The 54,169-nt window shown below is 65.6% G+C and carries 56 protein-coding genes and 1 tRNA gene (2 of these 57 only partly in view); 26 read left to right on the top strand and 31 right to left on the bottom strand.

What is annotated here, in order from left to right; all coding sequences use genetic code 11:
* The 4 genes from C5F44_RS01875 to speB all read left to right on the top strand — a co-directional run.
* A protein-coding gene (locus tag C5F44_RS01875; RefSeq protein WP_107671784.1) for a FliH/SctL family protein crosses the window boundary here: on the top strand, positions 1-224 show its 3' end. Its footprint begins 379 nt before the window's first position; 224 of the gene's 603 nt are visible here — the last part of the coding sequence; its start codon lies off the left edge, out of view; the stop codon is at positions 222-224.
* Positions 217-486, top strand: a complete 270-nt coding sequence (locus tag C5F44_RS01870; RefSeq protein ID WP_107671783.1) for a FliM/FliN family flagellar motor switch protein — start codon at positions 217-219, stop codon at positions 484-486. The genes C5F44_RS01875 and C5F44_RS01870 overlap by 8 nt, the downstream gene beginning before the upstream one ends.
* Positions 483-1,208: a flagellar type III secretion system pore protein FliP gene (gene fliP, locus C5F44_RS01865; protein WP_107671782.1), complete on the top strand. Its 726-nt coding sequence runs from the start codon at positions 483-485 to the stop codon at positions 1,206-1,208. The genes C5F44_RS01870 and fliP overlap by 4 nt, the downstream gene beginning before the upstream one ends.
* Before the next feature lie 63 nt (positions 1,209-1,271).
* Complete coding sequence (speB, locus tag C5F44_RS01860) at positions 1,272-2,225, top strand: agmatinase (protein ID WP_107671781.1); 954 nt, start codon at positions 1,272-1,274, stop codon at positions 2,223-2,225.
* Positions 2,226-2,227: 2 nt separating this feature from the next.
* Here speB and C5F44_RS01855 read toward each other — a convergent pair whose 3' ends face one another.
* The 6 genes from C5F44_RS01855 to C5F44_RS01830 form a co-directional block, all read right to left on the bottom strand.
* On the bottom strand, positions 2,228-3,226 hold the full coding sequence (locus C5F44_RS01855) for an ABC transporter ATP-binding protein (RefSeq protein WP_107671780.1): 999 nt from the start codon (positions 3,224-3,226) through the stop codon (positions 2,228-2,230).
* Between the two features lie 4 nt (positions 3,227-3,230).
* Positions 3,231-4,259, bottom strand: coding sequence for a Gfo/Idh/MocA family protein (locus tag C5F44_RS01850; RefSeq protein ID WP_181318148.1), 1,029 nt, complete (start codon positions 4,257-4,259; stop codon positions 3,231-3,233).
* Positions 4,256-5,095, bottom strand: a complete 840-nt coding sequence (locus tag C5F44_RS01845; protein WP_107671779.1) for a carbohydrate ABC transporter permease — start codon at positions 5,093-5,095, stop codon at positions 4,256-4,258. Before C5F44_RS01845 ends, C5F44_RS01850 begins: the two co-directional genes overlap by 4 nt.
* Positions 5,095-6,015 (bottom strand): carbohydrate ABC transporter permease, encoded by a 921-nt coding sequence (locus C5F44_RS01840; RefSeq protein WP_107671778.1) that lies wholly within the window; start codon positions 6,013-6,015, stop codon positions 5,095-5,097. Before C5F44_RS01840 ends, C5F44_RS01845 begins: the two co-directional genes overlap by 1 nt.
* Positions 6,016-6,101: 86 nt before the next feature.
* Positions 6,102-7,349, bottom strand: coding sequence for an ABC transporter substrate-binding protein (locus C5F44_RS01835; RefSeq protein ID WP_107671777.1), 1,248 nt, complete (start codon positions 7,347-7,349; stop codon positions 6,102-6,104).
* A gap of 46 nt (positions 7,350-7,395) precedes the next feature.
* Positions 7,396-8,277: an N-acetylmuramic acid 6-phosphate etherase gene (locus C5F44_RS01830; RefSeq protein ID WP_107671776.1), complete on the bottom strand. Its 882-nt coding sequence runs from the start codon at positions 8,275-8,277 to the stop codon at positions 7,396-7,398.
* A gap of 155 nt (positions 8,278-8,432) precedes the next feature.
* Between C5F44_RS01830 and C5F44_RS01825 the strand changes: the two genes are divergently transcribed.
* Genes C5F44_RS01825 through nagA form a run of 4 tightly spaced genes read left to right on the top strand, consistent with a single transcriptional unit; the run spans position 8,433 to position 12,158 of the window.
* Complete coding sequence (locus C5F44_RS01825; RefSeq protein WP_107671775.1) at positions 8,433-9,266, top strand: glucosamine kinase nucleotide-binding domain-containing protein; 834 nt, start codon at positions 8,433-8,435, stop codon at positions 9,264-9,266.
* Positions 9,266-10,030, top strand: coding sequence for a GntR family transcriptional regulator (locus C5F44_RS01820; protein ID WP_107671774.1), 765 nt, complete (start codon positions 9,266-9,268; stop codon positions 10,028-10,030). The genes C5F44_RS01825 and C5F44_RS01820 overlap by 1 nt, the downstream gene beginning before the upstream one ends.
* A complete protein-coding gene (locus tag C5F44_RS01815) occupies positions 10,027-11,049 on the top strand; it encodes an SIS domain-containing protein (RefSeq protein ID WP_107671773.1) in 1,023 nt (340 codons plus the stop codon). Before C5F44_RS01820 ends, C5F44_RS01815 begins: the two co-directional genes overlap by 4 nt.
* Complete coding sequence (nagA, locus tag C5F44_RS01810; protein WP_107671772.1) at positions 11,049-12,158, top strand: N-acetylglucosamine-6-phosphate deacetylase; 1,110 nt, start codon at positions 11,049-11,051, stop codon at positions 12,156-12,158. The genes C5F44_RS01815 and nagA overlap by 1 nt, the downstream gene beginning before the upstream one ends.
* Here nagA and secB read toward each other — a convergent pair whose 3' ends face one another.
* Positions 12,159-12,671 carry a protein-export chaperone SecB gene (gene secB / locus C5F44_RS01805; protein WP_107671771.1) on the bottom strand — a complete coding sequence of 171 codons (513 nt, stop codon included), beginning with the start codon at positions 12,669-12,671 and terminating at the stop codon, positions 12,159-12,161.
* A 102-nt stretch (positions 12,672-12,773) separates the two neighbouring features.
* Positions 12,774-13,238: an FxsA family protein gene (locus tag C5F44_RS01800; protein ID WP_181318147.1), complete on the bottom strand. Its 465-nt coding sequence runs from the start codon at positions 13,236-13,238 to the stop codon at positions 12,774-12,776.
* 112 nt (positions 13,239-13,350) lie between these two features.
* Between C5F44_RS01800 and C5F44_RS01795 the strand changes: the two genes are divergently transcribed.
* The 3 genes from C5F44_RS01795 to C5F44_RS01785 are packed head-to-tail and all read left to right on the top strand — an operon-like array spanning position 13,351 to position 15,623.
* Positions 13,351-14,010 carry a Tim44/TimA family putative adaptor protein gene (locus C5F44_RS01795; RefSeq protein WP_107671769.1) on the top strand — a complete coding sequence of 220 codons (660 nt, stop codon included), beginning with the start codon at positions 13,351-13,353 and terminating at the stop codon, positions 14,008-14,010.
* A gap of 8 nt (positions 14,011-14,018) precedes the next feature.
* On the top strand, positions 14,019-15,044 hold the full coding sequence (gene mltA, locus C5F44_RS01790) for a murein transglycosylase A (RefSeq protein ID WP_107671768.1): 1,026 nt from the start codon (positions 14,019-14,021) through the stop codon (positions 15,042-15,044).
* A gap of 3 nt (positions 15,045-15,047) precedes the next feature.
* A complete protein-coding gene (locus C5F44_RS01785) occupies positions 15,048-15,623 on the top strand; it encodes a Smr/MutS family protein (protein ID WP_107671767.1) in 576 nt (191 codons plus the stop codon).
* Here the strand turns inward: C5F44_RS01785 and C5F44_RS01780 are convergent.
* Together C5F44_RS01780 and C5F44_RS01775 are read right to left on the bottom strand one after the other, a co-directional pair.
* Complete coding sequence (locus tag C5F44_RS01780) at positions 15,620-16,738, bottom strand: alpha/beta hydrolase (RefSeq protein WP_164681931.1); 1,119 nt, start codon at positions 16,736-16,738, stop codon at positions 15,620-15,622. The genes C5F44_RS01785 and C5F44_RS01780 overlap by 4 nt on opposite strands.
* 31 nt (positions 16,739-16,769) lie before the next feature.
* Complete coding sequence (locus C5F44_RS01775; protein WP_107671765.1) at positions 16,770-17,990, bottom strand: MFS transporter; 1,221 nt, start codon at positions 17,988-17,990, stop codon at positions 16,770-16,772.
* A 93-nt stretch (positions 17,991-18,083) separates the two neighbouring features.
* On the opposite strand from C5F44_RS01775, the gene C5F44_RS01770 reads away from it, so the two are divergent.
* Entirely contained in the window at positions 18,084-18,833 is a 750-nt protein-coding gene (locus C5F44_RS01770; protein WP_107671764.1) for an SDR family NAD(P)-dependent oxidoreductase, read from the top strand.
* A 1-nt stretch (position 18,834) separates the two neighbouring features.
* Here C5F44_RS01770 and hslU read toward each other — a convergent pair whose 3' ends face one another.
* Positions 18,835-20,133, bottom strand: coding sequence for an ATP-dependent protease ATPase subunit HslU (gene hslU, locus C5F44_RS01765; RefSeq protein WP_107671763.1), 1,299 nt, complete (start codon positions 20,131-20,133; stop codon positions 18,835-18,837).
* A 123-nt stretch (positions 20,134-20,256) separates the two neighbouring features.
* Between hslU and C5F44_RS01760 the strand changes: the two genes are divergently transcribed.
* Complete coding sequence (locus tag C5F44_RS01760) at positions 20,257-20,865, top strand: WYL domain-containing protein (protein ID WP_107671762.1); 609 nt, start codon at positions 20,257-20,259, stop codon at positions 20,863-20,865.
* A 12-nt stretch (positions 20,866-20,877) separates the two neighbouring features.
* On the opposite strand, the gene C5F44_RS01755 is transcribed toward C5F44_RS01760, so the two are convergent.
* Positions 20,878-21,951: a hypothetical protein gene (locus C5F44_RS01755; protein WP_107671761.1), complete on the bottom strand. Its 1,074-nt coding sequence runs from the start codon at positions 21,949-21,951 to the stop codon at positions 20,878-20,880.
* A gap of 62 nt (positions 21,952-22,013) precedes the next feature.
* Between C5F44_RS01755 and C5F44_RS01750 the strand changes: the two genes are divergently transcribed.
* On the top strand, positions 22,014-23,228 hold the full coding sequence (locus C5F44_RS01750; protein ID WP_107671760.1) for a glycosyltransferase: 1,215 nt from the start codon (positions 22,014-22,016) through the stop codon (positions 23,226-23,228).
* Between the two features lie 14 nt (positions 23,229-23,242).
* Here C5F44_RS01750 and hslV read toward each other — a convergent pair whose 3' ends face one another.
* From hslV to regB, 9 genes are all read right to left on the bottom strand, one after another.
* Positions 23,243-23,800 (bottom strand): ATP-dependent protease subunit HslV, encoded by a 558-nt coding sequence (gene hslV, locus C5F44_RS01745; protein WP_107671759.1) that lies wholly within the window; start codon positions 23,798-23,800, stop codon positions 23,243-23,245.
* A 99-nt stretch (positions 23,801-23,899) separates the two neighbouring features.
* Positions 23,900-24,226 carry a thioredoxin gene (gene trxA, locus C5F44_RS01740; RefSeq protein WP_107671758.1) on the bottom strand — a complete coding sequence of 109 codons (327 nt, stop codon included), beginning with the start codon at positions 24,224-24,226 and terminating at the stop codon, positions 23,900-23,902.
* Positions 24,227-24,284: 58 nt separating this feature from the next.
* Complete coding sequence (addA, locus tag C5F44_RS01735; RefSeq protein ID WP_107671757.1) at positions 24,285-27,596, bottom strand: double-strand break repair helicase AddA; 3,312 nt, start codon at positions 27,594-27,596, stop codon at positions 24,285-24,287.
* Positions 27,593-30,523, bottom strand: a complete 2,931-nt coding sequence (gene addB / locus C5F44_RS01730) for a double-strand break repair protein AddB (RefSeq protein WP_107671756.1) — start codon at positions 30,521-30,523, stop codon at positions 27,593-27,595. Before addB ends, addA begins: the two co-directional genes overlap by 4 nt.
* On the bottom strand, positions 30,523-31,200 hold the full coding sequence (locus C5F44_RS01725; protein WP_235822476.1) for a nucleotidyltransferase family protein: 678 nt from the start codon (positions 31,198-31,200) through the stop codon (positions 30,523-30,525). The genes addB and C5F44_RS01725 overlap by 1 nt, the downstream gene beginning before the upstream one ends.
* Positions 31,200-32,213: an aminoglycoside phosphotransferase family protein gene (locus C5F44_RS01720; RefSeq protein ID WP_107671754.1), complete on the bottom strand. Its 1,014-nt coding sequence runs from the start codon at positions 32,211-32,213 to the stop codon at positions 31,200-31,202. Before C5F44_RS01720 ends, C5F44_RS01725 begins: the two co-directional genes overlap by 1 nt.
* The gene (tsaE, locus tag C5F44_RS01715) at positions 32,210-32,683 is read right to left on the bottom strand and encodes a tRNA (adenosine(37)-N6)-threonylcarbamoyltransferase complex ATPase subunit type 1 TsaE (protein ID WP_107671753.1); all 474 of its coding nucleotides are present in this window, start codon (positions 32,681-32,683) and stop codon (positions 32,210-32,212) included. The genes C5F44_RS01720 and tsaE overlap by 4 nt, the downstream gene beginning before the upstream one ends.
* 77 nt (positions 32,684-32,760) lie before the next feature.
* Entirely contained in the window at positions 32,761-34,320 is a 1,560-nt protein-coding gene (locus C5F44_RS01710) for a PAS-domain containing protein (RefSeq protein ID WP_107671752.1), read from the bottom strand.
* Between the two features lie 87 nt (positions 34,321-34,407).
* Complete coding sequence (regB, locus tag C5F44_RS01705; protein WP_107671751.1) at positions 34,408-35,799, bottom strand: sensor histidine kinase RegB; 1,392 nt, start codon at positions 35,797-35,799, stop codon at positions 34,408-34,410.
* Positions 35,800-35,886: 87 nt separating this feature from the next.
* Between regB and C5F44_RS01700 the strand changes: the two genes are divergently transcribed.
* From C5F44_RS01700 to C5F44_RS01690, 3 genes are all read left to right on the top strand, one after another.
* Entirely contained in the window at positions 35,887-36,510 is a 624-nt protein-coding gene (locus tag C5F44_RS01700) for an SCO family protein (protein ID WP_107671750.1), read from the top strand.
* Positions 36,511-36,566: 56 nt separating this feature from the next.
* Positions 36,567-37,121: an ActR/PrrA/RegA family redox response regulator transcription factor gene (locus C5F44_RS01695; RefSeq protein ID WP_107671749.1), complete on the top strand. Its 555-nt coding sequence runs from the start codon at positions 36,567-36,569 to the stop codon at positions 37,119-37,121.
* A 70-nt stretch (positions 37,122-37,191) separates the two neighbouring features.
* Positions 37,192-37,506, top strand: coding sequence for an H-NS histone family protein (locus tag C5F44_RS01690; protein WP_107671748.1), 315 nt, complete (start codon positions 37,192-37,194; stop codon positions 37,504-37,506).
* A 3-nt stretch (positions 37,507-37,509) separates the two neighbouring features.
* Here C5F44_RS01690 and C5F44_RS01685 read toward each other — a convergent pair whose 3' ends face one another.
* Positions 37,510-38,364 (bottom strand): LysR family transcriptional regulator, encoded by an 855-nt coding sequence (locus C5F44_RS01685; protein ID WP_181318146.1) that lies wholly within the window; start codon positions 38,362-38,364, stop codon positions 37,510-37,512.
* Positions 38,365-38,484: 120 nt separating this feature from the next.
* Between C5F44_RS01685 and C5F44_RS17900 the strand changes: the two genes are divergently transcribed.
* Positions 38,485-38,628: a hypothetical protein gene (locus C5F44_RS17900; RefSeq protein WP_164681933.1), complete on the top strand. Its 144-nt coding sequence runs from the start codon at positions 38,485-38,487 to the stop codon at positions 38,626-38,628.
* A 3-nt stretch (positions 38,629-38,631) separates the two neighbouring features.
* On the opposite strand, the gene C5F44_RS01680 is transcribed toward C5F44_RS17900, so the two are convergent.
* Together C5F44_RS01680 and C5F44_RS01675 are read right to left on the bottom strand one after the other, a co-directional pair.
* Complete coding sequence (locus C5F44_RS01680; protein ID WP_107671746.1) at positions 38,632-39,228, bottom strand: HD domain-containing protein; 597 nt, start codon at positions 39,226-39,228, stop codon at positions 38,632-38,634.
* Positions 39,229-39,308: 80 nt separating this feature from the next.
* Positions 39,309-40,247, bottom strand: a complete 939-nt coding sequence (locus C5F44_RS01675) for a glycosyltransferase family 8 protein (RefSeq protein ID WP_107671745.1) — start codon at positions 40,245-40,247, stop codon at positions 39,309-39,311.
* A 222-nt stretch (positions 40,248-40,469) separates the two neighbouring features.
* Here C5F44_RS01675 and ahcY point away from each other — a divergent pair, with 222 nt between their 5' ends.
* From ahcY to C5F44_RS01655, 4 genes are all read left to right on the top strand, one after another.
* Complete coding sequence (gene ahcY / locus C5F44_RS01670) at positions 40,470-41,867, top strand: adenosylhomocysteinase (protein WP_107671744.1); 1,398 nt, start codon at positions 40,470-40,472, stop codon at positions 41,865-41,867.
* Between the two features lie 315 nt (positions 41,868-42,182).
* A complete protein-coding gene (locus tag C5F44_RS01665) occupies positions 42,183-44,189 on the top strand; it encodes a TonB-dependent receptor domain-containing protein (protein ID WP_181318145.1) in 2,007 nt (668 codons plus the stop codon).
* A gap of 138 nt (positions 44,190-44,327) precedes the next feature.
* The gene (locus tag C5F44_RS01660) at positions 44,328-44,669 is read left to right on the top strand and encodes a DUF2853 family protein (protein WP_107671742.1); all 342 of its coding nucleotides are present in this window, start codon (positions 44,328-44,330) and stop codon (positions 44,667-44,669) included.
* Positions 44,670-44,748: 79 nt separating this feature from the next.
* Complete coding sequence (locus C5F44_RS01655; protein WP_107671741.1) at positions 44,749-45,939, top strand: MFS transporter; 1,191 nt, start codon at positions 44,749-44,751, stop codon at positions 45,937-45,939.
* A 183-nt stretch (positions 45,940-46,122) separates the two neighbouring features.
* Here C5F44_RS01655 and C5F44_RS01650 read toward each other — a convergent pair whose 3' ends face one another.
* From C5F44_RS01650 to tsaD, 4 genes are read right to left on the bottom strand one after another with little or no spacing between them, the layout of a single operon-like run.
* Complete coding sequence (locus C5F44_RS01650; RefSeq protein ID WP_412917516.1) at positions 46,123-46,560, bottom strand: EVE domain-containing protein; 438 nt, start codon at positions 46,558-46,560, stop codon at positions 46,123-46,125.
* Positions 46,539-46,811: a YciI family protein gene (locus C5F44_RS01645; RefSeq protein WP_107671740.1), complete on the bottom strand. Its 273-nt coding sequence runs from the start codon at positions 46,809-46,811 to the stop codon at positions 46,539-46,541. The genes C5F44_RS01650 and C5F44_RS01645 overlap by 22 nt, the downstream gene beginning before the upstream one ends.
* A gap of 4 nt (positions 46,812-46,815) precedes the next feature.
* Entirely contained in the window at positions 46,816-47,757 is a 942-nt protein-coding gene (locus C5F44_RS01640; RefSeq protein ID WP_107671739.1) for an NAD(P)H-dependent glycerol-3-phosphate dehydrogenase, read from the bottom strand.
* On the bottom strand, positions 47,754-48,836 hold the full coding sequence (gene tsaD / locus C5F44_RS01635) for a tRNA (adenosine(37)-N6)-threonylcarbamoyltransferase complex transferase subunit TsaD (protein WP_107671845.1): 1,083 nt from the start codon (positions 48,834-48,836) through the stop codon (positions 47,754-47,756). The genes C5F44_RS01640 and tsaD overlap by 4 nt, the downstream gene beginning before the upstream one ends.
* Before the next feature lie 73 nt (positions 48,837-48,909).
* Here tsaD and C5F44_RS01630 point away from each other — a divergent pair, with 73 nt between their 5' ends.
* The 4 genes from C5F44_RS01630 (at position 48,910) to C5F44_RS01615 (ending at position 52,437) form a co-directional block, all read left to right on the top strand.
* Entirely contained in the window at positions 48,910-49,611 is a 702-nt protein-coding gene (locus C5F44_RS01630) for a uroporphyrinogen-III synthase (RefSeq protein WP_181318144.1), read from the top strand.
* Between the two features lie 194 nt (positions 49,612-49,805).
* A complete protein-coding gene (locus C5F44_RS01625; RefSeq protein ID WP_107671737.1) occupies positions 49,806-50,816 on the top strand; it encodes a COG4223 family protein in 1,011 nt (336 codons plus the stop codon).
* 10 nt (positions 50,817-50,826) lie between these two features.
* Positions 50,827-52,287, top strand: coding sequence for a heme biosynthesis protein HemY (locus tag C5F44_RS01620; RefSeq protein ID WP_107671736.1), 1,461 nt, complete (start codon positions 50,827-50,829; stop codon positions 52,285-52,287).
* Positions 52,288-52,361: 74 nt separating this feature from the next.
* Positions 52,362-52,437, top strand: a tRNA-Thr gene (locus tag C5F44_RS01615).
* Between the two features lie 61 nt (positions 52,438-52,498).
* Here C5F44_RS01615 and C5F44_RS01610 read toward each other — a convergent pair.
* The 3 genes in view from C5F44_RS01610 to trxA (C5F44_RS01600) are tightly spaced (at most 37 nt apart) and all read right to left on the bottom strand, a layout consistent with a single transcriptional unit that may run on beyond the window.
* A complete protein-coding gene (locus tag C5F44_RS01610) occupies positions 52,499-52,681 on the bottom strand; it encodes a Trm112 family protein (RefSeq protein WP_107671735.1) in 183 nt (60 codons plus the stop codon).
* A gap of 37 nt (positions 52,682-52,718) precedes the next feature.
* Positions 52,719-53,360 (bottom strand): LON peptidase substrate-binding domain-containing protein, encoded by a 642-nt coding sequence (locus tag C5F44_RS01605; protein WP_107671734.1) that lies wholly within the window; start codon positions 53,358-53,360, stop codon positions 52,719-52,721.
* 27 nt (positions 53,361-53,387) lie between these two features.
* Positions 53,388-54,169: the 3' portion of a thioredoxin gene (gene trxA / locus C5F44_RS01600; RefSeq protein ID WP_107671733.1), read on the bottom strand. 127 nt of this gene lie beyond the right edge of the window; 782 of the gene's 909 nt are visible here — the last part of the coding sequence; its start codon lies beyond the right edge, outside the window — the gene reads right to left on this strand; its stop codon occupies positions 53,388-53,390.

Genomic DNA, 54,169 nt, shown 5'->3' with positions numbered 1-54,169 from the left:
TGGTGCTGAACCCGGCCGTGCGCCGGGCCATTTCCGACCTGATCGAACAGGCCACCGGCCTGCCGCTGACCCTGGAAGAGGAACCGACGCTGCCCGAAGGCCAAGTCTATCTGCGGCTAGGCAGCACCGAAGCCAAGGTCGACCTGACGCGCGTCACCGCCGAAATCGCTGCCGCCGTGCGCGGCTTCTTCACCCTTGCCAAAGAGGCGCCCGCCCATGGATGACCTGACCGACAGCAGCCCCTTCGCCCAGGTTCCGATCGAGATCACCATCTCGGTCGGTCGCGCCCGCCCCCTGGTACGCGACCTGCTGCGCCTTGGCCGCGATGCCGTTCTGCCACTGGACCGCCGCGTCGATGATCCGGTCGAACTTTATGTGGGCGACCGGCTGATCGCCCGGGGCGAGCTGACCGAACTTGAGGGCGACGCCTCGGGTCAACTGGCCGTGCGGCTGACCGAGGTGGCAAACCTGAAGGGCGGGCTGTGAAACGCGCGCTTGTTCTGGCCGCACTGGCCGCGCTGCTGCTGGCGCATCCCGCCGCCGCGCAGGATCTGACGCTCAGCCTGGGCGAGGGGGATTCGCTGGCCGCGCGGTCGGTGCAGCTTCTGCTGCTGATCACCGTGCTGTCGGTGGTGCCGGGGTTGGCGGTCATGGTGACCTGCTTTCCCTTCATCGTCACCGTCCTGTCGATCCTGCGGCAGGGCATCGGGCTGCAACAGGCACCCCCGAACATGCTGATCATCAGCCTTGCGCTGTTCCTGACCTGGTATGTGATGGACCCGGTGTTCACCGAAGCCTGGACCGCCGGCCTTGGCCCCTTCAGCCGCAACGAGATGGACATCGCCACCGCCTTTGCCCAGGCCGCCAAACCCTTCCGCGCCTTCATGTCGGCCCGAATCGACGCCGAAACCTTCGCCACACTGGATGCACTGCGCCCGCGCGCGCCCTCGGCCACGGCCGATGCACCGCTGTCGCTGCTGGTGCCGTCCTTCCTGCTGTCGGAAATCCAGCGCGCGTTCGAGATCGGGTTCCTGGTCTTTCTGCCCTTCCTGATCATCGACCTGGTGGTTTCGGCGATCCTGATGTCAATGGGCATGATGATGGTGCCCCCCGCCGTGGTATCCCTGCCCTTCAAGCTGGCCTTCTTCGTGGTGGCCGACGGATGGAGCCTGATCGCCAGCGCGCTGGTACGCAGCTACACCGGCTAGGCTTGCCCTGACGCGCCGCTTGCGGCTAGCTAGGCGTAGCCCCTGCGAGCCCGAGGTCTGCCCATGCCCTTCAACCAGCCCCTTGGCGGCAACGAGATGCCGCGTTTCGGCGGCCCCGCCACCTTCATGCGCCTGCCCGCCGCCACCAGCGCCGAAGGGCTGGATGTCGCCATCATCGGCATCCCGATGGACATAGGCACCTCGAACCGCCCAGGCACCCGGCTGGGCCCGCGCCAGATTCGTGACGAAAGCCGGATGCTGCGGCCCTATAACATGGCAACCGGGGCCGCGCCCTTCGACCACCTTCAGGTGGCCGATATCGGCGATGTGCCGATCAACACCTTCGACCTGAAGAAATCGGTCGACATCATCACCGGCTTCCACCGCGGCGTTCTGGCCGCCGGCGCGTTGCCGCTGACGCTGGGCGGTGACCACACGCTGACCTGGCCGATCCTGCGCGCCATCCGCGAAAAACATGGCCCCGTGGCGCTGATCCATGTCGATGCCCATGCCGACATCAACGACACGATGTTCGGCGAAAAGGTGGCCCACGGCTGCCCCTTCCGCCGGGCCTTCGAAGACGGCTGCCTGATCAATGACAAGGTGTTCCAGATCGGGCTGCGCGGCACCGGCTATTCCCCCGACGATTTCGACTGGGGCCGCCGCAACGGCTGGACGGTGGTGCAGGCCGAAGACTGCTGGCACAAGTCGCTGGTGCCGCTGATGGCCGAGATCCGCGCAAAGATCGGGGATGCTCCGGTCTATCTCAGCTATGACATCGACAGTCTTGACCCCGCCTTCGCCCCCGGCACCGGCACGGTTGAACCGGGCGGTCTGACCATCTGGCAGGGGCTGGAAATTGTCCGGGGTTGCGCCGGGCTGAACCTTGTCGGCGGCGATCTGGTCGAGGTGTCGCCGCCCTATGACCCAAGCGGCAACACCGCCCTGATCGGCGCGAATCTTGTCTATGAGATGCTCTGCGTGCTGCCCGGCGTGCCGCAAGGGGTGCGGCGGTAGCCTCAGCGCATCCGCTGCCCTTCGGCATCGAAACGGAAGCCCCGCTCGGCAAGGGGGGTCAGGTGGACGGTCTCATCCACCGCAAAGTCATGCTCGCCGAACAGCCGCGTGGTCAGCAGGCCATGGGTTTCGGACCGGGCATAGACCAGCGTCTCGCCGCCCAGCTTCTCGACATGGCTTATCTGTGCGGCAAACCGGCCGGCCTTGCGGGACACTTCCAGATGCTCGGGCCGGATGCCCAGCGTCTCGCCCTGTTCGCCCAGCGCGGCGGCCTTGAGGAAGTTCATCTGCGGGCTGCCGATGAAGCCCGCGACGAAGACGTTGTCCGGGTCGTTGTAAAGCTGCATCGGCGCGCCCACCTGTTCCACCCGTCCCGCCCGCAGCACGACGATCTTGTCGGCCAGCGTCATCGCCTCAACCTGATCATGCGTCACATAGATCATGGTCGCCGCCAGTTCCCGGTGCAGTCGGGCGATCTCGATCCGTGTCGCCACCCGCAGCGCGGCATCCAGGTTCGACAGAGGTTCGTCAAACAGGAACAGCTTGGGCCGCCGCACGATGGCCCGCCCGATGGCCACCCGCTGCCGCTGCCCGCCCGACAGTTCCGCCGGGCGCCGGTCCATCAACGGGCCCAGCGCCAGCATGTCGGCGGCCTTGTCGGTGGCGGCGGCGATCTCGGCCTTGGCCACCCCGGCCTGTTTCAGCGCCAGACCCATGTTGTCGCGCACCGTCAGGTGGGGGTACAGGGCATAGCTCTGGAACACCATCGCCAGTTCCCGCTTGGCAGGCGCCACGTCGTTGATCCGCTGCCCGTCCAGCAGGATGTCACCGGCGCTGGCATCCTCAAGCCCCGCGATGATGCGCAGCAACGTGGATTTCCCGCAGCCTGACGGGCCGACGAACACGCAGAATTCGCCGTCCTCGACAGTCAGATCGACACCGCGGATCACCTCGGTCTTGCCAAAGCTCTTGCCGACGGCCTTCAGTTCCAGAGCACCCATGTTCCTACCCCTGCAATTTCACAGGCTGCCCCGAGCGGACGCTTTCATCCGCCGCCAGACACACCGCCAGCGACCGCACCGCATCTTCCATATGACGCGACAGGTCGAGATCTTCGGTAATCGCGCGGGCCATGAAGGCCTGCTCGCGTTCGCACAGATCCTGATGGCCCGGCTCATCGGCCATGTTCAGGTTTTCGTCCGGCTGGCCCACCCGATGAATCCGCAGCATCGAGGTTTTCGTATGCGTGTCGTGGTCATCAGACCGGGCCGTTTCCGGCATACGGATCGACACTGCCCCGCGCGGACTGACCACATCCTTCACGAAAAAGGCGGTGTCGCTCATCATCGGGCCCCAGCCGGCTTCGTACCAGCCAACGCTGCCATCGGCAAAGATCACCTGAAAATGCCCGTAGTTGTACATCTCGGGCGCGATCTCGTCGGACAGGCGCAGCCCCATGCCGCGCACCTCGACCGGCGGCGCATCGGTGATCTGGCACATCACATCGACATAATGCACGCCACAATCGACGATCGGGCTGGTGGTCTGCATCAGCGCCTTGTGCGTTTCCCAGGTCGGGCCGCTGGACTGCTGGTTCAGGTTCAGACGGAACACATACGGCCCTCCCATCGCCCGCGCTTCGGCGATCAGGCGCATCCAGCTTGGGTGATGGCGCAGGATATAGCCCACCGCCAGCTTGCGCCCGTTTGCCCGCGCACAATCCACCACCCGCCGCGCGTCGGCCACCGTGGTTGCCAGCGGCTTTTCCACAAACACATGCGCGCCCTGTTCCATTGCCGCACAGGCGAAATCGGCGTGGCTGTCGGAATAGGTGGAGACGCAGACCAGATCGGGTTTCAGCCGGTGCAGGGCCTCATGGAAATCGGGCGTGATGGCATAGTCCTTCAGCGCCGGGTCCAGCACCGGCACCGACCGGTTCACCAGCCCCACCAGTTCAAAGGCGGGGTTGCGGTGATAGGCCAGAGCATGGCTGCGCCCCATGTTGCCCAGCCCGGCAACCATCACTCGGATCATTTCACGGCTCCTACGGTGATCCCGCGGATCAACTGCCGCGAGAAGATGAGATACAGCACCAGCACCGGCACGATGGCCAGCGACAGCGCCGCCAGAAGGGCGTTCCAGTCGTTCTGGAACTGCCCGATGAACACCTGCGCCCCCAGGGTAACGGTCTTGGTCTGCTCGGCCGAAGCCAGGATCAGCGGGAACCACAGGTCGTTCCAGATCGGGATCATGGTGAACACCGCCACCGTCGCCATGGCCGGGCGCACCAGCGGCAGCACCAGCCGGAAGAAGATGGCGTATTCGCTGAGACCGTCGATCCGCCCGGCGTTCTTGAGATCGTTCGAGACCGACTTCATGAATTCGCTGAGGATGAACACGCTCAACGGCAACCCCTGCGCGGTATAGACCAGGATCAGCGCCGTCAGCGTGTTCACCAACCCGCTGGCCACCATCATCTCAAGAATGGCCACGGTGCCCAGGCGGATCGGGATCATGATGCCCAGCGCCAGATACAGGCCCATCAGCGTGTTGCCGCGAAACCGGTATTCCGACAGGGCGAAGGCCGCCATGGCCCCGAACAGTAGCACGAAGAACAGGCTGGCCACCGTCACGGTCATGCTGTTCTGAAAGTACAGCACGAAATCGCCCTGCTTCATCACCGTCTGGTAGCCGACCAGATCAAAGGATTTGCCCAAGGGCAGGGCCAGCGGATCGCCGAAGATCGCCTTCCGCGTCTTCAGGCTGTTGATGAGGATGACGAAGACCGGGAACAGCGCGATCACCGTATAGGCAATCAGCACGGCATGGGCGGCCACGGTCCGGCCAAGGGAAGTACGCGCGCTGGACATCAGAACTGATACCTCCGCAGACGGGTCTGGATGCCGAAAAGATAGGCGCTGACCCCGATCAGGATGATGCCGAACATTGCCCCGGCGATGGCCGATCCCATGTAGGGATCACCCAGTTGCAACTGGAACCCAAAGAAGGTGCGGTACAGGAAGGTGCCCAGGATGTCTGTGCTGAAGTCCGGGCCCGCCAGCGCGCCTTGCGTCACATAGATCAGGTCAAAGGCGTTGAAGTTGCCGACAAAGGTCAGGATCGAGATGATGCCGATGCTTGGCAGGATCAGCGGCAGCTTGATCTTCCAGAACTGCGACCAGCCGCTGATGCCGTCCATTTCGGCGGCCTCCAGAACCTCGTCGGGAATGCTCAGCAGCGCGGCATAGATCAGCATCATCGGGATGCCCACGAACTGCCAGACCGAGACCAGCGCCAGCGTCGTCAGGGCATAGTCCTCCTTGCCCAGCCAGGGTACGAAGAACCCGTCCAGCCCGACCAGCCCCATCAGCCCCTTGGCGATGCCCCAGTTCGGGTTCAGGATCAGCTTCCAGACAAAGCCGACGATCACGAAGCTGAGGATCGTCGGAATGAAGATCGCGGTGCGGTAGAAGGCAGCCATCCGCAGCTTGGGGCTGGACAAGAGCGCCGCCAGTGCCACGCCCACCGGATTCTGCACAAGCATGTGGATGACAAAGAACCACGCATTGTTGCCCAGGGCGTTCCAGAACTGCCTGGACCAAAGCGCCTCGCCGAACAGTCTGGCAAAGTTCTGCAGGCCCACAAAGACCCGCTGCCCCGTGCCATCGACGTTGAACAGGGACTGCGCCAGCGTGCCGAACAGCGGAATGATCATCAACGCCGTGTAGACAGCCACCGCAGGGGCCAGAAACACGGCAATATGCCATCGCACAGGCCTTCCGGAAGCCATGCCTTCGCCCTTTCCTCTTGGTGAAAATACCCTGCGGGGGGTCCGGGGGGCGCATGGCCCCCCGGCTCCGTCCAGTCAGGCCGCGCTTACTTCTGCGGCTCGTACCAGCTTGCCAGCCCGTCCTGCAGGCGCTTGGCGGCATCTTCGGGCGTCTCGGTGCCCTTGATCACATTGGCGCTGGCATTCCAGGTTTCGTTTTCCAGGTTCGGCGTGCCGCGCGACAGGATCTGGTAGGTCGAGCGGATCGTCGACTTGCACTTCTCGCGCCAGGACACGAATTCCTGCGCCAGCGGATCTTCCATCTTCACCGGGGTCGAGTTCAGGCTGAAGAAGCCCGGCAGCGCATTGGCATAAAGCGTGGCGAACTCGGGGCTGCCCACCCATTCCAGGAACACCTTGCCCGCTTCGGCATTGGGCGACTTGGCATTCAGGCCGATCGCAATGTCGTTGTGGTCGCTGATATAGCAGGTGTCGCCTGCGGCCGCGACCGGCGGCGGGAAGGCGCCCATCTTGAATTCGGCCTGCGTATTGAAGCCAGAGATTTCCCACGACCCGGCCGGATAGATCGCGGCGCGGCCCAGGGTGAACATGTTCTGGCTGTCGGGGTAGGTCTGGGCCTCGAACCCGTCACCCAGATAGTCCTTCCACTTCGCCAGTTCGCGATAGGGGGCAACCCAGGGTTCGTCGGTCAGCTTCTGCTCACCCTTGATCAGCGCCAGACGGCCTTCCTCGCCCTTCCAGTAGGTCGGACCGATGTTCTGGTAGCCCATGGTCGCGGCTTCCCACTGGTCGTTGGTGCCCATCGCCATCGGGATATAGGTGCCGTCGGCCTTGATCTTGTCCAGCGCGGCATAGAATTCTTCGTTGGTCGTCGGAACGGCGATGCCCAGCGCGTCGAAGGCATCCTTGTTGTAGATGAAGCCGTGAATCACGCTGGCCATCGGCACGCAGAAGGTGGCGCTGCCGTCATCGGTCTGCCAGGCGCTTTTCGCCACCGGGCTGAAGTTGGCCATCGAGGCAAGGCCGCTCAGATCGGCCAGGAAGCCCTTGTTGTAAAGCTCAAGGCTGGCATCGAACGGGCGGCAGGTGATCAGGTCGCCCGCGCTGCCGGCTTCAAGTTTCGAGTTCAGCGAGGCATTGTATTCGGTGGGGGCCGAGGGGGCGAAGACCACCTTGATGTCAGGGTGCTGTGCGTTGAAGGCGGGGATCAGCACGTCCTGCCAGATGGTCAGGTCGTCATTGCGCCAGCTTTCGATCGTCAGCGTGGTTTCCGCCAGCGCCGGTCCGGCCAGCAACGTGCTGGTCAGAAGCGCCATCCGAAAGGTCTTCGTCATCCGTCTTCTCCCTATGTGCGGGCCTCGTCGGGCCCGGTTTGCTTCGTTACCCAAGATGCGGGGCCAGATGTCCCGCCGACCGCTTCAAATCCTCGTCCGCCTGCGCGGCGCTGCGCCCGCCTGCCACCAGAACGGCCGGCTTGACCGCCCCGCCGGTCACGGCCAGCGCCGCCAGCGCCGCCGCATGGTCCACCCCCGACAGGGCTGCCACGATCCGGGCCGCCCGGTCCTTCAGCTTGGCATTGTCGGCGACCACATTCACCATGAATCCGTCATGCACATGGCCCAGCCGGATGCCGACCAGCACCGAAACCAGATTCAGCGCCACCTTCTGCGCCGTTCCTGCGCCCATGCGCGTTGAACCCGAAACAACCTCGGGGCCGGTGTCCAGCAGCACCGGCAGATCAGCCAGCGCCAGAAGGTCAGACCCGGGCACGTTGGCAAAGCCCGCCACCGTCACGCCCGCAGCCTTCGCCGCCCTGGCCAGTTCCAGCGCATAGGGCGTGCGCCCCGAGGCTGACAGGCAAAGCATCACGTCACCGGCCGCCAGCCCGGCCGCGGCAAAATCCGCCGCCGCCAGTGCCGGATCATCCTCGACATCGCCGGTCATGTGCAGCAGGGCCGCCGCGCCACCGGCAAACAGCATCGGCGTGCGGTCGGGGGGAATGCCAAAGGTGCCGGGCAGTTCCAGACAATCGGCCAGCGCCATCAGCCCTGAAGACCCCGCCCCGGCATAGGCCATCTTGCCGCCACGGCGCAGCGCGGCAGAGGCTGCTTCGGCAACGGCCTCCAGCGCGGGCAGCGCGGTATGCACCGCCTGAACCGCGGCCATCTGCGCCTCCAGCAGGCGGCTCAACGCCTCGGCCGGCGCAATGTGATGCAGCCCGACGGAATGCCTGTGTCGCGCTTCGGTCGATCTCTCGGCCATGTCTGTCCTCCCCTGCGCTAGATAATGCCAAAGCAATACCACTTGTAAAGAGACTTCTTCTCTCTACTCGTTAACAGCCTGAAATTCGAAGGAGACAGAATATCCCTTTGCAAATGGTATTATCTTGGTATCATTGCGCCATGGGAGGATTCGGGATGCACTACCTTGTCGGCGTGGATGGAGGGGGCACTGGCTGCCGGGTTGCCGTCGCTGATTCGTCCGGTGCCGTTCTGGCCCGCGCGGAAGGTGGCCCTGCCAATATCGCCTCTGATACCGACGCGGCCGCCCGCACCATTCTGGCCTGCGTGTCCGAGGCGCTGACCCGCGCAGCAGGCCTTTTGGCCGATCTGCGAACAGTGCGCGCCGGGCTTGGCCTTGCCGGCGCCAATGCCAGGGGCGCACCCGAACGCCTTGCCGCCGCCCTGCCCTTTGCCGCCCGGATCGAGACCGATGCCATCGCCGCCACCCGCGGGGCGCTTGGGGGGGCTGATGGGCTGCTGGCCGCCATGGGCACCGGATCGGTCTTCGTGCGCCAGCGGGGCGGTGAAACCCGGCAGTTCGGCGGTTGGGGGCTGATCCTGGGGGATGAAGGTTCAGGCGCGCGTCTGGGACGTGCCGCCCTGTCGCGGGCCCTGCGCGCCCATGACGGATTCACGCCGCTGACCCCGTTCCTCTGCGATTTGCTGGCCCGCCACGGCGGGCCGTCTGGCGTGGTCGCCTTTTCGCTGACCGCCACCCCACGGGACTTCGGCGCCCTTGCACCGGAAATCCTTGCGTCGGACGATCCGGCCGCCCGCGCGCTTTGGGCAGAAAACGTCTCTGACATTGCCGAAATCCTGCAGGCACTGGGGGCCGGCCCCGGCCTGCCGGTCACCTTCACCGGCGGCCTTGGCCCGGCCTATGCCGCCGCGCTGCCCCATCTGCCGCAGCGCACCGCCCTTGGCACGGCGCTGGACGGCGCCCTTCTTCTGGCGCGCGAGGTGGGGTGATGGAACAGATTTTCTCGCGGGAAGGGTTTGACGACGCGGGTTCCGGCCCGCTGTATCTGCAGCTTCAGCGCCGCATCGCCGACGCGATGACCAGCGGCCGCCTTGCCCCTGGCGACAGCCTGCCGGCCGAACGGGACATGGCCACGATGACCGGGCTTTCCCGCGTGACCATCCGCAAGGCGATTCAGTCGCTTGTCGCCTCGGGCCAGTTGATCCAGCGCCGCGGCTCCGGCACCTTTGTCGCGCAGCGGGTGGAACGACTGGAACAGGCGCTGTCGCTGCTGACCTCTTTCACCGAGGATATGGCCCGGCGTGGCCGCAGCGTTGACAGCCTCTGGCTCTCTCGCCAGATCGTCTCTCCCGCGCCCGAGGAAATCATGGCACTGGGCCTGGGCGCCGGAGATCGCATCGCCCGGCTGGAACGGGTGCGTCGCTCGGACGGTGTGCCTTTGGCCATCGAACGCGCCTCGATCCCGCTTTCGGCGCTGCCAGACCCCGAAGCCGTGGCGACCAGCCTTTACGATGCGCTTCAGGCCAATGGCCAGCGCCCCGTGCGCGCCGTGCAGCGCATCTCGGCCGCCAACCTTGCCCCGCGGGATGCTGAACTTCTGGCTGTCCCGGCCGGGGCCGCCGGTCTGCGGATCGAACGCATCGGCTATCTGCCCGATGGCAGGGTCGTGGAATACACCCGCTCTCTTTACCGCGGCGATGCCTATGACTTTGCCGTCGAACTGAAACTTGCCCCGGACGGAGGCCCGACATGACCACCCATATGGCCCGCGAAGTGGCCGAGATTCCCGAAGCCACCGCCCGCTTCCTGTTGCATAGTGCAGGTGTGGTTGAAAAAGCGGCTCTCTCCTTGCGGAAAGCCGATCCTGCGCTGGTCGTGACCGTGGCGCGCGGATCGTCCGACCATGCGGCAACCTATCTGAAATATGCCATCGAACTGCTGGCCGGCATCCCCGTTGCCAGCGTTGGCCCTTCGGTCGCCTCGATCTATGGCCGTCCGCTGCGGCTGTCCGGTGCGGCCTGCATCGGCATCTCGCAATCGGGCCGCAGCCCCGACATCGTGGAAATGATGCGCGCCGCCGGGGCGGGCGGGGCGATTCCCATCGCCATCACCAACTTTGCCGACAGCCCGATGGCGCTGGCCTGCACGCATTGCCTGCCGCTGCACGCGGGCGAAGAGAAAAGCGTCGCCGCGACCAAGACCTTCGTCACCTCGGTTCTGGCCGGGCTGGCGCTGCTGGCCGAATGGCAGGATGATGCGGCCCTGCGCGCGGCCCTGCACGCCCTGCCCGAAGCATTTTCCGCCGCGTTGGAGCTGGATTGGTCGCCGTTGTCAGACCGGCTGTCCCGTGCCAGCCATGCCTATGTTCTGGGCCGCGGTCCTGCCTTCGCCATTGCCGCCGAAGCGGCGCTCAAACTCAAGGAAACCTGCGGCCTTCATGCCGAAAGCTATTCCGCCGCCGAGGTGCTGCATGGCCCGGCGGCAATTGTGCAGGCACAGTTCCCCGTGCTGGCGCTGGGGGTCGAGGATGCCGCCCTGCCCCATGTTGCCACCACGGCCGGGCGGCTGGCCGGACAGGGGGCTGATGTCTTCCTGACCGGAACCACGGCGCCGGGCGTCACCACGCTGCCTTCGGTCGCAGGGCTGCACCCGCTGGTCGCGCCGCTGGTTCTGGCGGTGGCGTTCTATGCCTTTGCCGAACACCTCTCCCGCCGTCGCGGCTTTGATCCCGACACGCCCCCCCATCTGCGCAAGGTCACGGAAACCGTCTGATGCCCATCCGCTATACCGGCGCCGCCCTGTTCGACGGCACCCGCCTGCACCCCGTTGCCGACCTGACCGTTGCAGACGGAAAAGTGACGGATTCCGCCGCAACAGAGACTGTTTTTCTGTCCGGCGGCTATCTTCTGCCCGGCTTGCTTGACCTTCAGGTGAACGGCGCGGGGGGGCAGATGATCTCGGGGCGGACCACCCCAGCCGATCTGCGCGCCTTCTGCGAGACCCATGCCCGGTTGGGGGCAACCGGCGTGCTGCCGACCTTGATCACCGACACGGCCGAGGCGACCGCCGCGCTGATCGACGCTGCTGCCGGTGCGGCCGGAACGCCGGGCCTGCTGGGCCTGCATCTGGAAGGCCCGCATCTGGACCCGCGCCGCAAGGGCGCTCATGATCCGGCCCTGATCCGCCCGATGACAGATGACGACCTGAATCGTCTCTGTGAAGGCAGAAAACGCCTGCCTGCCCTGCTGGTAACCGTCGCCCCCGCCTCGGTAACGCCCGAGCAGATTGCCACGCTGACCCGCGCCGGGGTGATTGTCAGCCTTGGCCACAGCGACTGCACCCATGCCGAGGCGCAGGCGGCCATTGCTGCCGGTGCCCGCTGCGTGACGCATCTTTTCAACGCGATGAGCCAGCTTCAGCACCGCGAGCCGGGTCTGGTTGGTGCGGCGCTGGAGGGCGGGCTGAACGGCGGGCTGATTGCGGATGGCCATCACGTTCACCCGGCGGCCATGCGGGTGGCGCTGGCCGCCAATCCGGCCGGCCTCTATCTGGTGACGGACGCAATGGCCGTGGCCGGCACTGACCAGACCGAATTCACCCTGGGCGGACGGCGTATCCTGCGGCGTGACGGGCGGCTGACGCTGGAAGATGGCACGCTGGCCGGCGCCGATCTGACGCTGCCGCAGGCGATTGGCAATCTGGTGGCGATGACAGGCACACTGCCCGAAACCGCCTTCGCCATGGCCACAAGCCGCCCCGCCGCCGTTCTGGGCCGGGCAGATCTGGGGCATCTGCAGCACGGGGCCGCGGCGGATTTCGTCCACCTTGGCGCGGATTTCAGTCTGCAGGGTGTGTGGCGGGCCGGAGCCCGCCTGATCTGATCAGTTCGGCTGCGGGGTGGGCTGGGCCGCGCTGGCCTGCGCCCGGCGTGCCAGTTCCTGACGATACAGCGTCAGGAAATCGACCGTATCCACGTTCAGCGGCGGGAAGCCGCCATCGCGCGTCACATCGCTGATGATGCGGCGAACGAACGGGAACAGCATCCGCGGGCATTCGATCAGCAGATAGGGGTGCAGTTGGTCATCAGGCACACCTTCGATGTGGAAGGTGCCGCCATATTCCAGCTCCAGCAGGAACAGCACGTCGTTGGTCACCTTGTTCCGGTTGGCCACCTTGAACTTCAGGATCACGTCATACTGGTTCTCGGCGCTGCGCTTGCGCGCGTCCAGGCTGACGGCGACCTGCATGTCGGGCTGAATCTCGGACTGGCCCACGCCTTTCTGGACAAGAACGTTCTCAAAGCTGAGGTCGCGCACATATTGCGCCAGAATCTGCATCCGCGGGGCGAACTGGGCGCCGTTTCCGGCGGGCTGGGCGGGGGCTTCTTCGGCCATTGATCCTCCTTCGCGGTCGGGCACCCTGCCTGACGCGCACAACGTGAATTCGACGCTGTGCCTAGCAGAGGCGCGGCGCGCGCTCAATGACTGATGGTCCTGTCAATCCTCGGTCCAGCCCGACCGGCCCCGACGCCCCACCTCGGACGGGGGCACCTCTTCCCACTCGGCCTCGATCACATCGGGTTCGGGCGGGGCGGGGCGGCCACCGGCCTGCACAACAGTGACCCGCGCCATCAGACGTGCGGTCAGCAGATCCTGCACCGGCGGCAGCAGCAGGATCAGCCCCAGCGCATCTGTCAGGAACCCCGGCAGCACCAGCAGCAGCCCGGCAAGGCCGCGAAACACGCCCCGCCCCAACCCTGCATCGGGCCGCCCCAGCGCCGACAGGCCCTGCCGCAGCCGCATATGACCACGCACCGCCTCGGCCCGCATCACCAGAATGCCAAGCGCCGCCGTTGCAATCACCCAGGCCAGCGTGGGCCACAGCCCGATCCGCCCGCCGATTTCGACAAACAGCCCGATTTCCACCAGAGGCCAGGCCAGAATGGCCAGCAAGACCCACATCAGACGGCCTCCTTCGCAGCCGTGAATGGCCCCAAGGTTTACTTGGCGCCGACACCTCCCTACATAAGGGCAAACCGGCGCCAACCCAAGGCGCAGAGCGGAAGGGTGTCTGATGAATTCGTCGCTGATCCAGCTTCTTGTCCTTGCAGGGATCGCCATTTTCCTGATCCTCAAGCTGAAGTCCGTTCTTGGCACACGGGACGGGTTCGAAAAGCCGCCTGTTCCGCTGGACGCGGTAAAACCGCGGGTGCAGCGCGATTTCGAGGTGATCGAGGGCGGCCCCGACCGCGACATCATCGACCACGTTCCCGATGGATCGTCCTCGGCCAAGGCGCTGGCCGCGATGAAACTGGTCGAACCGGCCTTTTCGGTTGGCACCTTCCTGCAAGGCGCGCGCGGCGCCTATGAGATGATCCTGACCGCCTTTGAAAAGGGCGATCTTGACAGCATCCGCCCCTTCCTGTCCGACGATGTCGAGGCCAGTTTTGCCGAGGTGATCGCCGCGCGCGAACGCGAAGGGCTGACCATCGAATCCAACTTCGTCGGCCTCAAGGAAATGACCCTGCAAGAGGCGACCTTCACCCGCGGCTCGGAGATGGCTGAAATCACCGTGCGCTTCGTGGGCGAACTGTCCTCGGTTGTTCGCAACAAGGCCGGCGAAGTGGTGGAAGGCGACCCCAAGGCGCTCAAGCGTCAGCGCGATGTCTGGACCTTTGCCCGCAAGATGGGCGCGGACGATCCGAACTGGCAACTTGTGGCCACCGGCGACTGATCCTTGGCATGGGCGGGGCTTTTCGCAATCTTGCGCTTGCGGTGGCCCTGATGGCCGCACCGCCCGTCCGCGCCCAGGTGGTTGACTTCGAATCCCTTGCCGGCTGGCAGCAGGATGGACAGGCCGCCGCCTTGGCGGCCTTTCTTGACACCTGCGATCTGCTGGATGCCGCCGACTGGCGCCCGCTGTGCAAGCTGGCCCGCGATGTGCCGCGCGACGATGCCTCGGCCCGCGCCTTTTTCGAATTGTTCTTCCGCCCGGTGATCGTGGGCACACCTCCGGCGCTGTTCACCGGCTATTTCGAACCCGAACTGACCGGCTCCGCCGTCCGCACTCCGCGCTATGCCTGGCCCATCTATCGCCGCCCGCCGGAACTGGCCGATGGAACCGTCTATCACAGCCGCGCCAGCATCGAAGGCGGCGCCCTTGGCGGCCGTGGGCTTGAGATCGCCTGGCTGGACGATCCGGTCGAGGTGTTCTTCCTGCACATCCAGGGTTCTGGCCGCATCCGCATGACCGATGGTTCGGTCATCCGCGTGGGCTATGCCGGGCGCAATGGCCACGCCTACAGGTCCATCGGGCAGGAACTGGTGCGTCGCGGCTATTTCCTGCCGCATCAGGTGTCTGCCGGGGCCATCGCCAACTGGGTCCGCAGCAACCCCGATCTGGGGGCCGAACTTCTGAACCATAACCCGTCCTACATCTTCTTCCGCAAGATCGCGAACCTGCCCGCCGACAAGGGGCCGATCGGGGCGATGGGCCGGTCAATCACGCCGCTGCGGTCGCTGGCGGTTGACCCGGCCTATACGCCCCTTGGCGCCCCGGTCTGGATTGAAAAGGAAGGCCGCGTTCCCATGAACCGGCTGATGGTGGCACAGGATACAGGCGGTGCCATCAAGGGCGCGCAGCGGGCTGACATCTTCTATGGCTTCGGCGATGCGGCAGGCGATGCCGCGGGCGATGTCAAGGACGGCGGCCGTATGGTGCTGCTGCTGCCCATCGACCGCGCCTTCGCCATGCTGGAAGGGCTTTGACCCATGTCGCGCCGTCGTCACCTGCGGCCCGAGGAGGCCGAGCTTTGGCACGCGGTCGCCCGCACCGCCCGGCCGATGCACGGCACCCACCTGCCGCTGCCCGAGGCGCTGGCCCCCACGCCGCCCCCGGCAGAGGCCCCGAAGGTGCCGGCTCAGCCCCGCCTGCCGCAGTTCCGGCTGGGTGAACAGGCGCCGCTGGCCCGCCCGCATGTGCTGGCGCCTTCGCCCACGGCCCAGCCCTTGCAGATGGACGCCAAGACCCACGCGCGCATGACCCGGGGCAAGCTGGCGCCCGAAGCACGGCTTGATCTGCACGGCATGACCCTGGCCGAAGCGCACCCCGAGCTGATCCGCTTCATCCTGAACGCGCAATCGCAGGGGCTGCGGCTGGTGCTGGTCATCACCGGCAAGGGGCGGGCGATGTTCGAACCCGTGCCGCGCCCCACCGGCGCCTTGCGCCATCAGGTGCCGCATTGGCTGCGCCTGCCGCCGCTGGGACAGGCCGTGTTGCAGGTGTCAGAAGCACATCTGAAACACGGGGGCGCCGGGGCGTTCTACGTCTATCTGCGCCGGCGTTAATCAACCGCCGCTTCCACCGGCGCCAAAATGATGCCGGTCGCATTGCGCACGGTCAGCACCACGCCGGGCAGCAGGCCCACGCGGCTGGCCGCCTCGGCCCGGAAGGCCGCGTCGATGTTCGCGATCCCGCCAAGAAGCTGGATCAGCGCCGGCGAGGTGCCCAGATTGAAATGCCCCGCCCCCTGATTATAGGCCGCCGTGTCGAAATAGGTGACCTCCAGATCCCCCAGTTGCGCCAGATCGCTCAGGTTGCCCAGCCGGTCAGGCGCGCCGGCGATCTTGGACGACAGGTTCAGGATCGAATCCTTGGTATTTCCGAAGATCAGGAACGGCTGCGGCAGGCGTCCCATCGCGTGGGCCTGGGCACGGAACAGATCCACATCCAGATCTGGCGAGATCAGGACCACGCCGCCGATATGCCCCAGCACGAGCTTGTCGTTGCGGATGGCCGTCTGGCGAAGCGTCTCCATCGTCAGCGCGCCCCCCATCGAATGGGCGACGATCACAATCCGCTGGGCACCGGACAGCGCGACTTCGTGCAGCAATTGTTCCAGACCATCGCGCCCGAACAGCGCCGAATCCCGGTCATAAACATATCCGAAGGGCGACCCGCGGCTTGGCCAGGCATAATGCACCGCAATGCCCGGCACCTTGAGGTCATAGTGCATCTGCGCAACGCGATAGACACTTTCGGCCATCGTGTTGTTGAAACCATGAACATAGACCACCACGTCGCGCTGTTTGCGCCGCGCCATCGACTCGCGCAGCGCGCCGCGGAAATCGGCGGCGGTGTCATAGCCGATACCGTCAAGCGTCAGGAAATCGGTCTTCGGATCGGCCCGCTTGGCGCTGCGGGGCCAACTCACCTCGCCCAGAGGGCGGTTGAAGGGCACCAGGATGTCATACCGGAGGAACCGCGCCTGTTCTGACCGGCCAAAGCCGAAAATGCCATCTTCTTCCTTGCGTGACGTGCCGACGAACACCACTTCGCGCACGCCCGATGTGGTGGCTTCGGCCTGCTTCTCGGCCGGAATATCGGCCAGCATCAGGAACTCGCCCCGCGGACTGCAGGCGATCAGGAACAGCAGGGCAACAAGGACTGACAATACCTTCATGGTCCCTGTGTGACGGGGTAGGACGCCCCGGTCAAGTGCGGCCAAATCCACCGGCAAAGCGCCGCAGACCAAAGGCCACCAGCCCTGCCGAAACCAGGGTGACCGCAGCCATCGCGCCCATCTGGGCATCAATTTCGACGCCACGTTCGATCAGTTCGCCCGCCAGCATCGGCCCGACAGCCGTGCCGAAAACCATGATCGCCCCGGTCAGCGCCCGGATCGCGCCCAGGTTCCGCGTGCCGTAGATCTCGGCCCAGAAGGCCATCAGCACCGTCGCCTGCGCGCCCGCCGTCAGGCCCATCAAGGCCAGAACCGGACCGGCCCAGAACAGGCTTTGCACATGCGGGAACAGCAGCAGGAACGCGGCCAGCGGCAGCAGATACAGCGGCATCATCGGCCGGGTGCCGATCCTGTCCAGCGCCACGCCGGTGGCAAACATGCCCACAACCGCCGCCAGGGTGTAGAACGGCAGCACCGTCAGCAGCCCCAGATGCGACCAACCCTTCACCTCGGCCAGATGGGCCTGATGGAAGAAGATCACCGTGATGAACATCGACGGAACCATCAGCGACGGCAGCACGCACCAGAACAGTCCGTGATGCAGGGCTTCGGCCCGTGTCCAGTGCCGCGCCGCCAATCCGGCACTGTCTTCGCCCGTCGCCATCTGCTGTGGTGTCCGCTCCAGCCGCAAAAGCCGCAGCAAGACCGGCAGGCTGACCAGAATCAGCCCCGCCGCCAGCACGAACAGCCAGCGCCACGGCACAGCCGCCTTGGCGGCGGTAAAGGCCAGCGGCAGCACGATCTCACCCACACTGAACCCTAGCGCGGCAATCGCCAGCGCCCGCCCCCGGCTGCCGACGAACCACCGGCTCATCGCCACGCCGGCGGCCTGCACCACCATGCCCTGCCCCAGGAACCGCAAGAGAAAGATCACCACCGGCAGCGTCACGACACTGGGATTCACCGCCATCAGCGCCGACGCGCCCGCCAGCCCCAGCAGCGACACCACCCCGATCGTCCGCACACGGAACCTGTCCAGCAACGGCCCCGCCCAGACCATCGCAATCGCCCCGGCCACGGTAGACCCCGCGTAAAGTGTGGCCCAGCTTCCATGCGACAGCCCGTATTCGGCCCGGATCTCGGCGCCAAAGGGCGACAGGAAATAGGTCAGCCCGAAGCTGGACAGCAACGAGAGCAGGAACCCCGCCAGAAGGAAGGGCGCATTGGCGCGCAGAAAGGCGAGAAAGGGCATGAGACAGGCACTCCGCCGCCCGTTCTTTCACGCAGTCATGGAAAGCGAAAGGTCTGTCGGCTATGTGGGTTTCACCCCGCAGGAAAGGCCCGAATGATGACCCTCCCCCTCTCTGGCCAGACAGCGCTTGTTACAGGGGGCGCCCGTGGCATCGGGCTGGCCACCGTTTCCGCCCTGGCTACCCTTGGCGCCCGCGTCACCTTCACCGCCCGGACCGAGGACAGTCTGGCCAGCGCCGAAGCCGCGCTGAACGGCGCAGGCACCGGCCTGCTGTGCAACATCACCAACCGCGTCCGCCTGGCCGAAATCACCGCAGCGGGCTTTGACATCCTGGTGAACAATGCGGCCGTCGTATACCCTATCGGCCGCATTGCCGATCTGACGCCAGAGGCATTTTCCGCCAGCATAGAGACGAATCTGACCGCACAGTTCGATGCCATCCGCCTGTGCCTGCCGGCCATGACGGCACGCGGACGGGGGGTGATCGTCAATGTGTCATCCGGCGCGGCGCATCGCCCGCAGGAAGGCTGGGCCGCCTATTGCGCCGGCAAGGCGGGGCTGGCCATGCTGACCAAATCGGTCCATCTGGAATATGCGCCGCTGGGCATCCGGGTCTACGGGCTTGCCCCCGGCGTGGTGGATACCGACATGCAGGGGGCCATCCGCGCCTCGGGCATCAACCCGGTGTCGCAACTGCCGCGCAGCGCGCTGGCCCCCACCGACCAGCCCGCCCGCTGCATTGCCTGGCTGTGCACCACCGCCGCCGCAGACCGGGCCGGGCAAGAGCTGGACATCCGCGATCCGGCCCTGCGCGCCGATTGTGGCCTGCCGCCGCTGGCCTGACCTAAAGGACGTAGCGCGAAATATCGGCCGACCGCGCCAGCGCGCCGACGTTCTTTTCGACAAACGCCTCGTCCACCACCACCTCTTCCCCGCCCCGGTCAGGGGCGGTGAAGGACAGCTCCTCGAACACCCGCTCCATCACGGTATAAAGCCGCCGCGCCCCGATATTCTCGACGCTGCGGTTCACCTCGGCGGCAATGCTGGCAATCGCCGCGATGCCGCCTTCGGTAAAGCGCACCGCCACCTCTTCCGTGCCCATCAGGCCAGAATACTGCCGTGTCAGCGCATTGTCGGTTTCGGTCAGGATGCGAACGAAATCCGCCTCGCTGAGCGGACCCAGCTCAACCCGGATCGGCAACCGACCCTGCAATTCGGGCAGCAGGTCCGACGGCTTGGCAATATGGAAGGCCCCACTGGCGATGAACAGGATATGGTCGGTCTTCACCGGCCCGTATTTGGTGGAAACCGTCGTCCCCTCGATCAGTGGCAGAAGATCGCGCTGCACGCCTTCGCGGCTGACATCGGCGCCGCGCGTTTCGGCCCGTGCGCAGATCTTGTCGATCTCGTCCAGGAAGACGATGCCGTTTTCCTGCACCGCCTCAAGCGCCGCGGCACGCACCGCCTCGTCATCCAGCAGCTTGTCGGCCTCTTGCCCAAGCAGCACGTCGAAACTTTGCGCCACCGTCATCCGCTTGCGGCTGCCGCGTGACCCGAAGGCCTTGAACAGATCCTGCAACCCCTGCATCTGCATTTCCATGCCGGGCGCGCCGCCCATCATCGGCATCTGCGGCGCGGCATCGACGACCTCGATCTCGATCATCGTGTCGTCCAGCTCGCCCCGCTTGAGCTTGCCCCGGAACATCTCGCGCGTGGCATCGCGCGCATCGGTCCCGGCCAGCGCCTCGATCACCCGGTCCTCGGCGGCGCGGCGGGCGCGGTCGCGCACCTCGTCGCGCATCCGGGCGCGGGTATCGTTGATACCCACATCCACCAGATCGCGGATGATGCTGTCCACATCGCGCCCGACATAGCCCACCTCGGTGAACTTGGTCGCCTCGACCTTCAGGAACGGCGCCCTGGCAAGACGGGCCAGACGGCGGCTGATCTCGGTCTTGCCCACGCCGGTTGGTCCGATCATCAGGATGTTCTTCGGATAAACCTCATCGCGCAGGTCATCGGCCAGCCGCTTCCGCCGCCAGCGGTTGCGCAAGGCCACCGCCACGGCACGCTTGGCCTCTTTCTGGCCGATGATGAAGCGGTCCAGCTCGGACACGATCTCGCGCGGGGTCAGGTCGGTCATGCTCGCTCCTGTGACGGTTCTGCACCACTTAAAGACGGCCCGCCCGCGTTTCAAGCAAGCGGCTGGACAACAGGCCACCACACACGCATGGCCGTCGCCCTTTTCCATTGTGCCACAAGGACCATGGCCATGTACCCCGCCCGCTCGCCCGGTTTCTTTCGCCTGACCCGCCGCGCCCTTGGGCTGCGGGTGGTGGGTGGGGCGATGGTGGCCGTGGCCGGCCCCGTTACCGCCCCGGCACAGACCGCCCCAGACCCCGATCTGCGCGATGCCGCGTTACGCGGCTTGGCGCTGGCCATGCACCGCGGCGACCCGGTGGCCGCCGCCGCGGCGCGGGCAACCATGGAGCGTCTGGCCGCAACAGACCCCGAAGGCGCCTTGCTCGCACGGCTTTACTGTGCGCTCGATGTGCGGCCGTCGGCTTTCTACAGGGTAGACATGCAGCCGGCCTCGGCAGACGACCTTGCGCTGCTGCACCGGGCGATCGGGGCCTCGCAGCCGGTCTTCTTTGCCTATACCGATCTTTCGGATCAGCCGTCGCAGCGCAGCGTGTTGCCGCTGGCGCTGGTTCATCCGCCGCAGGGGGTAAAGCTTCTGGCCTGGTGCACCGAGCGTCAGGGCTATCGACAGTTCTTCGTGCGCGCCATGCATGATCTGGCGACCTGCTCTGGCAGTTTCGTCGACCAGCGTCTGGCGCTTTTGCAAGGGCTGGTCGAAAAGGAAGGAGCCTGATCCGTCATACCCCTATTCGGACCGTGAATAGGGCGGCAGGCGGTGCTTGCCGGGAAAGTCTGGCAGCGCCTTCATCACGAAGGCCCGCAGTTGCACCCACCAGGTGCCTATGGCGGTGATCAGCGACCCCAGCACGATCAGAACGAAGATCCAGGTTCCGAAATCACCGCTGTCACCGGCCACCCAACTGATGACCAGCGCGATATAGGCAATCGCCGCCGTCAGGAAAGACCGACGGTCGATCACCAGCGCCAGCATGGTGATCACCACCAGAGCCAGCGACAGAAGCGCGATTCCGGTGCCGCCACCGCTGTTCAGCAGCGTGACCGCAACCGTGTTCACCAGCGCGGGTGCGGCCAGCAGATGGCACCAGAAGGCGGTTGCCGCGTGCCGGCCCAGACGGTGCGGATCGCGGGTGTCGAACCACATGCCCACCAGAAAGGCCCCGATGCCGAACAGCAGCGTCGCGGTGGCGAAGGCGGGGCTTTCCGTCAGGTCGAACAGCCGGTCCCAGCCATTGCCGCCAGACGCCAGCGCGATCAGGTTCGCGGTTGATGCCGTGATCGCATAGATCATGCCCAGCACCAGAAGCCCGGTCAGGAACGCCGCGAAGGGCAGCTTGAACCGGCGATACCACAGCAGCATACCCGCAGCCGACAGGGCAAAAGCCAGCACCCCGACCATCCGTTCATCCAGGCCGCTCTGGCCCAGCAAGGTGACGATAAAGATCATCAGCCCGGCCCCGAACGCGCTGGCCAGAACCATCGACGGCAGCGTCATTCGCCGGCGCAGGGTGAAATAGCCCGCCCACCACCAGGCAATCGCTGCCGTGATCAGCGGCACCGCCACCAGCAGGCCGAAACCGCCGAACCATGTCAGCATCAGGGAAACGCCGGTCAGCAGGATCACCAGACCGATCGAGATGAAGATCTCGGAGAAGCCGCGGAAGAACTCGAACGGCTCATCCTCGGCCTGCATGGCGGCGCGGCGGCCCGACCGGCTGTCCGCCAGCGCAGTGATCGAGGCGGCCTGCGCCTCGGTGACAATGCCCGCGGCAACGGCGGCGCGAAGGTCTTCGGGAGTCATGGGTTTTCCTTGACAGGGGAAGGGACGGCTGACCACATGACGCCCGGCATGGGGGTCGGGTGATGTCTGCCAGAGCAATCGTTTTGGGGTTCACCACGAATTACGCCTTCGCTGCGGGGGCGCTTCTGGCGTCGATCCTGGCGCGCGATCCGGCCTTCGATGCAACCGTGGTGATCTATCACGACGGGCTGCCCGAAGATCAGCAGGCCGCCTTCCTGCGGCTGTGGCCACGCTGCCGGTTTTTGCCCTTCACCGCAGCTGATGTGGCGAAACGGCTGGGGGTCACGGTCGATGACGCGCGGGTTGCGCCCTATCTGGCCCATTTCAGCCCGCTTGTGCTGACCAAGCTGGAACTGCCCGCCCTGCTGGACGAGTACGAGCGCGTCATCTGGCTGGACGCCGACATTCTGGTGCGCGGGCCGCTGGCGCCGCTGTGGGATTTCGACTGTCTGGCCTGGCGCCCCTTGCCCGAAGGCGCCTTCGCGCGGCGCGAGAAGGTGCTGTCGGTGTTCCGTCACCTTGACCTTGATCCCGCTGTTCCCTTGCTGAACGGCGGGGTGATCGGCGTGTCGCGCAGGTTCCTGGATCGGGGCGGTTCGGTCGGGCTGATTCACAGGATGGCGGCGCACCTGGTGGAACAGGCCCCCCCGTCGCAGATTGCCGAAATGCCCTGGTATCTGGCCGCCGCCAGCCTGCATCTGCCCGTCACTGCCTGGCCGATGCGGTTCAACCACCCGGTCATGACAGGCGGGGTCGAAGATGCGCTTCTGGTTCATGCCATCGGGCCGCACAAGTTCTGGAACGCGACCCCGCTCATGCAGCTTTTCCCGGACTGGGCCACGCATCAGGCAACCTGGGTCGCCTGCGGGGGCCAGCCTTACGCCGGCCCGCTGACGCTTGCCGAGGCCCATCCAGCCGAAGCCGCCGAAGTGCTGAAGGCCGCCGACGCGCGCACCTATTGGCTGACGGTCTTTGCCGATCTGCGGGCCGCGCTGCCACGGGGCATGGTCGCGGACCTGCGCCATGACCGCAAGTTCCTGCGGCTTTTCCTGCACGGCCGCCCCGAGGAACAGCACCTTCGGCTGCTGCGACTGTCGAATGAACAGCGTATGGGGCTGGAGGTGCATCTTCCCCGGGCCCTGAGAGCCGAGGTGCTTGATACCCTTGCCGGGGCCGTCAAGGGCGCCAGACGGGAAGGCGACCGGGCCCTGTCGGTTCCGATTGCACAGATCGGACAGGCGCTTGCCGCCGCCGATGCCGTGATCCCGGACGCCTGACAAGCGCAGTCCTGTCATGCGGTGATCCGCTCGACCGTCAGATTGCCGTTGGTATAGACACAGATGTCGGCAGCAATCGCCATGGCCTTGCGCGCCACGGCCTCGGCGGGCAGATCGGTTTCCATCAGCCCGCGCGCCGCGGCCAGCGCGAAGTTGCCGCCCGATCCGATGGCGGCGATGTCATGTTCCGGCTCCAGCACATCGCCCGCGCCGGTGATCACGAACAGCGCCGTGCCATCGGTAACGATCAGCATGGCCTCAAGGTTGCGCAGGTACTTGTCCATGCGCCAGTCCTTGGCCAGATCGACACAGGCCCGCGCCAACTGGCCCGGCGCGGCCTCCAGCTTCTTCTCCAGCCGCTCCAGCAGGGTGAAGGCATCCGCCGTGCTGCCGGCAAAGCCGCAGACCACATCCTTGCCGCCGGGCGACAACCGCCGCACCTTGCGCGCCGTGCCCTTGATGACGGTCTGGCCCAGGCTTACCTGCCCGTCACCGGCCACCACCACCTCACCGCCCCGGCGCACTGCCAGGATCGTGGTTCCATGCCAGCCGGGAAACTTGTCGTCGGCCATCTGTCTCTCCGTCGTTTCGCTGCCCAATATGGCGGCGGCAGGCGCAAAACAAAAGGGCGGCCCTTCCAGACCGCCCCTTGCTCTTGACGCAGGCGAAAATCAGATCGCCGACTTGATCCAGTTGTCCAGCGCGGCCTTGGGGGCGGCGCCAACCTTGTTCGACACGACCTGACCGTCCTTGAACAGGAACAGCGACGGGATGCCCCGCACACCCAGAACCGCCGGGCTTTCCGGGTTCTCGTCCACGTTCACCTTCACGATCTTGACCTTGCCGGCATATTCCGCCGCCAGTTCTTCCAGCGCAGGGCCGATCTGCCGGCAGGGGCCGCACCATTCGGCCCAGAAATCCACCACCACCGGCACGTCCGACTTGCGGACTTCGGCATCAAAGGTGGCATCGGTGACGGCGACGGTGGCAGCGCCCATGGCGGTTCTCCTGAGGGGATTTGTCGGTTATCGAAGGTATGGACCGGGCCGGGAATCGTCAAGGCATAGCGGCCCGGCCCAGCGCAGCCCTCACGATATCGAGAGAGAGCGGCATCAGCACCGGCCCGCGCGTCCACAGGATCGCGGTTTCGATCCGGCGGTCGGGGTAGATGGCGTGCAGCGCGTGGGCATAGGCCCCCAACTGCCGCAAATAGGCTTCGGGCACCTCTTCGGGGCGGGTCGGAATCCGCCGGTTCGACTTGTAGTCGATGGCGGTCACCACATCGGGCGTCACCACCAGCCGGTCGATGCTGCCCGCCAGAACCGCCCCGTTCCACGGGGCGGAAACCGCCACCTCGGCCAGCGTTCCGGGCTGAAACAGCCATGTCAGAGACTGTTCCGACAGGATCGCCTTCGCCTCGTCCAGAACATCAAGCGCGCCAATCTGTTCTGCCAGCGCCGCCCAGTCGGCCTGCGGCAGGCCTGGCAGATGCTCAAGCAGCAGGTGCAGTAGACTGCCCCGCAACACCGGATCATAGCCCGGGGCATCCAGCGGTTCGCCCGCCACCACCTTCTCACCGCCCAGCGCCGAAGGCGAAACCTCGGCCAACGGCGCAGGGGGCGGTGACGCTGCAACCAGCGCCCAATCAGGTGCGGCAATCTCTGGCTTGGCCCGCACAGGCGCGGGGGCATCCGTGGGCCAGTGCCCCACCTGCAACCGCCGCACGCCTTCGGCCAGGGGCTGAAGCGGCAGGGTCGCGGCGCCCCGTTCGACCATTCCATACCACGATTCGGGGCCACATTCGCCCGCCGCCGCCACGATCAGCCAGCTTTTCGCCCGTGTCAGCGCCACATACAGCAGCCGCAGGTTCTCGGCCTTGCGGGCGGCGCTGCGTTCGGCCTTGGCCGCAGCCACCACGGCGGGGTTATCCTCCTTGCGCCCGGCCCAGACCGGCACGCCGTCCGCCACCGGCAGGATCGCATCGCGGTCGTCCAGCCGGCGGTCGGCGGTATCGGGCAGGATGACAATCGGCGCCTCAAGACCCTTGGCCCCGTGTACCGTCATCACCCGGATCAGCCCGCCTTCTGCCTCTGGCCGGCGCTTCACCTCAACCTCGCCCGCCTGCATCCAGGCCAGGAACCCTGTCAGCGACGGCACCTCGCTGCGTTCATAGGCCAGAGCCTGCGCCTGCAACTCATCCAGCGCCTCGGCGGCCTCGGCACCCATCCGGCCCAGGATCATTGGCCGACGCCCGTGTCGTGTCAGCACCCGGTCGATCAGCTCATAGGGCCGCAGGAACTCGGCCCGGTTGCGCAGGTCATGCAGGACGGCGACGGTTTCAACCTCGGCAGGGTCATTGCGCAATGCTTCCCAGAGATAGCCTTTGCGGCTCTGTGCAAGCCGGAACAGCCGCTTTTCCGACCAGCCGAACAGCGGCGACCGCAGCGCAGTTGCCAGTGCCAGATCGTCCTCGGGCGTGTTCAGAAAGGCCAGCAGCGACAGGATGTCCCGCACCGCCAGATCGTCGGTCAGGATCAGGCGGTCTGCCCCGGCGATCGGCAGGTTGGCCGCCTTGCAGGCGCGGATGATTTCGGCGAACACCTCCTTGCGGCGTTGCACAAGGATCAGGAAATCCCCTGCCTGCACCGGGCGGAAGGTGCCGGTTTTCGGGTCATCCGGGATTTGAACCCCGGTTTCGATCATCTTGGCAATCTGCCCGGCAATCCTGCGGGCCAGAACAACCGTGGCATTGTTCTCGGCCATCAGGTCAACGGGTTCGTACCAGGCGCCTTCCTCGGGCTTTTCGGGCGGGGGTTCCGCGGGCCAGATGTCCACCCGGCCCGGCAAATCTTCGTGAAAGGCCAGATGCCGGAACGCGCCGCCCAGCGGTTCAGAGGCGGGGCCGTCAAAACAGCGATCCACCAGATCCAGGATCGCGCGGGACGAGCGGAACGAATGTTGCAGGGGCAACTGCTGCAACGGTGCCTTGGCGGCGTTGAACCGGCCCGAAAACTTGCCCTTCACGTCGTCAAAGGCCGCCACATCGGCGCCCTGGAACGAGTAGATCGACTGTTTCTTGTCGCCCACCACGAACAGCGACCGGGGCACCCGCCGCGCGCCTTCGCCGGCAGTGAATTCCTGCGTCAGCGCCTCGATGATGCGCCACTGGCCGGGGCTGGTATCCTGCGCCTCGTCCACCAGAACGTGGTCAAGGTTGCCATCCAGTCGGAACAATACCCAGGGCGCGACCAGAGGGTCAGTCAGCAGATCGGTCGCGCGCAGGATCAGATCGTCGAAATCCAGCCAGCCCCGGGCGGATTTCGCAGCCTCATACCGGCGCAGGAAGGCCCGGGCAAAACGATGCAGCCGCACGGCCGCCTCGGCCGCCTCAAGCGCCATGCGCAAGGGCCGGGCAGATTCGACCCGCGCCATCAGATTTTCCAGCGCGGCCCTGTGGGCAACAATGGCTTCGGCCGTCTTCTTGGTCGGGAAAGACCCTATCTTGGCCGAATAAGGTGCCTTGGCACCGCTGCCGGTCAGCAGCAGCCCTTCCAGAACCCGCAAGGCTGCAAGCGAGGGCAGTGGCGGCAGGGTTTCGACCACACCCGCGGCTTTCGCGTCGGTCACCGTGCCGCTTTTCAGCGCCGGCAGGATCGCCGCCAGCAGCGCCGCTTCGCTGCCCAGAAACACCTGCGCCAGCAAGGCAGCCCTGTCCAGACCTTTAGGCAGACCAAAGGATGCGCGCAGCGCCGCCTCGTCCAACCGGCCCTCAAAAGCCGTCTTTCGACCGATGACCGCCCGCGCCAGTGCATCAAGGTCTTCGCCGGAATCTTCAAGAACCGTCTCTAACAAGGCGGAATCCGGCCCTTCGGCCATGACGTCCAGCACATCCGCCCGCAGTTGGGCGGCGCTGCGGTCGTCAATCTCCTGAAAGCCCGGCGATACGCCCGCCTCCAGCGGGAAGCGCCGCAGCAGGCTGCCGGCAAAGCTGTGGATGGTCTGGATGCGGATACCACCCGGGGTTTCGATGGCACGGGCAAACAACTGCCGCGCCAGACGCAACTGTTCGGGCGGCAGGTCGCCTTCGCCCAGGTCGGCCAGACTGTCGCGCAACGGCCCTTCCGGGGCCATCGCCCATTCGCCCAACCGCTTGAACAGTCGGTTCTGCATCTCGGCCGCCGCCGCCTTGGTATAGGTCAGGCAAAGAATGTTCTGCGGATCAACCCCGCGCAGCAACAGCCGCGCCACCCGGTCGGTCAGAACCCGCGTCTTGCCCGATCCGGCATTGGCCACCAGCCAGACGTTGTCATCCGGATTGGCAGCCGCGATCTGGGCAAGCGAAGCGTCAGAAGGAACCGGCCGGTTCATGGCACATCCTCGGGCACCGGGGCATCGGTCGCATCCCATTCACCGTGGCGTGCCAGATCGTCATAATCGCCCGGCCATTTCACCTCGAACACCGCCCGGCGCGAGGTATATCCTCGCCCCGGCTCGGCCCAGGCGTGCAACAGCAACAGCAGTTCATCTCGCGTGGCGGCAATCAACTCGGGCGTCATCACGGTGCGTTCCGCTTTCAGGTCGGCCCCAAGGCCCTGATAGACAATCTCGCGCACCTCGGCACCGGCCACCTGCGGAAAGGCCCCCATATCCGCCATCACCGCCGCCAGCAGCAACTGCTTGGCAAAATACCTCTGCTCTTTCTCGCCGGGCGGCTTGCCGGTCTTGTAATCGACGATCCGCAGGCTGCCATCGGGCAACAGGTCAATCCGGTCAGGTTTGCCAACCAGCGTGAAAGGCGGGTGGGCGAAGGTGGCCGTGTGTTTCTCTTCCAGCAGCACCGGCGTCCCACCCTCACGCGCCAGCGCCTCGACAAAGGGCCGCGCGATCCGCGCCAGACGCCCGCGCCAGACCGTCCGCGCCACCGGCCAGGGCACATCCTGCGCCAGCACCGTATCGGCCACATCCAGCAGACGCGCCACCGCCGCTTCGGAATCGGCGGGCAGAGGGCCAGCCTTCAGCAGCGTTTCCATCACCCTATGCACCACTTCGCCACGCAGGCGGGCGTCGGCATCGGCCCGCAGCGGCGACAGCGGGTGCAGTTTCAGCAAATGCTTGGCATAAATGGCATAGGGGTCGCGGATCAGCCGCTCGATTTCAGTCAGCGACAACCGTGCCGGGCGCAGCGCAACCGGCGGGCGCGGCGCGGGCCGCACCGCAGGGGCGGAAGGAAGCGGCCGCTCCACCGCCGCCGCCTGCGCCATCAGATCGGCCCCCCGCGCCCGCATATCTGCAAGCGCAGTAGGGCCGCCACCGTCAGGCAGGCCGGCCAGCAGGTTGACCAGCCGGTTCAGCCAGCGCGATGGAACCGTCTCGGCTTCGGCATCGCGCAGGGCGCGGCTCAGCACCACCTGCGGCGCGGCGGCGGCCATCTGGTAATCATGCGCTGCCAGCCCGATCCGCCGCTCGGGCAGCAAAAGGCCTGCCTCGGCGCGCATCTTGCGGTTCAGCCACGGGTCCGGGCTGGGCTGACCCGGCCAGATACCTTCGTTCAGCCCGGCCAGGATCACCAAATTTGCGCCCTGAATCCGCGCCTCTTGCGGGCCAAGGATCTGCACACGCTCATCCGTCAGCACCGCGTCACGCACCGCGCGGCGTGCCAGAACGCCATCCAGCAGCGCGGGGTAATCCAGCGGCGACAGGACAAAGCCTTCGGGGGCTTCGGCCTGAAACTCGGTCACCGCCAGAAGGGCCTCGATCCCGGCGGCCTTGTCCCAGGGCGTATCACCCGCCGCATCCCAGTCGGCACCGCGGGCCAGTGCCTCGGTCGCCGCGCGATGGCGGGCGATCAGCACCGGAAGCGGGGCTTCATCCAAGGTCAAAAGTGTCTCTAACACTCCACAAATGACGCGTGCCCAGTCAGGTGCAAATACCTCTTTCCGCGCCTCAGCCCAGGCTGTGAGGAAACCTGCGTCGGGAAAAGCCGGGCCGTGGCGGCGCAGCTCCAGTTCCAGATCGCGGGTCAGCAGAAGATGCGGCCCGCGATCCGCCCCCGCAAAGGCCAGCGGATGTTTCAGCAGCGCCAGCAGGCCCGGCCCCGTCAGCCGCCGCCCCATCGCGCGCGCCGTCAGCCGCAACAGCCGGCCGGGCGGCGTATGCGGCAAGGGTTGACCGGCCGAGTCGTCGGGCAGCACGCCCCAGCGATCCAGCGCGGCACTGACGCGGCGGGTCAGATCGCGATCGGGGCTGATCAGCGCCACGCTCTGCCCCTCTTCAACCGCCTGTCGCAGCCGCAGCGCGATGGCCATCGCCTCGGCTCGCGGGGTGGGTGCTTCAAGCAGGGTCAACCTGGCAGTGGCGGCAGACAGCCCCGGAAGAGCGCCGCCTTCTGTGATCCACTGGTCGGTAACCGGGGCGGGCCTCAGCGACAGCGACAGAAGCCGGTTCCGGGCCGGATCTGGCGCGGCGCCGGCGGTCCATTCGGACACATCGCCGGGGGCGATCTTCAGCAGCGCCATCAGCCGGCGATGGCGGAACTGCGGGTGATCCTCGTGCGCCATGGCATCAGCCATACTGTCCCAAACCTGCTCGGGCAGGTCGAAATCATGCCCCGGCAAGACCAGCGCACCCTGCGGTAACCGCACCACGGCCTGCATCAACAGGGCGGTTGTGCCGCGCGATCCGGTGGAACCCGCAACGATCACCGGGTCGGCCGGCGGCCGAGATTGCCAGCCCTCGATCAGCCGCAATGTCGCGGCGCGCAGGCGCGCTTCGGCATCCGGGCGGGCATCGGCATCGAAGAACCGCTCAACCAGCGACAGGAACCGCTGGCTGCGCGCCCAATGCGCCGCGTGGCCTTCAACATCCAGCGCGGCCACTGCCTCGGGGTCCACGCCTTCGGCGCGCATTTCGTCCATCAGGGCGGCCAGACTGTCGGCCAGATCGAACAGCGCCCCGCGCGGGGCCAAAGACGGATCGGCCCGCAGCATCCGGTCAATCAGCACCACAAGCTCCAGCCGCCGCCCCAGACCGGAAACCGCTGGTTCAGGGCCGCAAAGCAGCGGATCGCCACCCAGTTCGGTGACCAACCGCAGTCGCGGCAGCAGCGTCGCGCCGCTCGCGGTCAGACAGGCCCGCAACCGCCGACGCATCCGCTGGGTGTTCAGGAAAATCGTAACCCGAGCCAGTGCCTCGGGCGTCTGCCTCCCAAGCCGCTGCAACAGACCTTCGGCCAGCCGTGCGGGGAAATCGGCGCCGGGTGGCAGGCCAAAGACATGCGGGCCGGGGCCTGCGAACATCAGCCCCCCTCCCGCAGCATCGCCTCGGCTTCGGCCAGCCCTTCGGGGCTGCCCACATCGCACCAGTCTCCGGCATAGGGCAAGGCATAGGCCCGCCCTTCGGCAATCATCCGGTTCCAAAGGCGGTTCAGCGAGAAAACAGGCTCTGTCATGGCTGAAAGCGTATCTGTTCGCAAAATCTGCGCACCCAGATACAGGCTGCCCGTCTCATCCACGGCGCGGGTGATCCGGCCTTCCGCATCCAACCGGAAATCGGCCTTGCCGCTGCGCCCGCGCACCTGCGCCCGGTCCTTGACCAGAAGCAGCGCATCCATCCGGTCGCCCTCCCAGGCCTTGGCCAGCAGCGACAGCGGGTTAGGCCCGCGCCAGACGGCATCGGGGTTCAGTGTCATCACCGGCCCCGGCCCCAGCATCGGCAACGCTGCACGCAAGCCGCCGCCGGTGTCCAGAATGGCGGCACGTTCATCACTGATCTGTACCCCCGGCCGCCCGGCCAGATGGTCGATGATCTGGCCACCCAGATAATGCACGTTCACCACCACCGGCGCACAAGCCGCGTCTTCGGCCAGGTTCAGCGCCCGGTCCAGCAGCGTTTCGCCCAGAACGGGAACCAACGGCTTGGGCCGCGTTGCGGTCAGTTCGCGCATACGGGTGCCGAAACCCGCAGCGAACAGCATCAGCGGGAAGGGGCGCATTGGGCACGAATCCGGGTCAGCGTTTCAGGGGTGGGGGGCGGCAACAGACCACCGCACAGGTCGCGCAGTCCGTGCAGTGCCGGGTGCGAAAGGTTGCGTTGCAACTGCCCCCAGACCCGGGGCACGAAGTCCAGATAGCCGGGCTTGCCATCCACCAGACAGAGCCGCGCGAAGATGCCCAGAATTCGCAGCGCACGCAGCGCCCCCAGCGTGGCATAGGCCGGCGACAGGTCGGCCACCGTCAACCCCAGCCCCCGCGCCATCCGCGCCACGCCCTCAGTTTCAACCTCGGGCGCCACATCGCGCCGCGCGTCCTGCAACAAAGACACAAGGTCATAGGCCGGTTGCCCCATCTGCGCCTGCTGAAAATCCAGCAGCCCCACCCGCGCCAGCCCGCGCCGATCGGGCAGCCAAAGCAGGTTTCCCGCATGATAGTCCCGCAGGATCAGGATGCGCGGCCCGTCGGCATGGGTCTGCAACAACGTGGTCAGGGCGGCATGAAAGTCGTCGCCATCCGGCACGGCCCCGGTCGCGGCGCGCGCGTAGAAATCAAGCACGAAGCCCGCCGATCGCGCCCAGTCTTCGGCGGAAAGATCAGGCACCGGGGCTGGCGGCGCGGCCCGTTGCAGGTGAAGCAGCACTTCAACCGCCTCGGCATAGAGCGGGGCTTCCTGCGCCGGATCCTTCGTCACCGCCGCCGTGTAAAGGTTGTCGCCCAGATCTTCGAGCAAAAGGAAACCCTGGGCGGGTTCGGCGGCCAGAATCTTCGGCGCAGAAAGACCGATGGCCGTCAGATGCGCGTCGATGCGCAGGAAATCCTGCACATCGTCGCCAGCGCCGGGCGGGCTGTCCATCAGCACGGCACGATCCGCGCCCCGTTCCAGCCGTTCATAGCGCCGCGCCGAAGCATCGCCAGCCAGATGCCGCCGAACCGCCGCGTCCCAGCCGGCCTGCCGCAGGAATAGTGTCTTGGCGGCTTCGCGGTTGCGGGTCATGAATTTGGGCCCTGTTCAAGCGCAGCCAGAATCTGCGCGGGCGCGTGGGCAAGACGCACCCGCCGACCGTCGCCTTCAACGGTCAGGGTCAGCCGCATCGCATTACCGGGCGCGCGTGAGCCCAGCCGGTCGGGCCATTCCACCAGCACGATGTCGCGCCCCATCGCCTCGGTCAGGCCCAGTTCATCAACCTCATGCCCGCCGGTCAGCCGATAAAGGTCGGCGTGCCAGATTTCGCACTCTGGCCCGTCATAAGTTTGCACCAGCGTGAAGGTGGGCGACGGCACCTCGGTCGCCGCGCCACACAGCGCCCGGATTGCCGCGCGGGCGATGTGCGATTTGCCGGCGCCGACAGGGCCATCCAGCAAGACCGTATCGCCGGGGCGCAGGGCATGGCCCAGGGTTGCGCCAAAGCGGCGGGAAGCCTCTTCATCGGGAAGGTGAAATTCGGGCGGGGCATCGGCAGGCATGGGCCGAGTCTAGCCGGGCCAAACGCAAGACGAAAGCCCGGCGCAAGGCCGATATGCCGCCGGATCGTCGTTACCTGTCAGGCAACCATCACGGCTTGCGCTGCGCCTGCATCGCCTGCGGCAGGTGGCATCACCCGGAAACTGACCATGGTCGCCCCTTCCGGCAGCGGCATCACCCGGCATTCGACCAGCCGGCCGTCCTTGAGCCGCACTTCACCATCCCAAGGATCGCGGGTGCCAAGGGTGCGGATGTAATCAGCCAGGTCGTTCCACAACAGCGTAGGCGCTGTCAGGCGCCGCCAGTTGGCCAGGGCGTCGGGCTCCTGCATCTCAAGGCCCAGTCCCGGCGGAGGGTCGCCCCACAACTGCATCGCGGCGCGGTTCGACAGGATCACCCCGCCATCGGCCGCAAACACCACCACCGGCTGATCCAGCCCATCCACCACCGCACGACCCATCGCGACATCGGCACGGTCACGACGGCTGCGCGCCGTCTCGGACGATATGTCCTCGAACAGGAAAGCCAGCCCGTCATTGGGATGCGGCCGCCCTGTCACCCGCATCGTCCGCCCGTCGGGCAACGACCAGGTTTCCTGAAACAGGCCCGACGCGGCGGCTTCCTCAAGATCGAAAATCTGTTTGCGCCAGCTTCGGTAATCTTTCGGCTCGGGCAAAACAGCGCGTTCGCGCATGGCGTCCAGCAGCATGGAAAGCGTTGGTCGCGCGACCAGAAACTCGATCGGCAACCCTGTCAGGTCAATCAGGGCGGGGTTGAAGATCTGCAGCACCCGGCCACGGTCGAAAATGGCCAGGCCGATGGGAAGCTGGGCAAAGGTCTTGGTCAGTGTCTGCTGGAAGTCGCGCAACGATACCTCGGCCCTGACCAAGCGGTCTGCCGGTTGCGCGTAATGCAGCACCCGCCCCTCAAGCGGGACAGAACACAGGTCAAACCAGTAATCATCATGGCCAAGGCGCAGGCTGCGCCGGGTTGAGGTGTCTTCAGCGGTGGTGGGAAACAGCGCGGGCAAGGGCCAGCCCAGATCTTCGCCGGGTTCCAGCCGGTTCACCGCGCATTGGATATAGGCCCCGTTGGCCCAGGTCACCTGACCATCGCCAGTGCAATGCCAGATCAGCAGGGGGGCGTGGGTCAGCGTGATCCGCATCGTCTCGGCCTCGTCGCGCAGGGCCAGTTCGGCCGCGGCTTCGGTGCCCGGCTTGCGCTGTTCGCTGTCACTGTCCGAAAGGGTCAGCCGGGTCAGCCCGCCCAGGCTTTCGGCGCGCAGAACCAACGGCGGTTCGATGTCCTGACGCGAACAAAGAACAACGCGGCCTTCGCGCGGCAGGCCTTCCAGCCGCTGGGACAGGCCAGGAAACAGCGGCTCTAGCCGGGCCATGGCCTGCAGCCAGGCCTTGCCGCCGGCCAGCCCCGCCGACACCAGGGCCCGCCCCGCAGGGGTGGCATCAACCAGCCGGTCGCCATCGAACAGCAGCACCGTGCCGGGTGTTGCCTGCGAAAAGATCGAGCTGACCGCCTGCCGCCCCCGACGCGACAGGGCCTGCACGATCAGAACCGCCGCCAGGGCCATCAGACCGGCAGCAAACAGTGTTCCGAAGGCAAGCGTCCAGTCAAACAGCATGGGCCCGTTCCGGCAGGGTGGCGCTGCCAGACTAAAGCCCTCTCGGTTAACGCAGGGTTAACCGCGTTTCGGCCTACAGGGCCGGGATCAATGGTCGAACGTGGCGTTCTGCGCCCCGATCGGTGTGGTCGAGGCCAGAAGGCTGGTCGTCGCCCAGACCGCCTCGACCACGGCGCCACAGCGTTCAGGGCGCTCTTCCGGCGCAAGGAAGGGATCGGCACCGTTGGCAAAGCTCAGCGTTGCACCGGACCGCTCCAGCAGGGTCTTGGCGATGAACAGGCCCAGCCCCATGCCTTCATATTCGGGCCGCTTGCTGAGATCCTGTTCAGACCGGCGCGACCGCACGAACGGATCGCCGATCCGGCCAATCACGTTCTGCGGATACCCCTCTCCGTCATCGACAATGCGGACAAGAACAGTGCGGTCGGTCCACTCGGCATCAACCCAGACCGTGGTGCGCGCGAAATCCACCGCGTTCTGAATCAGGTTGCGCAGCCCGTGAATTATTTCCGGCCGGCGCAGCACCGTAGGCTGCCGGTCTGCCCCGCCCGGCCCCGGCTGAAAGTTGAAGATCAGCTCCTTGCCACGTTCTGCATGTGGCTCCGCCGCCTCGCGCAGAACGGCGCCCAGGGGGGCCTGGCGCAGTTGCAGATCGTCCTTTCCGGCCCGGCCCATGCTGCGCAGGATGTCGCGGCAGCGGTCGGCTTGTTCGCGGATCAGCCGCACATCTTCATATTGTTCGGAAGACTGGTCCAGATCCTGCATCAGCTCGCTGCTGACCAGCTTGATCGTCGCCAGAGGCGTGCCAAGCTCATGCGCGGCGGCGGCCACCACCCCCCCCAGATCCGTCAGCTTCTGTTCGCGTGACAGGGCCATCTGCGTTGCCAGCAGGGCATCTGCCATGGCGCGCATTTCGGTGGCTACACGACGCGAGTAATGCCCCAGAAAGACAATACCGACAACGATTGCCAGCCAATACCCGAATTCGAAAATTGGCGGCACTGTCAATTCCGTGCCGTCCGCCATTCGCAGCGGAACATTCACGAAGGCGGTGACCGAGATGTAAAGCACCGCCATTGCACCCAGAAAGAGAGTTGTTCGCAACCCCAGCGCGCTGGCGGAAATGGTGACGGGCGCCAGAATAAGCAGCGCGAAAGGGTTTGTCAGGCCGCCGGTCACCAGGATCAGGAAAGACAACTGCGTCAGATCGAACAGCAGCATCAGCAGCGCCTCGAACTCGGTCAGGCGCTTGCTTTCGGGAAAGACGAAAGATGAGACCGTGTTCGCAATGACCGAGGTCCCAACCGCAAGGTAGCACAGGCCCAGCGGCAACTGCAGTTCGAAGAACCTGTCGGCAACGGTGATGGCGGCCAACTGGCCGGCAATCGCCATCCAGCGCAGCAGGATCAGCGTGCGCAGGCGCACCCAGTTGCTGCGGTCCTCCTCGGAGTGAAAGCCCAGACTGCCGTCTTGTTGCATGTCCGCCCAACCGGTATGACTGATTTTGCCCTTGTTAAGGGCGCGCCGTGGCGCGATCAATGGCAAGTCCGATCGGAGTAGGGTGAAATGTCAAAGGTATTTGCGGGTATGGCAGCGGTCGCGACGGTGGCCGCCCTTGGGGCGATGGCCGGTTACGCCTTCTGGCCAAGACCGACGGATGCCTTCGCCCAATGCCGCGCAGGCCAGTCCGCCGCCGATATCGGCGGGCCGTTCACCCTGGTTGACAAGGACGGCAAGACCGTCACCGATACTGATGTGATCACAGCGCCGACGCTGGTTTATTTCGGCTATACCTTCTGCCCGGATGTCTGCCCGCTGGACATGTCGCTGAACGCGGAAGCTGCCGATATTCTGGAAGAAGAAGGGCAATTGGTGAACCTCGTGTTCATCTCGGTCGACCCGGGCCGCGACACGCCCAAGGTGGTTGGCGACTTCGCAAGCAACATCCACCCACGCGCGATCGGCCTGACCGGCTCGGATGAACAGGTTGCGGCGGCCGCCAAGGCGTACCGCGCCTATTTCAAGAAGCAGGATGGCGATCCCGAATTTTATCTCGTGGATCATTCGGCTTTCACCTATCTCGTCCTGCCGGGGCTTGGCTTTATGGATTTTTTCAAGCATGACACCCCTGCTGAACAGCGGGCCCAAGGCGTTCGCTGCTTCCTGGAGGCAGCCGCTCAGTCAAATTGACGCTTGTGAGCTTTATCTTTACGCTTGTCCGCACACGTTAGAGAGGATGTTCGTCAATGGCCGAAGACATGCAAGCCGAACTGGGTGCGGACCGGTCGCTCCTTCTGGTTGATGATGACGAGCCTTTCGTCAAGCGCCTGGCCAAGGCGATGGAGAAGCGGGGCTTTCTTCCCGAAACCGCCGAAAGCGTTGCCGCGGGAAAGCTGATCGCGCAAAACCGCCCGCCGGCCTATGCGGTTGTCGACCTGAGGCTTGAGGACGGCAATGGTCTGGACGTGGTCGAACTGCTGCGCGAAAGGCGGCCCGACTGCCGCATCGTCGTGCTGACGGGCTATGGCGCGATCGCCACGGCGGTGGCCGCCGTCAAGATCGGCGCCATTGATTACCTGTCGAAGCCCGCCGATGCCAATGATGTGATGAACGCGCTTCTGGCCCGCGGTGAAACCTTGCCCGCCCCGCCGGAAAACCCGATGTCGGCAGACCGTGTTCGCTGGGAACACATTCAGCGCGTTTATGAAATGTGCGATCGCAATGTTTCCGAAACGGCACGCCGGCTGAACATGCACCGCAGAACTCTGCAGCGTATTCTGGCAAAGCGCAGCCCGAAATAAGACTATTGCCATTGCGGCAGCTTTCTGTCTGTCATATCGCATCTGGCATGCCGTCATGGGAGGTTTTTGTATGAGTATTGACTTTCACTCGCTCTCGCTTAAAGAGCTGAAAGACATTCAATCGCAGGTCGCAAAGGCGATTGCGTCCTTTGAAGATCGGGTCAAGAAGAAGGCCCTCGCGGAACTTCATGAAAAAGCCCGCGAACTTGGCTTTTCCCTGGAAGAGCTGACCGGAACGCCGGTTGCCCGCAAACGCACCCCTTCATCGGCAAAATACGCCAATCCGGCCAATCCGGCCGATACTTGGACGGGCCGCGGCCGCAAGCCACGCTGGTTCGCCGAGGCTTTGGCCAAGGGCAAGCGCCCGGAAGACATGGCGATCTGATCGTCAGGCTGCCGCAAACAGCCACTTGAGAAACGCCCGCGCCGCAGATCGTTGCGGCCCGGGCGGAGTCACCACGAAATAGGCCGGCAACTGTGTGCGGCTGTCGTGAAGCAGCACAAGCCTTCCTGTGCTGATATCTTCCTCCATCAGCGCCAGACTTTCCACAATCGGCCCCAATCCTTGCCGGGCCGCCGCAAGCGACAATTCCTCGCCAGGGAATTCGGTTCGACTCAAGCGTTGTGGATCAAGGCCCAGACTTTTCAGGTAATTCTCCTGCTCTGGCCAATCCTGCGTCAGCAGCCAGTCCATGCGCTGCATTTCTTCGACCGTCAGTGTATTTCGGCCCGACAGCAAATCCGGCGCGCAGGCCACGGCCATTCGCGCCGGGGCAAGGAACCTGGCCTCAACGCCGGGCCAATCGCCATTGCCATAGCGCAGGCCAATATCCATTCCGTCGCGCCGCAGATCCAGAACGCGGGCGTCGGGGTGCAGCGACAGCGCAATGTCGGGATGCAGCTTCCAGAATTCCTTGAGCCGGGGCATCAGCCATTGTGACGCGAAGCTGGGCGTCAGGGTGATCCGCACCGGGCGGGCCGCGCCTGCGGCTTTCAGCGCCTCAACCCCGGTCTGGATGGCACCAAAGCCTTCTGACAATGCCCGCGCCAGATCGGCGCCCTCGGCCGTCAGCGCCATGCCGCGCCCGTGCCGCATCACCAGCGCCACGCCCATCAATCCCTCAAGCGTGCGCACCTGCTGGGCTACGGCGGCATGGGTCACGTTCAGCGCCCGCGCTGCCTGCGAATAGCCGCCGCCTTCGGCCACGGCATGAAAGGCACGCAGCGCAGACAGCGGGGGCAAGCGGGACCAGGCGACTGTCATCTGTTAGCTGACCTAACAATATGGAAAAATTGCTGAGTGGGACTTTGGCCCAGAATTGCTTACAAAAGGCCCTAGAGACAAGCGTGAAAGGAGAAGGACATGTTATCACTCTTCGCAGATGCCCTGCTCATCGCCACGCGCGGTGATCTGCTGCGGCCCGATGAACAGACACGGCGAACGGACCCCGAGCGGGAGCGCGAAAAGCTGCGCCGGTGGATGGCCACCACCGGGGGCCGCGACTGACCGTCAGCCGCAGGCGGCAAGCAAATCCGCATGACGCTGCACATATTCCGCCCGCACCTCTGCGGGCGGACGCAGCCGGATCGCCAGGCCGCGCACCAGCGCCGCATCGGGCTTGCCGAAGAAACGGTCGGCCTCGGCCATGGTGAAGCCCGCGATCTGAACCGCCTCAAGCCAGGCCGAAACCTTGTCGGCTGCCTTGATCTGTTTCTTGATGGGCACCGGCAAGGCAGCGGGCAGTCCGAACCGCAGGTGTACTGCAGCGGTCAGCCGTTCATCCAATGCACCATAGTCGGGCCCGATTGCCGCCTTCACCGGGCTGATCATGTCACCGATCACATACTCCGGGGCATCGTGCAGCAGCGCCGCCAATCGCCAGCGCGCCGCAACCCCGGGATTTGCGCGTGTGAACAGCTCTTCCACCAGCAACGAATGTTCGGCCACCGAATAGGCCCAATCGCCCCGCGTCTGGCCGTTCCAGCGCGCGACAAAGGCCAGCCCATGCGCAATGTCCTCAACCTCGATGTCCACCGGGGTCGGGTCCAGCAGATCCAGCCTGCGGCCGGACAGCATGCGTTGCCAGGCACGCGCGGGTTTCTTCATCGGGCAGGTCCGGGGCGTTTCGGTTGATCAGGGCGGGCTCTGCCCTTGGTCATACGCACGCCCGGGCCACATGGCCAGTGTCAGACTGTGGCCAGCGGATCGGAAAAGCGGTCCAGGTAGCGCAGCAGCGCAGGCCGGAAGGCCAGGAACTGCAACGCCATCCGCAGGCTGCGCGGCCCCGACCGCAGCAGCGACGATTCTGGCGTCACGATCTGGGGCCCGTCCGGGAAGTGCCGCCCCATGAAGCGGGCATAGGCCTTCTGAAAACGCGCCGGATACAAACCGCGCCCGTCGTTCCAAGGCTTCAGATGGCCGATGAAGTGCACCAGATTTGGCGCCGCCCAGTCCGTGAACAGCGGTTGCTTCAGCGGCCATTGCCAGTTCCACACCGGGGAAAGCTCGGCCCAAGCGCCGTCCAGCACAAGATTCAGCAGCGACTGGTCATGGTGCCGCGCAAGTTCGGGCTGTGCCTGCCCCAGCGCAAGGCAGCGGTCGCGCAGATCTTGCGCGACAAAGACTGCCGGGTCGATCACCATCAGCCCGGCGTTGAAATAGCGCTTGCTATCGCGCCCCGCCGCCGCGAACTCAAACACCTTGCGGTCCGGCTTGCGCCACTGCTGCACATCGCGCACCGCTGCCAGCGCCTTTCCCCGCAGATCCACCTCGAACAAGGCCGACCAATCGCCGCATTCGGCGAACATGTCGGCATCCAGATAGACCAGCCGGTCATAGTCCTGCGCCAACAGATACGGCATCCAGAGGCGCAGGTAGGTGGATCGTGGCAGATTGCTGTTTTCCAGCGCCAGATAGGCCGGGTCATCGACCGGCCCGATCAGGCGCAACCGCAGATCATCAAAAGCCGGGGGCAGATTCAGCTGTGCATCGCTGACAAGGCAGATATCGAAATCCCGTCCGGGGCTCAGCCGGTCAATCTGGCTGACAAGAAACAGCGCGAAGGGCACATAGGCCTGATCCACACACAGCACCAGCGCCTTGCGCAGTTTCTGTCCAGCCGACATGCCGCCACCTCCTGGTTGCCGCGCCACCGCGCCCGGCCCGCCCTGCGGGAGTTTCGACAAGAGCTAACGCAGCAACATGGCCCGGCACAAGGCATGGGTATGCTCCAGAATGCCCCAAAGTGGAGGATGGCGCCGATACGGCACCCGCCCGGCAATTGCCGACTTCGGCCGGGAATGATAAAGGGCGGACCGAAATCGAACTTTACAGGAGCGGCACCAGGCATGGCCGATTACATCGTCAAGGACATCGCGCTTGCGGACTTCGGCCGCAAGGAACTGACCATCGCCGAAACCGAGATGCCGGGCCTGATGGCCTGCCGCGAAGAATTCGGTCCGTCGCAGCCGTTGAAAGGCGCCCGCATCGCCGGGTCGCTGCACATGACCGTGCAGACCGCCGTGCTCATCGAAACGCTCAAGGCCCTTGGCGCCGATGTCCGCTGGGCTTCGTGCAACATCTTTTCGACCCAGGATCACGCCGCCGCCGCCATTGCCGCAAGCGGAACGCCGGTGTTCGCCATCAAGGGTGAATCGCTGGAGCAGTACTGGGATTACACCGACCGCATCTTCCAGTTCGGCGGCGAAGGTGGCACCTGCAACATGATCCTCGACGATGGCGGCGATGCCACGCTGTACATCCTGATGGGTGCGCGGGTCGAAGCCGGCGAGACCGACCTGATCGCCGTTCCGACCAGCGACGAAGAAGTTTGTCTGTTCAACCAGATTCGCAAGCGCCTTGCCGCCAGCCCCGGCTGGTTCACCAAGCAGCGCGCCGCGATCAAGGGCGTTTCGGAAGAAACCACCACCGGCGTCCACCGGCTGTATGAACTGCACAAGAAGGGCCAGTTGCCCTTCCCGGCGATCAACGTCAACGACAGCGTGACCAAATCGAAGTTCGACAACAAGTACGGCTGCAAGGAATCGCTGGTGGACGGCATCCGCCGCGCCACCGACACCATGATGGCCGGCAAGGTTGCCGTCGTCTGCGGTTATGGCGATGTGGGCAAGGGCTCGGCCGCCAGCTTGCGCGGTGCGGGTGCCCGGGTGAAGGTGACCGAAGTCGATCCGATCTGCGCGCTGCAGGCCGCGATGGACGGCTATGAAGTGACCCTGCTGGAAGATGAAGTCGCCACCGCCGACATCTTCATCACCACCACCGGCAACAAGGACGTGATCCGCATCGAGCATATGCGCGCGATGAAGGACATGGCCATCGTCGGCAACATCGGCCACTTCGACAACGAAATTCAGGTCGCCGCGCTGAAGAACCACAAGTGGACCAACATCAAGGACCAGGTAGACATGATCGAGATGCCGTCGGGCAGCCGCATCATCCTTCTGTCCGAAGGCCGCCTGCTGAACCTTGGCAACGCCACCGGCCACCCGTCCTTCGTGATGTCGGCCAGCTTCACCAACCAGGTGCTGGCGCAGATCGAGCTGTTCACCAAAGGCAAGGACTATGCCCCAGGCGTCTATATCCTGCCCAAGGCGCTGGATGAAAAGGTGGCGCGCCTGCATCTCAAGAAGATCGGTGTGAAGCTGACCGAGCTGAAGCCCGATCAGGCCGCCTATATCGGCGTGAATGTCGAAGGCCCGTTCAAGGCCGACCATTACCGCTACTGATACCTCGCCCAAAACGGCCAAGGCAAAGGGCGCCCCCACGGGCGCCCTTTGTGCGTTTTGTCACCTCTGCGCAACAGCAGCAGACAGGGCGAAATAATTCCCGACAAAAATAGTTGACTCATCCCATCCGCTGCGGCAGGGAACCCCTACCCATGCCAGCGTTCAGGGCGCCCCGCGCGCGCCCCAAGACAGCCAGCAGCCGGATCAACCCGGATCGGCTGCCGCTGGCCTGCGCATCTTGCGACCTGTTCCAGCCAGGCCCGTCCGACAGGACCGGCGCGCATGACGCGCGCCCCGAAGAAGGAACTGGGAGCCATGACATCCCCCCTCGACCGCGCTTCAGCCGCGCTTGCCGGCCTTGTGCTGTTTGCCGCGCCGGCCTTGGCGCAAGAGACCGAAACGCCGTTGCACCTTGGCCGCATCATCATCGGCTACAGCGCCGACGGAACCCCGGTCTATGCCGGTGAAAACAGCTCAACCCTGGAAGGCGATGCGATCACCGGCCACGGCGGCATCGTCACTCTGGATGAAGTTGTCCGCCAGACACCCGGCGCCAGCACCCTGATGAACGCAGGCCAGGCGGGCGTGGCGGTGGCAATCCGCGGTCTTGGCGGATCACGCGTGAGCACCACCATCGAAGGCGTCCCGCAGAACTTCCGCTTCACGGCGCACAACACCGCCGACGGTTTTGCCTATGTCGATCCGCTGCTGCTGTCGGCAATCGACATCACCCGGGGCGCTTCGCTGACGGGGGGCGGCCTGACCGGCAGCGTCAACTTCCGCATGATCACCGCCACCGATCTGGTGCGCGATGGCGAAGGCACCGGCGGCATGGTCCGCCTGCGCTATGGCGACAACGGCGAAGGCTTTGCCGGCATGGCCGCCGTGGGCATGGTCCGCGGCCCGCTGGAACTGGCCTTTGCCGCCTCCAGCCGCGACCTTGACGCCTATGTGAACGGGGCGGGCGACAAGGTGGACGATACGGCGCAAAAGGGCGGCTCGCTGATGCTGCGCGGCGCTTATCAGGTGTCGGAGGCGCTGAAGGTCAACTTCCTGGCCATATCCTACGACACCGACTATGCCTCGGCCTATCGTATGAGCTTTGCCCCCGGTATGCCCCCGGTCACGCTGGCAGCCTACAACCACGAAGTCAGCAATGACATCTACAGCCTGGGCTTCACCTATTCGACCGGCGACCTGATCAACCTGACCGGCAACCTTTATTCCGGCACCACCACCCACCGGCACGTTTCCGGCTTCGGCTCGGCCCTTGGCCGGGTGATGGAGACTGAGACGCTTGGGCTTGATGTCAAGAACGTCTCGACCGCGGCCCTGGGTGACTGGACCCTGACCTCGACCAACGGCTTCGAGATCTCGCGCGACAAGCTGGGTGGCCAGCAGAACGCCTCGGGGTCTCTGACCGGGGTGAACCCGGTGCGAGGAAACACCGACCGCGCCGCAGTCTTTTCGGAAAACACCTTCACCAACGGCCCGTTCGAGGTGATGCTGGGGTTCCGCTATTCCGACTATGATCTCGACACAACCGTCGGCAGCGAATATTTCAAGATCTCGCACAGCTCGTTCGACCCCAAGCTGTCACTGGCCTACAGCATCAACGACACCTTCCAGCCTTATGTTTCGGTCTATCGCAGCACCCGCGCGCCCACGGCGCAGGAAACCTTCCTTGGCGGCGGCGATCCGTCGATTCACGGCTTCGGCTATATCGGCAACCTTGCCCTCGAACCCGAGGTTTCGGAAGGCTACGAGCTTGGCGTGAACATCACCCGCGACGGCATCTTCCGTGCCGATGACGCGCTCAAGGCCCGGATCAATTATTTCGACCTTGATGTCGACAACTTCATCATCGCCCAGACCACCGCCGGTGGCGCCGGTATGCAGTTTGTCAACATCGACGAAACCGTCCGCACCCGCGGGCTTGAGCTGGAACTGGGTTACGAATCCGACCGCTTCTCGGCCATCCTGGCCTGGGCGCACAGCAAGGGGTCTTACGGGGGCGGCCGCCTGCAACCCGAGAACACAATCAGCGCCACGCTGGCCGGCCACTTCCTGGACGGCGCGCTGACGGTGGGGACCACGCTGGTCTACAACAGCAACGGCCCGGCCGCGATTGCCTTTGAAACCGATACGAACCGCGGCTCGTACAAGACCATCGACATCTTCGCCAGCTATGACGTGGCCGAGAATTTCTCGGTCAACGCCAAGGTGTCGAACCTCACCGATGAACTTTACACCCCTTGGGCGGCGACCGACAGTTCCGGCCCCGGCCGGTCGGCCTATATCGGCGGTGAAATCCGGTTCTGACGCCCGGTTGTGCCGCATTTCCGGGGGCCGGTGTTGACACGGCCCCCGGAATTTTCCCCTATCGCCGGACGGTATGGCCTTGCTATCCGATTTGTTGGTGACAAACTGGCGCGCGAACGCGCCATGGGAGAGTGTAAGATGGGTAAAAGAGACGAACTTATTGCGAAATACGCAGACGATCTGAAGAACAAGTGCAAGATGACGCCGGATATGGACCTTCTCACCAAGGTTACCATCGGCTGCGGCCCGTCGATCTATGACAACGACGCCCAGACTGTTGCCGCCTCCGATCCCGAAGAACTGGAGCGGATCAAGAACAACTTTCTGATCAAGAAGCTTGGCCTGTCCGACAGCCCGGCGCTGATGGAAGGCATCAAGGCCGTGGTGGAAACCTACGGCAAGTCCGAGCGCAACAAATATCGCGCGCCGTTCTACTACATGCTGGTCAAGCATTTCGGTAAGGAAGCCGTTTACAAATAAGCTGCATTCACGCAGCAGCGATTGCCAATCGCGGAACGGGCGGCCATGGTGCCGCCCGTTTCCTGTCTGAAGGCCCGCCATGACCCTGCAATCCCGGACTGCCCCGCACGAGACCACCGTCGTTCCGGTCATTCTGGGCGTGTCGCTGGGGCATTTCCTGAATGACCTGATGCAGTCGCTGATCCCGGCGGCCTATCCGCTGCTCAAGGACAACCTCGCGCTCAGCTTCACGCAGATCGGGCTGATCACGCTGGTCTTTCAGGGCACGGCCTCAATCCTGCAACCGCTGGTCGGGCTATACACCGACCGCCGTCCGCTGCCCTATGCGCTGTCGGCCGGCATGGCCTCAACCGGCGCGGGCCTTGTCCTTCTGGCCCATGCCGCCAGTTTCGCCATGGTATTGTGTTCCGTTGCGCTGATCGGGCTGGGCTCGGCGATCTTCCATCCCGAGGCCTCTCGCATTGCCCGGCTGGCGGCCGGTATGCGCCCCGGCTTTGCGCAATCGGTGTTTCAGGTCGGCGGCAATGCCGGTTCTGCCCTTGGCCCGCTTGCCGCCGCCTTCATCGTGCTGGAGCGTGGTCAGCTTTCGATTGAATGGTTCGCCGCCGTGGCCCTGGCGGGGATGTTGGTGCTTTATGCCATCGGCCGCTGGTATCAGTCGGTCGGGGCGGGCCGCGCCGCCCATCGCAAGGCCCGCGCCGCCGCAACGGCCCCAGACCCCGGCACCGTCCGCCGGGGCATGACATTGCTGGTCGTGCTGATGGTCTCGAAGTTCGTCTATTCGGTCAGTTTCTCCAGCTACTACACCTTCTATCTGATCGAGCACTTTGCCCTGACCAAGGCGCAGGCCAACCTTTGCCTTTTCGTTTTCCTGGCCGCGGTGGCAGCCGGCACCATCATCGGCGGCCCGATCGGAGACCGCATCGGCCGCCGCCGGGTGATCCTGTGGTCCATCCTTGGCATCCTGCCGCTGGCGCTGGCCCTGCCCTGGCTGCCGCTGGTTCCCTCGATCCTGTGCGCGGCACTGGCGGGCCTTGTGCTGGCCTCGGCCTTTCCGGCAATGGTTGTCTATGCGCAGGATCTGATGCCCCTGCGAACCGGCATGGTGGCCGGAATGATGTTTGGCGTGGCCTTCGGCATCGCCGCCATCGGTGCCGCCCTGCTGGGCGTTCTGGCCGATCATTGGGGCATCGTCGCCGTCTACCGAATCTGCGCCTTCCTGCCCCTGCTGGGGCTGGCCGCGTTCTTCCTGCCCGACACCCGCCACTGACCGGCATCGCCTAAAATGCCCGCGGCTTTTCGGTTGCGGCACAGGCTTGCCCTGCGGCAAGGTTCCGGCCTTGGGCAGAACCGTCCGAAACCTTGTCAGATGACATGCAGCGTTCGGGGCGCATGTGGGGTGAATGGAGGGTTCCGCAGGGGTGCGGACCCTCCGTTTCCCCATGTCGTCGCGTCAGGGGTCAACCCCGCCCATCCGGCAGACAATCTCCCATTCCCGGGGGCTGACGGGCTGCACCGACAGACGGCTGCTGTTGACCAGCACCATCGCCTCAAGCCCCGGCGCAACCTTGCAATCTTCCAGCGTGACCGGCCGCAGAAACGGTCGGACGGCGCGGATCATCACACAATCCCAGCGGGGATCGTCGGTGGTGCTGTCGGGCTGACTTTCGCGACAGACCTCGACAATGCCGACGATCTCTTTCCCAATGTTCGAGTGGTAGAAGAACCCCAGATCGCCCACCTTCATGGCCCGCATGTTGTTGCGGGCCTGATAGTTGCGAACGCCGTGCCATTCCTCGCCCTCGGCGCCTTTGGCGACCTGCTGGTCCCAGCTCCAGGTGTCAGGCTCGGATTTGAACAGCCAGCGGTTCACCCGATCACCTTCTTCCATTCCCTAATCTCCACGCTTTGGAACAGACCGGCCATCGCATAGGGATCTGCCGCCGCCCAATCCTCGCCGTCGCTCAGCCGGCCAACGTCGAGAATGACCAAAGATCCGACCATCTCGCCGGTCGGCGAAAGGAACGGGCCGGCCATTTCAACCACGCCGCTGGCCTCGATATAGGCCAGATGGGCGTCACGGTTGGTCTTGCGCACCTCAAGGTGCCCCGGCTTGTCGATGCAGATCAATGCCACGCGCATGGGTTCACTCCTGTTTCAGCGGGCGGGACATCAGCGCCTTGACCGCCTCTGCCACCCCGATTTCGCCTGCCACCAGCCGTGCCACCATGGCCGCGACCGGCATGTCGATTCCGCGCGCCCCGGCCAGCCGGACAGCGGCCCGCGCCGTGGCCACGCCTTCGACCGTGGCCTGTGGCGGCACCCGGCCTGCGCCAAGCGCCACGCCATGCGCAAAATTGCGCGACTGGGCCGAGGTGCAGGTCAGCAGCAGATCGCCCAGCCCCGACAACCCGGCCAGCGTTTCTGCCCGCGCGCCAAGCGCCAGGGCAAAACGCCCCATCTCGGCATAGCCACGGGTCACCAGCGCAGCGCGGGCGCTGTCGCCCAGGCCAGCGCCGATCACCACGCCGGCGGCGATGGCGATCACGTTCTTCAACGCGCCCCCCAGTTCGGCCCCAACCACATCTTCGGTGCGGTAGATGCGCAGCGTGGCGGTTGACAGCGCCACCTGGATCGCCTGCGCCTGCGGGCCGGCGCAGGCCAGCGTCAGGGCGGTGGGCAGGCCACGGGCAATGTCGGCGGCAAAGCTGGGGCCGGTCAGAACCGCCCGCGCGCCACGCGCGCCCGCAGCCTCAATCACTTCGGCCGGGCCTTGCAGGGTGGTCAGATCAATGCCCTTGCAGCAGGCCACCAGGTCCGAGGCCAACAACGGCTGGCCCTCCGCCGCCAGAAATTCGCGCAGCGCCTGCATCGGCATGGCCAGCAGGACAGGGCCGTTTTGGGCAAGGTCAGAGACGGTTTCGACCACCTCAATCCTTGGCGGCAGGGTCACCCCCGGCAGGCGCGGGCTTTCACGGCGCGTCGCAAGGCCGGGATCGCGACCCCACAGCCGTACCGGCAACCCCTCGCGGGCAAAGGCCACGGCCAGCGCCGTTCCGAACGCGCCTGCGCCGGCCACCCCGATCATGCCTTGGCCCCCCGCTTGCCCGAACCGATCAACGGCACCGCCGCCGCATCCAGCGGCCAGCGCGACCGCACGGACAGCGTTGCATCGTCCACCCCACCAGCCAGGTGCCGCTCGATCCCGGCCCAGGCGATCATCGCGGCATTGTCGGTACACAGCTTCAGGGGCGGGGCCAGAAACCGCGCCCCGGCCTGATCGGCCACCGCCTGCAACCGGGCGCGGATCGCCCCGTTTGCGGCGACACCGCCCGCCACCGCAATGACCGGCGCGGGAAAGGCCGCCAAGGCGCGGCGGGTCTTTTCGGCCAGAACATCCGCCACCGCCGCCTGGAACCCGGCGCAAAGGTCGCGGCGGTCCTGCACGGTCAGCCCGCCCTTTTGCGCGATGATCTCATCCCGCGCGCGCAGGACCGCGGTCTTCAGCCCACTGAACGACAGGTCGCACCCCGGCCGGTCCAGCAGCGGGCGGGGAAAGCGGAAGCGGGCCAGATCACCCAGCGCCGCTTCGCGTTCGACATGCGGCCCGCCAGGCTGCGGCAGGGCCAGAAGTTTGGCGATCTTGTCGAAGGCCTCGCCCGGCGCATCGTCGATGGTGCTGCCAAGACGATGAAACGTCTCGGGCCCCTCGACCGCAAGAAACTGGCAATGCCCGCCCGAAACCAGCAGCATCAGATAGGGATAGGCAACCGCATCGGTCAGCCGGGGGGTCAGCGCATGGCCGGCCAGATGGTTCACCCCGACCATGGGCAGACCCGTGGCCGCGGCCAAGCCCTTGGCCAGCATCAGCCCGGACAGCAGCCCGCCAATCAGCCCCGGCCCTGCGGTCACGGCAATGCCGTCCAGATCGGCCAGCGAAACCGAGGCGGCGGAAAGCGCGGCCTCGACCGCGTGGTCGATCTTTTCCGCATGGGCACGGGCGGCGATTTCCGGCACCACGCCACCAAAGGCCGCGTGCAGTTCGGCCTGCCCCTCCACGACCGAGGACAGAATCAGCGCCCCGCCATCGGACAGCCGCCGCACCACCGCGGCGGCGGTGTCGTCGCAGCTTGTCTCGATGCCAAGGAAAGTCAGCCCGTGGTCCATGTGTCGCGCTTGTGGCCCCCTGTTCCCCGCAGGTAACATCGGGGGCATGGCCAGACAATCCGCAATCCCGGTGTTGATCACCCGCCCCGAGCCACAAGCCACGCGCTTTGCCGCCGAACTGACGGCTGCTCTGGGCGGGGCGGTCGCCCCGTTGTGCTGCCCGCTGATGGAAGAAGTCGCACTGACACCCGACCGTCCCCCCGGTCCTTTCGCGGCCGTTGTGCTGACGTCCGAGCCGGGCGTGCGGGCCGCCGTCCGGCTGCGCGGCCAGGGCTGGGCGCTGCCTTCGCTGGCCTTCTGTGTGGGTGACCGCACCGCCGCCGCCGCAACCGCGGCAGGCTTCGCGGCAGAATCGGCGGCCGGCGCCGTGCAGGATCTGGCGTCGCTGATTCTCTCGCAGCCCGACAAAGGGCCGCTTCTTTACCTGCACGGGCAGGATCGGGCCGGCGACTTGTTGTCGCTGCTGCCGGGCCGCCCTGTGACCGAGGCAGTGGTCTACGCCCAGCGGGCCCTGGCCCTCTCACCCGAAGCGCTGGCCGTGATCGGGGCACCCGGCCCGGTGATCGTGCCGCTGTTTTCGCCCCGGACAGCGCGCTTGTTCCAGCAGGCATTGCCTGAAAACATTGGGGCAAGGCTGGTGCCGGTGGCGATGAGCGCCAATGTCGCGCAGGCGCTGACCGGCGATCTGGCTCGCGCGGCAACGGTTGCGGACCGCCCCGATTCACACGCGATGATTGCGGCGATCTCCCGCGTGATCTCGCCACGGGTGCCTTGAAGGTTGCAACGGCAAGCGGTTAGTCTGTGACCAGCCCAGTCCGGGGATGCAGTCCTATGCCCAATGACGATCTTACGATCCCGGAAGCCGGCCCGGAAGTTTCGCCCGAGCCCGAGCAGAAGCCGGAACCGCTCCCTCCCCCCAAGGAGAAAGCAGCGCCCCCAGCCCGAAAAGCTGGATTCATCGCGCCGCTTTTGGGGGGCGCACTTGCCGCTGGCATCGGCTTCGGCCTGTCGCATTTTGATGTGCTGAAACTACGGCCCGCAGCCGACGATGGCGCGATCAAGGCGCAACTCGACAAGCTGGCCGCCGACATGGGCGCGCTGCGAACCGATCTGACCGACCGGACCGGAACGCTGGACAGCGCGATTTCGGCCGCGCGCACCGAAGCCTCAACCGCCACGGCGGCGCTTGAATCGCGCGTCTCTGCCACCGCCGAAACGGCCACCGCCTTGCCCGATCAGCTTGCCGTGCTGGCCAAGCGCGTGGCCGCGCTGGAAACCGCGCTGGCGGCGGCAGGACAGGCATCCGACGGCAGCGTTTCGCAGGCCTCGATTGCAAGTCTGACCGCAGCCCTGGAAACCATGAAGGCCGAGGTGGCGGCGCTGAAGGCCAGGCCGTCTGAAACCGCCGATCCCGAAGCGCTGCGTCAGCTTGCCAAGGAAGAACTTGCCGCCTGGGAGGCGGCGAACTCTGAACGCATCCGCGCCGAACAAGCCGCGGCGGAACAGGCCGCAGCACAGGCCACCGCACTGTCCTCGCTGCGGCAGGCGGCAGAAAGTGGCGTGCCCTATGCGCGTGAACTGGCCGCGCTTGAGCAGGTTCAGGTGCCGGAAATCGTCTCTAAATATGCAGAAACCGGGCTTCCGACAGTTGCATCCCTGACCGAAGGGTTCGCAGACCCGGCCCGCGCGGCGCTGGAGGCTTCGTTGCGGGCACAGGCGGGGGCGGGGTTGGGTGACCGGCTCTGGTCCTTCCTGCGGGTGCAGACCGGCGCCCGCTCGCTGACCCCGCGCGAAGGCAGCGATCCCGATGCCGTGTTGTCACGGGCCGAAGGCGCGCTGCGGCAAGGCAAGGTGGCGGATGCGCTGACAGAACTTGCCGCGCTGCCGCCCGAAGGCCAAGCGGCCATGGCCGATTGGATGGCGCTGGCCCGCGACCATCTGGCCGCGACCGATGCCCTGACAACCCTGAAATTGCCCTGAGGAGAAACAGATGCTCTGGTCTCTTGCCAAGGTTGTCATCTTCCTTGCGGCCATCGCAGGGCTGGCCTTTCTGGCCGGAACGCTTTCGGACACCGGGGGCGAGGTTCGCCTTTGGGTCTTCGGGCAGGAATTCACCTTCGGCCCGTTGCAGGCCGCAATTGCCGCCGTGCTGCTGGTGGTGGCGGTGTGGGTGCTGCTCAAGGCGGCCGCTTTCCTGGGGGCGGTGTTCCGCTTCCTGAACGGCGATGAAACGGCCATCTCGCGCTATTTCGACCGCAGCCGCGAACGCCGCGGCTTCACTGCGCTGACCGAAGGCATGGTCGCGCTGGCCTCGGGTGAACCGTCGCTGGCGCTAAGCCGGGCCAAAACCGCCGAGAAGCTGCTGAAGAAACCCGAACTGACCACCCTCCTCACCGCGCAGGCGGCCGAGGCGGCGGGAGACGGCAAGACCGCGATGGCCGCCTATCGGGCGCTTCTGTCATCGGAAAAGACCCGCTTCGTCGCCGTGCGCGGCCTGATGAAGCAGAAACTGGTGTCGGGCGATACCGACACGGCGCTGAAGCTGGCAGAGAAGGCGCTGGCGCTGCGGCCACGTCATGCCGAAACGCAGGACGTGCTGCTGAAGCTGCAAACCGAAAAGGCCGATTGGAAAGGCGCCCGCGCCACGCTGTCCGAAAAGCTGAAGACGGGGGAACTGCCCCGCAGCGTCTATCGCCGCCGCGATGCCCTGCTGGCACTGCAAGAGGCAAAGGTGGTGCTGGACGAAGGCAGCACGATCGAGGCCCGCGAAGCCGCGATCGAGGCGAACAAGATGTCGCCCGACCTGATTCCTGCCGCCGTCATCGCGTCGCGGGCGCTGGTTGAAAAGGGCGACAAGAAGGGTGCGGCCCGTGTGCTGCGCAAGGCCTGGGACGCCCAGCCGCACCCCGATCTGGCCGCCGCCTTTGCCGCCATCGAACCCGATGAATCCCCCGGCGCCCGGATGCGCCGCTTCAAGCCGCTGCTGTCCTCGCGCCCCGAGAATGAGGAAACCCGGTTGACCAATGCCGAGCTTCTGCTGCTGGCCGAAGACTTCAAGGCCGCGCGCAAGGTTCTTGGCGATCTGGCCGAGACGCACCCCACACAGCGGACACTGGCGATTCTGGCCGCCGTGGAACGCGGAACCGGCGCCGATGACCTGACCGTGCGCAGCATCCTGGCGCGGGCGCTGACCGCATCGCGCGGGCCGCAATGGTGCTGTGACACCTGCCAGGGCGTGCAATCGGAATGGAATCCGGTCTGCAGCTCCTGCGGCGGGTTCGACACGCTGACCTGGCGCGAACCCGTTGCCACGCGGCAATCTCAGACCGCCGCCTCGGCTGACCTGTCGCCGCTGCTGGTGGGCCTGCCGCCCGAAGCCGCGCTGATCCCCAATGCCAGCGACGATGCGGTTGTCCTGCCGCCCGACGACATCGTTCGTCGTTCAAATTAGGGCTACACACGCCCCGCAACGGGTGCTAAGAGCCAGCCCGAACCGGCGCCCGCCGCCGGTTCACAGGGAAGAATGCCGCTGTAGCTCAGCTGGTAGAGCACGTCATTCGTAATGATGGGGTCGGGGGTTCGAGTCCCTTCAGCGGCACCATTCTTCCCAAGGTTCCCCCAATAGCAGACGCCGTGAACGGGCCGCCGCAATGCGCGCCTGATCAGCCGATCTGACGCGCCTCGCTGACCAGCATCACCGGAATACCGTCGCGGATCGGAAAGGCCAGATGCACGGCTTTCGAGACCAGTTCCTGGCGTTCGGCATCATAGGTCAGCACGGCGTGGGTCAGCGGGCAGACAAGCGATTCCAGCATCCGGCGGTCGGCGGTCACGGTGTCAGTCATGGGGTGTCCTTTCAGGGTCGGCGGCGTTGGCGCAGGATTACTGGATCAGATCCTCGGCCGAACCGCCCCGCAGCGCGAATTCGATCAGGGTGACAAGCGTCTCACGCCGGGTTGTCAGGCTGGGGGCCTCAAGCAGGGCCTGTTTGTCTTCGGGCGAAAACGGGCACAGCATCGAGATGGCGTTCACCAGAAGCTCGGGCTCGGCCTCCTTGAGGCTGTCCCAATCGGAGGACAGCTTCTGCGAGGCGAAGTAGCGGCCAAGAATCTGCAGGAATTCAGACCTGTCGAACCCTTGGTCGGTCTCGGCAAGGCCAAGGTCGCGGGAGAAGGGTGCCCAGTCCACCGCGCAGCGGCGATAGGGGGTAAAGCCCTGCACCTCTTCCTTCACGCGAAACCGCGAGATCCCCGAAAGGGTGATCATGTAGCGGCCATCCTCGGTTTCGGAAAAGCCGGTGATCCGGCCGGCGCATCCAATGGCGTTCAGGCGCTTTTCCCCATTCGGGGTATCGCGCGGGCAGATCATTCCGATCAGCCGCGTGCGCGATTTCAGCGCGTCCTCGACCATCGCCAGATAGCGCGGCTCGAAAATGTGCAGGGGAAGCCGCGCACGGGGCAGCAGCAGCGCCCCGGGCAGCGGAAAGACGGGGATCGTCTCAGGAAGATCGGCGGCCTGGATCATCGGCTTAGACATAGGCCGCCCCCGCGATCAGGCAAAGATCATTGATGACAACCGCCTGCGACCCTTCAGCACGATCGGGTCTTGCGGCTTGAGCGCGTCGAAGATGGTGAAAAGCTGCGCGCGGGCGGCGCCGTCGTTCCATTCGCGGTCGCGGCGGAACAGCTCCAGCAGTTCATCCACCGCCTCCTCAACCTTGCCGGCGGCGTTCAGTGCGACGGCCAGGTCAAAGCGGGCCTGATGATTGTTCGGGTCGGCCTGAACGGCGGCGCGCAGATCGGCCTCGGGGCCGGCATTGGCAGCCTGCTTCGCCAGTTCCAACTGAGCCTTCGCCGCCTCAACCTCCTTGGCCTTTGCCAATGCGGCGGGGGCGGCAGACAGGAAGGCTTCGGCCTGATCAAGATTGCCGGCCGCCAGATGCGCACGGGCAATGCCGGCATAGGCGGCAGCATTCTCCGGCTCTTCGCCCAGGATCGCGGCGAAGGTTTCCATCGCATCGGCCAGGGCGCCCTGTTCCAGCATTTCCTCGGCCGCGGCCAGCGCATCGGCCAGACCGCCGTCGCCCGCCATGGCCGCCAGCTTGTCGACGAATTTCTTTACTTCCGAAGGCGGCAGCGCCCCCTGAAACCCGTCAACCGGCTGACCCTGGAAGAAGGCATAGACGGTGGGGATGGACTGGATGCGCATCTGCGCGGCAATGGCCTGATTCTGGTCCACGTCGATCTTGACCATGCGCACCTTGCCTTTGGCGGCGGTCACCGCCGCCTCAAGCGCGGGGCCAAGCGTCTTGCACGGGCCGCACCAGGTGGCCC

The organism is Fuscovulum blasticum DSM 2131 (genome assembly GCF_003034965.1).
Classification (GTDB): domain Bacteria; phylum Pseudomonadota; class Alphaproteobacteria; order Rhodobacterales; family Rhodobacteraceae; genus Pseudogemmobacter; species Pseudogemmobacter blasticus.
The sequence above is the reverse complement of the archived record's forward strand: the minus strand, read 5'-3'. Positions and strand labels throughout refer to the sequence as shown.

What these genes read in the sequence shown, in the direction of transcription:
- C5F44_RS01870 (WP_107671783.1), top strand. Translation starts at nt 217, where the DNA reads ATGGATGACCTGACCGACAGCAGCCCCTTCGCCCAGGTTCCGATCGAG.
- speB (WP_107671781.1), top strand. Translation starts at nt 1,272, where the DNA reads ATGCCCTTCAACCAGCCCCTTGGCGGCAACGAGATGCCGCGTTTCGGC.
- C5F44_RS01855 (WP_107671780.1), bottom strand. Translation starts at nt 3,226, where the DNA reads ATGGGTGCTCTGGAACTGAAGGCCGTCGGCAAGAGCTTTGGCAAGACC.
- C5F44_RS01850 (WP_181318148.1), bottom strand. Translation starts at nt 4,259, where the DNA reads ATGATCCGAGTGATGGTTGCCGGGCTGGGCAACATGGGGCGCAGCCAT.
- C5F44_RS01845 (WP_107671779.1), bottom strand. Translation starts at nt 5,095, where the DNA reads ATGTCCAGCGCGCGTACTTCCCTTGGCCGGACCGTGGCCGCCCATGCC.
- C5F44_RS01840 (WP_107671778.1), bottom strand. Translation starts at nt 6,015, where the DNA reads ATGGCTTCCGGAAGGCCTGTGCGATGGCATATTGCCGTGTTTCTGGCC.
- C5F44_RS01835 (WP_107671777.1), bottom strand. Translation starts at nt 7,349, where the DNA reads ATGACGAAGACCTTTCGGATGGCGCTTCTGACCAGCACGTTGCTGGCC.
- C5F44_RS01830 (WP_107671776.1), bottom strand. Translation starts at nt 8,277, where the DNA reads ATGGCCGAGAGATCGACCGAAGCGCGACACAGGCATTCCGTCGGGCTG.
- C5F44_RS01825 (WP_107671775.1), top strand. Translation starts at nt 8,433, where the DNA reads ATGCACTACCTTGTCGGCGTGGATGGAGGGGGCACTGGCTGCCGGGTT.
- C5F44_RS01820 (WP_107671774.1), top strand. Translation starts at nt 9,266, where the DNA reads ATGGAACAGATTTTCTCGCGGGAAGGGTTTGACGACGCGGGTTCCGGC.
- C5F44_RS01815 (WP_107671773.1), top strand. Translation starts at nt 10,027, where the DNA reads ATGACCACCCATATGGCCCGCGAAGTGGCCGAGATTCCCGAAGCCACC.
- nagA (WP_107671772.1), top strand. Translation starts at nt 11,049, where the DNA reads ATGCCCATCCGCTATACCGGCGCCGCCCTGTTCGACGGCACCCGCCTG.
- secB (WP_107671771.1), bottom strand. Translation starts at nt 12,671, where the DNA reads ATGGCCGAAGAAGCCCCCGCCCAGCCCGCCGGAAACGGCGCCCAGTTC.
- C5F44_RS01800 (WP_181318147.1), bottom strand. Translation starts at nt 13,238, where the DNA reads ATGTGGGTCTTGCTGGCCATTCTGGCCTGGCCTCTGGTGGAAATCGGG.
- C5F44_RS01795 (WP_107671769.1), top strand. Translation starts at nt 13,351, where the DNA reads ATGAATTCGTCGCTGATCCAGCTTCTTGTCCTTGCAGGGATCGCCATT.
- mltA (WP_107671768.1), top strand. Translation starts at nt 14,019, where the DNA reads ATGGGCGGGGCTTTTCGCAATCTTGCGCTTGCGGTGGCCCTGATGGCC.
- C5F44_RS01785 (WP_107671767.1), top strand. Translation starts at nt 15,048, where the DNA reads ATGTCGCGCCGTCGTCACCTGCGGCCCGAGGAGGCCGAGCTTTGGCAC.
- C5F44_RS01780 (WP_164681931.1), bottom strand. Translation starts at nt 16,738, where the DNA reads ATGAAGGTATTGTCAGTCCTTGTTGCCCTGCTGTTCCTGATCGCCTGC.
- C5F44_RS01775 (WP_107671765.1), bottom strand. Translation starts at nt 17,990, where the DNA reads ATGCCCTTTCTCGCCTTTCTGCGCGCCAATGCGCCCTTCCTTCTGGCG.
- C5F44_RS01770 (WP_107671764.1), top strand. Translation starts at nt 18,084, where the DNA reads ATGATGACCCTCCCCCTCTCTGGCCAGACAGCGCTTGTTACAGGGGGC.
- hslU (WP_107671763.1), bottom strand. Translation starts at nt 20,133, where the DNA reads ATGACCGACCTGACCCCGCGCGAGATCGTGTCCGAGCTGGACCGCTTC.
- C5F44_RS01760 (WP_107671762.1), top strand. Translation starts at nt 20,257, where the DNA reads ATGGCCATGTACCCCGCCCGCTCGCCCGGTTTCTTTCGCCTGACCCGC.
- C5F44_RS01755 (WP_107671761.1), bottom strand. Translation starts at nt 21,951, where the DNA reads ATGACTCCCGAAGACCTTCGCGCCGCCGTTGCCGCGGGCATTGTCACC.
- C5F44_RS01750 (WP_107671760.1), top strand. Translation starts at nt 22,014, where the DNA reads ATGTCTGCCAGAGCAATCGTTTTGGGGTTCACCACGAATTACGCCTTC.
- hslV (WP_107671759.1), bottom strand. Translation starts at nt 23,800, where the DNA reads ATGGCCGACGACAAGTTTCCCGGCTGGCATGGAACCACGATCCTGGCA.
- trxA (WP_107671758.1), bottom strand. Translation starts at nt 24,226, where the DNA reads ATGGGCGCTGCCACCGTCGCCGTCACCGATGCCACCTTTGATGCCGAA.
- addA (WP_107671757.1), bottom strand. Translation starts at nt 27,596, where the DNA reads ATGAACCGGCCGGTTCCTTCTGACGCTTCGCTTGCCCAGATCGCGGCT.
- addB (WP_107671756.1), bottom strand. Translation starts at nt 30,523, where the DNA reads ATGTTCGCAGGCCCCGGCCCGCATGTCTTTGGCCTGCCACCCGGCGCC.
- C5F44_RS01725 (WP_235822476.1), bottom strand. Translation starts at nt 31,200, where the DNA reads ATGCTGTTCGCTGCGGGTTTCGGCACCCGTATGCGCGAACTGACCGCA.
- C5F44_RS01720 (WP_107671754.1), bottom strand. Translation starts at nt 32,213, where the DNA reads ATGACCCGCAACCGCGAAGCCGCCAAGACACTATTCCTGCGGCAGGCC.
- tsaE (WP_107671753.1), bottom strand. Translation starts at nt 32,683, where the DNA reads ATGCCTGCCGATGCCCCGCCCGAATTTCACCTTCCCGATGAAGAGGCT.
- C5F44_RS01710 (WP_107671752.1), bottom strand. Translation starts at nt 34,320, where the DNA reads ATGCTGTTTGACTGGACGCTTGCCTTCGGAACACTGTTTGCTGCCGGT.
- regB (WP_107671751.1), bottom strand. Translation starts at nt 35,799, where the DNA reads ATGCAACAAGACGGCAGTCTGGGCTTTCACTCCGAGGAGGACCGCAGC.
- C5F44_RS01700 (WP_107671750.1), top strand. Translation starts at nt 35,887, where the DNA reads ATGTCAAAGGTATTTGCGGGTATGGCAGCGGTCGCGACGGTGGCCGCC.
- C5F44_RS01695 (WP_107671749.1), top strand. Translation starts at nt 36,567, where the DNA reads ATGGCCGAAGACATGCAAGCCGAACTGGGTGCGGACCGGTCGCTCCTT.
- C5F44_RS01690 (WP_107671748.1), top strand. Translation starts at nt 37,192, where the DNA reads ATGAGTATTGACTTTCACTCGCTCTCGCTTAAAGAGCTGAAAGACATT.
- C5F44_RS17900 (WP_164681933.1), top strand. Translation starts at nt 38,485, where the DNA reads ATGTTATCACTCTTCGCAGATGCCCTGCTCATCGCCACGCGCGGTGAT.
- C5F44_RS01680 (WP_107671746.1), bottom strand. Translation starts at nt 39,228, where the DNA reads ATGAAGAAACCCGCGCGTGCCTGGCAACGCATGCTGTCCGGCCGCAGG.
- C5F44_RS01675 (WP_107671745.1), bottom strand. Translation starts at nt 40,247, where the DNA reads ATGTCGGCTGGACAGAAACTGCGCAAGGCGCTGGTGCTGTGTGTGGAT.
- ahcY (WP_107671744.1), top strand. Translation starts at nt 40,470, where the DNA reads ATGGCCGATTACATCGTCAAGGACATCGCGCTTGCGGACTTCGGCCGC.
- C5F44_RS01665 (WP_181318145.1), top strand. Translation starts at nt 42,183, where the DNA reads ATGACATCCCCCCTCGACCGCGCTTCAGCCGCGCTTGCCGGCCTTGTG.
- C5F44_RS01660 (WP_107671742.1), top strand. Translation starts at nt 44,328, where the DNA reads ATGGGTAAAAGAGACGAACTTATTGCGAAATACGCAGACGATCTGAAG.
- C5F44_RS01655 (WP_107671741.1), top strand. Translation starts at nt 44,749, where the DNA reads ATGACCCTGCAATCCCGGACTGCCCCGCACGAGACCACCGTCGTTCCG.
- C5F44_RS01650 (WP_412917516.1), bottom strand. Translation starts at nt 46,560, where the DNA reads ATGGAAGAAGGTGATCGGGTGAACCGCTGGCTGTTCAAATCCGAGCCT.
- C5F44_RS01645 (WP_107671740.1), bottom strand. Translation starts at nt 46,811, where the DNA reads ATGCGCGTGGCATTGATCTGCATCGACAAGCCGGGGCACCTTGAGGTG.
- C5F44_RS01640 (WP_107671739.1), bottom strand. Translation starts at nt 47,757, where the DNA reads ATGATCGGGGTGGCCGGCGCAGGCGCGTTCGGAACGGCGCTGGCCGTG.
- tsaD (WP_107671845.1), bottom strand. Translation starts at nt 48,836, where the DNA reads ATGGACCACGGGCTGACTTTCCTTGGCATCGAGACAAGCTGCGACGAC.
- C5F44_RS01620 (WP_107671736.1), top strand. Translation starts at nt 50,827, where the DNA reads ATGCTCTGGTCTCTTGCCAAGGTTGTCATCTTCCTTGCGGCCATCGCA.
- C5F44_RS01610 (WP_107671735.1), bottom strand. Translation starts at nt 52,681, where the DNA reads ATGACTGACACCGTGACCGCCGACCGCCGGATGCTGGAATCGCTTGTC.
- C5F44_RS01605 (WP_107671734.1), bottom strand. Translation starts at nt 53,360, where the DNA reads ATGATCCAGGCCGCCGATCTTCCTGAGACGATCCCCGTCTTTCCGCTG.